This is a genomic window from Actinoallomurus sp. NPDC050550, from assembly GCF_040655075.1.
In the GTDB taxonomy this organism is placed as follows: domain Bacteria; phylum Actinomycetota; class Actinomycetes; order Streptosporangiales; family Streptosporangiaceae; genus Actinoallomurus.
In genome coordinates this window covers 1-56,096 of sequence record NZ_JBFAJC010000024.1, presented here as the reverse complement: position 1 = coordinate 56,096, position 56,096 = coordinate 1, and the positions used below count along the sequence as shown (strand labels likewise).

59 protein-coding genes and 3 pseudogenes (1 of these 62 running past the window's edge) are annotated in these 56,096 nt (G+C 68.2%); 37 read left to right on the top strand and 25 right to left on the bottom strand.

Annotation, left to right across the window (positions count from 1 at the left end; genetic code table 11):
- The 3 genes from AB0I04_RS29560 to era form a co-directional block, all read left to right on the top strand.
- A protein-coding gene (locus AB0I04_RS29560) for a hemolysin family protein (RefSeq protein WP_360891398.1) crosses the window boundary here: on the top strand, positions 1–106 show its 3' end. It extends 1,205 nt beyond the left edge of the window; only the last 106 of its 1,311 coding nucleotides appear in the window; its start codon lies off the left edge, out of view; it ends in the stop codon at positions 104–106.
- Between the two features lie 154 nt (positions 107–260).
- Positions 261–590, top strand: coding sequence for a cytidine deaminase (locus tag AB0I04_RS29555; RefSeq protein ID WP_360891395.1), 330 nt, complete (start codon positions 261–263; stop codon positions 588–590).
- Positions 591–641: 51 nt separating this feature from the next.
- Positions 642–1,559 carry a GTPase Era gene (gene era / locus AB0I04_RS29550; protein WP_360891392.1) on the top strand — a complete coding sequence of 306 codons (918 nt, stop codon included), beginning with the start codon at positions 642–644 and terminating at the stop codon, positions 1,557–1,559.
- Positions 1,560–1,581: 22 nt separating this feature from the next.
- Here era and AB0I04_RS29545 read toward each other — a convergent pair whose 3' ends face one another.
- Positions 1,582–2,223, bottom strand: coding sequence for a hypothetical protein (locus AB0I04_RS29545; protein WP_360891389.1), 642 nt, complete (start codon positions 2,221–2,223; stop codon positions 1,582–1,584).
- Between the two features lie 162 nt (positions 2,224–2,385).
- Here AB0I04_RS29545 and AB0I04_RS29540 point away from each other — a divergent pair, with 162 nt between their 5' ends.
- The 3 genes from AB0I04_RS29540 (at position 2,386) to leuA (ending at position 5,877) form a co-directional block, all read left to right on the top strand.
- Entirely contained in the window at positions 2,386–3,000 is a 615-nt protein-coding gene (locus AB0I04_RS29540) for a zinc-ribbon domain-containing protein (protein WP_360891387.1), read from the top strand.
- Between the two features lie 204 nt (positions 3,001–3,204).
- The gene (ddaH, locus tag AB0I04_RS29535; RefSeq protein WP_360891384.1) at positions 3,205–3,984 is read left to right on the top strand and encodes a dimethylargininase; all 780 of its coding nucleotides are present in this window, start codon (positions 3,205–3,207) and stop codon (positions 3,982–3,984) included.
- A 183-nt stretch (positions 3,985–4,167) separates the two neighbouring features.
- Positions 4,168–5,877 (top strand): 2-isopropylmalate synthase, encoded by a 1,710-nt coding sequence (gene leuA, locus AB0I04_RS29530; protein WP_360891382.1) that lies wholly within the window; start codon positions 4,168–4,170, stop codon positions 5,875–5,877.
- Between the two features lie 79 nt (positions 5,878–5,956).
- Here the strand turns inward: leuA and AB0I04_RS29525 are convergent, their stop codons facing one another.
- The 3 genes from AB0I04_RS29525 to AB0I04_RS29515 all read right to left on the bottom strand — a co-directional run bounded on the left by AB0I04_RS29525 (position 5,957) and on the right by AB0I04_RS29515 (position 7,780).
- The gene (locus AB0I04_RS29525) at positions 5,957–6,211 is read right to left on the bottom strand and encodes a protealysin inhibitor emfourin (protein WP_360891379.1); all 255 of its coding nucleotides are present in this window, start codon (positions 6,209–6,211) and stop codon (positions 5,957–5,959) included.
- Complete coding sequence (locus AB0I04_RS29520) at positions 6,208–7,245, bottom strand: M4 family metallopeptidase (RefSeq protein WP_360891376.1); 1,038 nt, start codon at positions 7,243–7,245, stop codon at positions 6,208–6,210. The genes AB0I04_RS29525 and AB0I04_RS29520 overlap by 4 nt, the downstream gene beginning before the upstream one ends.
- Positions 7,246–7,351: 106 nt before the next feature.
- Positions 7,352–7,780: a hypothetical protein gene (locus AB0I04_RS29515; RefSeq protein WP_360891373.1), complete on the bottom strand. Its 429-nt coding sequence runs from the start codon at positions 7,778–7,780 to the stop codon at positions 7,352–7,354.
- Between the two features lie 116 nt (positions 7,781–7,896).
- On the opposite strand from AB0I04_RS29515, the pseudogene recO reads away from it, so the two are divergent.
- Positions 7,897–8,619 (top strand): annotated as a pseudogene (gene recO / locus AB0I04_RS29510) (DNA repair protein RecO); the annotation flags it as partial.
- A 266-nt stretch (positions 8,620–8,885) separates the two neighbouring features.
- Positions 8,886–9,710: an isoprenyl transferase gene (locus AB0I04_RS29505; RefSeq protein ID WP_360891370.1), complete on the top strand. Its 825-nt coding sequence runs from the start codon at positions 8,886–8,888 to the stop codon at positions 9,708–9,710.
- 24 nt (positions 9,711–9,734) lie between these two features.
- On the opposite strand, the gene AB0I04_RS29500 is transcribed toward AB0I04_RS29505, so the two are convergent.
- Together AB0I04_RS29500 and AB0I04_RS29495 are read right to left on the bottom strand one after the other, a co-directional pair.
- A complete protein-coding gene (locus tag AB0I04_RS29500; RefSeq protein ID WP_360891367.1) occupies positions 9,735–10,427 on the bottom strand; it encodes a siderophore-interacting protein in 693 nt (230 codons plus the stop codon).
- 37 nt (positions 10,428–10,464) lie between these two features.
- Entirely contained in the window at positions 10,465–11,940 is a 1,476-nt protein-coding gene (locus AB0I04_RS29495; protein WP_360891364.1) for an MFS transporter, read from the bottom strand.
- A 112-nt stretch (positions 11,941–12,052) separates the two neighbouring features.
- Between AB0I04_RS29495 and AB0I04_RS29490 the strand changes: the two genes are divergently transcribed.
- Both AB0I04_RS29490 and AB0I04_RS29485 read left to right on the top strand, forming a co-directional pair.
- Positions 12,053–12,952 carry a LysR family transcriptional regulator gene (locus AB0I04_RS29490; RefSeq protein ID WP_360891361.1) on the top strand — a complete coding sequence of 300 codons (900 nt, stop codon included), beginning with the start codon at positions 12,053–12,055 and terminating at the stop codon, positions 12,950–12,952.
- 44 nt (positions 12,953–12,996) lie between these two features.
- Positions 12,997–13,761 carry an SDR family oxidoreductase gene (locus AB0I04_RS29485; RefSeq protein WP_360891359.1) on the top strand — a complete coding sequence of 255 codons (765 nt, stop codon included), beginning with the start codon at positions 12,997–12,999 and terminating at the stop codon, positions 13,759–13,761.
- Between the two features lie 31 nt (positions 13,762–13,792).
- Here AB0I04_RS29485 and AB0I04_RS29480 read toward each other — a convergent pair whose 3' ends face one another.
- From AB0I04_RS29480 to AB0I04_RS29460, 5 genes are read right to left on the bottom strand one after another with little or no spacing between them, the layout of a single operon-like run.
- Positions 13,793–14,161 (bottom strand): transcriptional repressor, encoded by a 369-nt coding sequence (locus AB0I04_RS29480; protein WP_360891356.1) that lies wholly within the window; start codon positions 14,159–14,161, stop codon positions 13,793–13,795.
- A complete protein-coding gene (locus AB0I04_RS29475; protein WP_360891353.1) occupies positions 14,158–14,979 on the bottom strand; it encodes a metal ABC transporter permease in 822 nt (273 codons plus the stop codon). Before AB0I04_RS29475 ends, AB0I04_RS29480 begins: the two co-directional genes overlap by 4 nt.
- Entirely contained in the window at positions 14,976–15,731 is a 756-nt protein-coding gene (locus AB0I04_RS29470) for a metal ABC transporter ATP-binding protein (RefSeq protein ID WP_360891350.1), read from the bottom strand. The genes AB0I04_RS29475 and AB0I04_RS29470 overlap by 4 nt, the downstream gene beginning before the upstream one ends.
- On the bottom strand, positions 15,728–16,618 hold the full coding sequence (locus AB0I04_RS29465; protein WP_360891348.1) for a metal ABC transporter substrate-binding protein: 891 nt from the start codon (positions 16,616–16,618) through the stop codon (positions 15,728–15,730). The genes AB0I04_RS29470 and AB0I04_RS29465 overlap by 4 nt, the downstream gene beginning before the upstream one ends.
- Before the next feature lie 60 nt (positions 16,619–16,678).
- Positions 16,679–16,966: a DUF6703 family protein gene (locus AB0I04_RS29460; RefSeq protein ID WP_360891663.1), complete on the bottom strand. Its 288-nt coding sequence runs from the start codon at positions 16,964–16,966 to the stop codon at positions 16,679–16,681.
- Positions 16,967–17,014: 48 nt separating this feature from the next.
- On the opposite strand from AB0I04_RS29460, the gene AB0I04_RS29455 reads away from it, so the two are divergent.
- The 11 genes from AB0I04_RS29455 to AB0I04_RS29405 all read left to right on the top strand — a co-directional run bounded on the left by AB0I04_RS29455 (position 17,015) and on the right by AB0I04_RS29405 (position 26,236).
- On the top strand, positions 17,015–17,296 hold the full coding sequence (locus AB0I04_RS29455; protein ID WP_360891345.1) for an antibiotic biosynthesis monooxygenase: 282 nt from the start codon (positions 17,015–17,017) through the stop codon (positions 17,294–17,296).
- Between the two features lie 127 nt (positions 17,297–17,423).
- Positions 17,424–18,746 carry a DUF1906 domain-containing protein gene (locus AB0I04_RS29450; protein WP_360891342.1) on the top strand — a complete coding sequence of 441 codons (1,323 nt, stop codon included), beginning with the start codon at positions 17,424–17,426 and terminating at the stop codon, positions 18,744–18,746.
- Between the two features lie 220 nt (positions 18,747–18,966).
- Positions 18,967–19,413, top strand: coding sequence for a hypothetical protein (locus AB0I04_RS29445; RefSeq protein WP_360891339.1), 447 nt, complete (start codon positions 18,967–18,969; stop codon positions 19,411–19,413).
- A gap of 14 nt (positions 19,414–19,427) precedes the next feature.
- Complete coding sequence (locus AB0I04_RS29440; RefSeq protein ID WP_360891336.1) at positions 19,428–20,825, top strand: WXG100 family type VII secretion target; 1,398 nt, start codon at positions 19,428–19,430, stop codon at positions 20,823–20,825.
- Positions 20,734–21,915 (top strand): S8 family serine peptidase, encoded by a 1,182-nt coding sequence (locus tag AB0I04_RS29435; protein WP_360891333.1) that lies wholly within the window; start codon positions 20,734–20,736, stop codon positions 21,913–21,915. Before AB0I04_RS29440 ends, AB0I04_RS29435 begins: the two co-directional genes overlap by 92 nt.
- The gene (locus AB0I04_RS29430; protein WP_360891331.1) at positions 21,896–22,231 is read left to right on the top strand and encodes a YbaB/EbfC family nucleoid-associated protein; all 336 of its coding nucleotides are present in this window, start codon (positions 21,896–21,898) and stop codon (positions 22,229–22,231) included. The genes AB0I04_RS29435 and AB0I04_RS29430 overlap by 20 nt, the downstream gene beginning before the upstream one ends.
- Positions 22,232–22,580: 349 nt before the next feature.
- On the top strand, positions 22,581–22,925 hold the full coding sequence (locus tag AB0I04_RS29425) for a hypothetical protein (protein WP_360891328.1): 345 nt from the start codon (positions 22,581–22,583) through the stop codon (positions 22,923–22,925).
- Positions 22,926–22,972: 47 nt separating this feature from the next.
- Positions 22,973–23,656 (top strand): hypothetical protein, encoded by a 684-nt coding sequence (locus AB0I04_RS29420; protein WP_360891325.1) that lies wholly within the window; start codon positions 22,973–22,975, stop codon positions 23,654–23,656.
- A 29-nt stretch (positions 23,657–23,685) separates the two neighbouring features.
- On the top strand, positions 23,686–24,264 hold the full coding sequence (locus tag AB0I04_RS29415) for a hypothetical protein (protein ID WP_360891322.1): 579 nt from the start codon (positions 23,686–23,688) through the stop codon (positions 24,262–24,264).
- Between the two features lie 95 nt (positions 24,265–24,359).
- Positions 24,360–25,406, top strand: a complete 1,047-nt coding sequence (locus AB0I04_RS29410) for a hypothetical protein (RefSeq protein WP_360891319.1) — start codon at positions 24,360–24,362, stop codon at positions 25,404–25,406.
- A 299-nt stretch (positions 25,407–25,705) separates the two neighbouring features.
- The gene (locus tag AB0I04_RS29405) at positions 25,706–26,236 is read left to right on the top strand and encodes a hypothetical protein (protein WP_360891316.1); all 531 of its coding nucleotides are present in this window, start codon (positions 25,706–25,708) and stop codon (positions 26,234–26,236) included.
- A gap of 4 nt (positions 26,237–26,240) precedes the next feature.
- On the opposite strand, the gene AB0I04_RS29400 is transcribed toward AB0I04_RS29405, so the two are convergent.
- The gene (locus AB0I04_RS29400; RefSeq protein WP_360891660.1) at positions 26,241–26,627 is read right to left on the bottom strand and encodes a hypothetical protein; all 387 of its coding nucleotides are present in this window, start codon (positions 26,625–26,627) and stop codon (positions 26,241–26,243) included.
- Between the two features lie 46 nt (positions 26,628–26,673).
- A pseudogene (locus tag AB0I04_RS29395) lies at positions 26,674–27,177 on the bottom strand (LysR family transcriptional regulator); the annotation flags it as partial.
- A gap of 98 nt (positions 27,178–27,275) precedes the next feature.
- Between AB0I04_RS29395 and AB0I04_RS29390 the strand changes: the two are divergent.
- From AB0I04_RS29390 to AB0I04_RS29380, 3 genes are all read left to right on the top strand, one after another.
- A complete protein-coding gene (locus AB0I04_RS29390) occupies positions 27,276–27,659 on the top strand; it encodes a nuclear transport factor 2 family protein (protein WP_360891313.1) in 384 nt (127 codons plus the stop codon).
- A 192-nt stretch (positions 27,660–27,851) separates the two neighbouring features.
- Positions 27,852–29,240 carry a glycine--tRNA ligase gene (locus tag AB0I04_RS29385; RefSeq protein WP_360891310.1) on the top strand — a complete coding sequence of 463 codons (1,389 nt, stop codon included), beginning with the start codon at positions 27,852–27,854 and terminating at the stop codon, positions 29,238–29,240.
- Positions 29,241–29,465: 225 nt separating this feature from the next.
- Positions 29,466–30,005, top strand: coding sequence for a class I SAM-dependent methyltransferase (locus tag AB0I04_RS29380; RefSeq protein ID WP_360891307.1), 540 nt, complete (start codon positions 29,466–29,468; stop codon positions 30,003–30,005).
- 82 nt (positions 30,006–30,087) lie between these two features.
- Here the strand turns inward: AB0I04_RS29380 and AB0I04_RS29375 are convergent, their stop codons facing one another.
- The 4 genes from AB0I04_RS29375 to AB0I04_RS29360 form a co-directional block, all read right to left on the bottom strand.
- Positions 30,088–30,516, bottom strand: coding sequence for a hypothetical protein (locus AB0I04_RS29375; RefSeq protein ID WP_360891304.1), 429 nt, complete (start codon positions 30,514–30,516; stop codon positions 30,088–30,090).
- Positions 30,517–30,526: 10 nt separating this feature from the next.
- The gene (locus AB0I04_RS29370) at positions 30,527–31,297 is read right to left on the bottom strand and encodes a hypothetical protein (protein ID WP_360891301.1); all 771 of its coding nucleotides are present in this window, start codon (positions 31,295–31,297) and stop codon (positions 30,527–30,529) included.
- A 209-nt stretch (positions 31,298–31,506) separates the two neighbouring features.
- Positions 31,507–32,064, bottom strand: a complete 558-nt coding sequence (locus AB0I04_RS29365; RefSeq protein ID WP_360891298.1) for an ATP-binding protein — start codon at positions 32,062–32,064, stop codon at positions 31,507–31,509.
- A gap of 208 nt (positions 32,065–32,272) precedes the next feature.
- Positions 32,273–33,220 (bottom strand): Mu transposase C-terminal domain-containing protein, encoded by a 948-nt coding sequence (locus tag AB0I04_RS29360; RefSeq protein WP_360891295.1) that lies wholly within the window; start codon positions 33,218–33,220, stop codon positions 32,273–32,275.
- 161 nt (positions 33,221–33,381) lie between these two features.
- Between AB0I04_RS29360 and AB0I04_RS29355 the strand changes: the two genes are divergently transcribed.
- The 3 genes from AB0I04_RS29355 to AB0I04_RS29345 all read left to right on the top strand — a co-directional run bounded on the left by AB0I04_RS29355 (position 33,382) and on the right by AB0I04_RS29345 (position 38,266).
- Complete coding sequence (locus AB0I04_RS29355) at positions 33,382–34,083, top strand: Clp protease N-terminal domain-containing protein (RefSeq protein WP_360891292.1); 702 nt, start codon at positions 33,382–33,384, stop codon at positions 34,081–34,083.
- 485 nt (positions 34,084–34,568) lie between these two features.
- Positions 34,569–36,353 carry an ABC transporter ATP-binding protein gene (locus AB0I04_RS29350; protein WP_360891657.1) on the top strand — a complete coding sequence of 595 codons (1,785 nt, stop codon included), beginning with the start codon at positions 34,569–34,571 and terminating at the stop codon, positions 36,351–36,353.
- On the top strand, positions 36,350–38,266 hold the full coding sequence (locus tag AB0I04_RS29345; RefSeq protein WP_360891289.1) for an ABC transporter ATP-binding protein: 1,917 nt from the start codon (positions 36,350–36,352) through the stop codon (positions 38,264–38,266). Before AB0I04_RS29350 ends, AB0I04_RS29345 begins: the two co-directional genes overlap by 4 nt.
- 203 nt (positions 38,267–38,469) lie before the next feature.
- Here the strand turns inward: AB0I04_RS29345 and istB are convergent, their stop codons facing one another.
- The 4 genes and pseudogenes from istB to AB0I04_RS29325 all read right to left on the bottom strand — a co-directional run.
- Positions 38,470–39,258: an IS21-like element helper ATPase IstB gene (gene istB, locus AB0I04_RS29340; RefSeq protein WP_360891286.1), complete on the bottom strand. Its 789-nt coding sequence runs from the start codon at positions 39,256–39,258 to the stop codon at positions 38,470–38,472.
- Positions 39,259–39,348: 90 nt separating this feature from the next.
- On the bottom strand, positions 39,349–39,645 hold the full coding sequence (locus AB0I04_RS29335) for a hypothetical protein (RefSeq protein WP_360891283.1): 297 nt from the start codon (positions 39,643–39,645) through the stop codon (positions 39,349–39,351).
- Positions 39,642–39,959, bottom strand: coding sequence for a hypothetical protein (locus AB0I04_RS29330; protein ID WP_360891671.1), 318 nt, complete (start codon positions 39,957–39,959; stop codon positions 39,642–39,644). The genes AB0I04_RS29335 and AB0I04_RS29330 overlap by 4 nt, the downstream gene beginning before the upstream one ends.
- Before the next feature lie 55 nt (positions 39,960–40,014).
- Positions 40,015–40,356, bottom strand: a pseudogene (locus AB0I04_RS29325) (helix-turn-helix transcriptional regulator); the annotation flags it as partial.
- 125 nt (positions 40,357–40,481) lie between these two features.
- Here AB0I04_RS29325 and AB0I04_RS29320 point away from each other — a divergent pair.
- From AB0I04_RS29320 to AB0I04_RS29295, 6 genes are all read left to right on the top strand, one after another.
- Entirely contained in the window at positions 40,482–40,994 is a 513-nt protein-coding gene (locus AB0I04_RS29320; protein ID WP_360891280.1) for an ATP-binding protein, read from the top strand.
- Positions 40,995–41,037: 43 nt separating this feature from the next.
- Entirely contained in the window at positions 41,038–43,185 is a 2,148-nt protein-coding gene (locus AB0I04_RS29315; RefSeq protein ID WP_360891277.1) for a hypothetical protein, read from the top strand.
- Positions 43,186–43,345: 160 nt separating this feature from the next.
- Positions 43,346–43,729, top strand: a complete 384-nt coding sequence (locus AB0I04_RS29310; RefSeq protein ID WP_360891274.1) for a hypothetical protein — start codon at positions 43,346–43,348, stop codon at positions 43,727–43,729.
- 420 nt (positions 43,730–44,149) lie between these two features.
- Positions 44,150–45,736, top strand: a complete 1,587-nt coding sequence (gene secD, locus AB0I04_RS29305; protein ID WP_360891271.1) for a protein translocase subunit SecD — start codon at positions 44,150–44,152, stop codon at positions 45,734–45,736.
- A complete protein-coding gene (locus tag AB0I04_RS29300) occupies positions 45,723–48,857 on the top strand; it encodes a Tn3 family transposase (RefSeq protein ID WP_360891268.1) in 3,135 nt (1,044 codons plus the stop codon). Before secD ends, AB0I04_RS29300 begins: the two co-directional genes overlap by 14 nt.
- 2 nt (positions 48,858–48,859) lie before the next feature.
- Positions 48,860–49,162, top strand: coding sequence for a recombinase family protein (locus AB0I04_RS29295; RefSeq protein WP_360891265.1), 303 nt, complete (start codon positions 48,860–48,862; stop codon positions 49,160–49,162).
- A 188-nt stretch (positions 49,163–49,350) separates the two neighbouring features.
- Here AB0I04_RS29295 and AB0I04_RS29290 read toward each other — a convergent pair whose 3' ends face one another.
- The 3 genes from AB0I04_RS29290 to AB0I04_RS29280 all read right to left on the bottom strand — a co-directional run bounded on the left by AB0I04_RS29290 (position 49,351) and on the right by AB0I04_RS29280 (position 51,364).
- Positions 49,351–49,686, bottom strand: a complete 336-nt coding sequence (locus AB0I04_RS29290) for a hypothetical protein (RefSeq protein ID WP_360891262.1) — start codon at positions 49,684–49,686, stop codon at positions 49,351–49,353.
- 137 nt (positions 49,687–49,823) lie between these two features.
- Positions 49,824–50,468 (bottom strand): dihydrofolate reductase family protein, encoded by a 645-nt coding sequence (locus AB0I04_RS29285; RefSeq protein ID WP_360891259.1) that lies wholly within the window; start codon positions 50,466–50,468, stop codon positions 49,824–49,826.
- Between the two features lie 437 nt (positions 50,469–50,905).
- Positions 50,906–51,364: a nuclear transport factor 2 family protein gene (locus AB0I04_RS29280; protein WP_360891256.1), complete on the bottom strand. Its 459-nt coding sequence runs from the start codon at positions 51,362–51,364 to the stop codon at positions 50,906–50,908.
- Between the two features lie 100 nt (positions 51,365–51,464).
- Here AB0I04_RS29280 and AB0I04_RS29275 point away from each other — a divergent pair, with 100 nt between their 5' ends.
- Entirely contained in the window at positions 51,465–52,010 is a 546-nt protein-coding gene (locus AB0I04_RS29275; protein WP_360891253.1) for a TetR/AcrR family transcriptional regulator, read from the top strand.
- A gap of 367 nt (positions 52,011–52,377) precedes the next feature.
- Here AB0I04_RS29275 and AB0I04_RS29270 read toward each other — a convergent pair whose 3' ends face one another.
- Positions 52,378–52,944: a recombinase family protein gene (locus AB0I04_RS29270; RefSeq protein WP_360891250.1), complete on the bottom strand. Its 567-nt coding sequence runs from the start codon at positions 52,942–52,944 to the stop codon at positions 52,378–52,380.
- Between the two features lie 380 nt (positions 52,945–53,324).
- Between AB0I04_RS29270 and AB0I04_RS29265 the strand changes: the two genes are divergently transcribed.
- From AB0I04_RS29265 to secF, 3 genes are all read left to right on the top strand, one after another.
- Positions 53,325–53,633, top strand: a complete 309-nt coding sequence (locus AB0I04_RS29265) for a hypothetical protein (protein ID WP_360891247.1) — start codon at positions 53,325–53,327, stop codon at positions 53,631–53,633.
- Positions 53,634–53,769: 136 nt separating this feature from the next.
- Positions 53,770–55,059, top strand: coding sequence for a hypothetical protein (locus AB0I04_RS29260; RefSeq protein ID WP_360891244.1), 1,290 nt, complete (start codon positions 53,770–53,772; stop codon positions 55,057–55,059).
- 165 nt (positions 55,060–55,224) lie between these two features.
- Entirely contained in the window at positions 55,225–56,019 is a 795-nt protein-coding gene (gene secF, locus AB0I04_RS29255) for a protein translocase subunit SecF (protein ID WP_360891241.1), read from the top strand.
- Positions 56,020–56,096 lie beyond the last annotated feature (77 nt).

Sequence of the window (56,096 nt, the reverse complement as noted above, 5' to 3'; positions counted from 1 at the left end):
CGAGAGCCTCGCCGGCCGGCGCAACCGCATCGGCACCGTGCTGGCCGAGCGGATTCCGACGGAGGAGTCCGAACCGGAGCAGGAGCGCGAGAACGCCGACGCCTGATCCTCGCCGTCCCGGGGGCGATGCGGAGGCCTGATCCTCACCGCGCCGAGGCGATCAGCACGGGGTCGTTGGCCGGCCGGTGCTCCCAGACCTCCGGGATGACTGCGCGCCTGACCCGTCCGCGGCTCTGGGAGGAATGAGTACGCTGGGGCGCGTGAGCGAGCTCGATGCGGAAGACGCGAAGATCATCACGCTGGCCCGGTCCACGCGGGCCCGTGCGGGTTCCGCGGAGGGCGCCGCGGTCCGCGACGAGACCGGCCGTACGTACGCGGCCGCGACGGTGGATCTGCCCTCGCTGAAGCTGACGGCGCTGCAGGTGGCGGTGGCGATGGCGGTGTCCAGCGGGGCGGAGAGCCTCGAGGCCGCCGCGGTCGTCACCGACGACGCCGCTCCCGACGTGGCGGCGGTCCGTGACCTCGGCGCGAAGGCCCCGGTGCTCGTCGCCGGCCCGGACGGCGCCGTACGGGCCGTGCTGACGGACTGACCGCCGAACGTGCTGTCGGAGCGGGGCGATGAATACGGGACAATCGACGGTGTGACCTCGCCCCAGACATCGACTCGTTTCCTATCCGGGTTCGCCTGCTTCATCGGGCGTCCCAACGTGGGCAAGTCCACGCTGATGAACGCCTTGGTGGGGACGAAGGTGGCGATCACCAGCAGCAAGCCCCAGACCACGCGTCGCGCCATCCGGGGCATCGTGCACCGGCCGGACGCGCAGCTGATCATCGTCGACACGCCGGGGCTGCACAAGCCCCGTACGCTGCTGGGGGAGCGGCTGGACAGCCTGGTCCGCTCCACGCTGACCGAGGTCGACGTCATCGGGTTCTGCGTTCCCGCGAACGAACCCGTCGGGCCAGGGGACCGCTTCATCGCGGCGGAGCTCGCCCAGGTGAAGAAGACCCCGGTCATCGCGATCGTGACCAAGACCGACCTCGCCGACCGGAAGCAGGTCGCCGAGCAGTTGCTGAAGGTCTCCCGGCTCGGTGAGTGGGCCGACGTGGTGCCGTGTTCCGCCGAGTCCGGCTACCAGCTGAACGTGGTCAGCGACCTCCTGGTCGCCCGGCTGCCCGAGGGCATGCCGCTGTACCCCGAAGGCGAGCTGACCGACGAGCCCGAGCAGATCCTCGTGGCGGAGTTGATCCGCGAGGCCGCGCTGGAGGGCGTACGGGAGGAGCTTCCGCACTCGATCGCCGTGGTGGTCGAGGAGATCAGGCCCCGTGAGGACCGCGACGACCTGATCGACGTCCAGGCGTGGCTCTTCGTCGAGCGGCCCAGCCAGAAGGGCATCGTCATCGGGCCCAAGGGCGCCCGGCTGAAGGAGGTCGGCACTCGCGCCCGCAAGCAGATCGAGGCGCTTCTCGGCACCAAGGTCTACCTCGACCTGCGGATCAAGGTGGCGAAGGACTGGCAGCGGGACCCGAAGCAACTGCGCCGCCTGGGCTTCTACGACTGAGCGTGCGGCGCGGGGAGCGACGTCACGACTCCGGGTGCCGGCGCGCGAGAGCGACCAGGCCGAGTGCGAGGACGGCCACCGACGCGAGCACGGCGATCCAGAATCCCCAGGCGATCGACTCGGTCACTCCGCTGTCGCCGAGGGTCACCCCTCGGTGGAAGACCGCCATGAGGCCGAGGACGCCCGGGATCGCCGCGTACGGTACGAAGCGTTCGTTGACGGCCTGGCCCGCGAGGGCGAGTCCCAGCGCGGCCATGCCGGCGAGGAGGACGATCTCTCCTTGCGCGCCGGACATCCCGTAAGAGAGGTGACTCTGTGGCGGCGTGATGCCCTGAAGGACGCCCCGGCCGAGGGGGTCCGGGGTGCTCCACGTGGTCCACGGTAGGAAGATCGATAGGAGGAGCAGGGCCGCCGCGCCGATCAGCAGGACGTCGACGTACTCGCCCAGGCTCTTGGCCGGCGTCGGTGCGGGCGCCGCGGGCGGCGGCTCGGGTGCGGGGGTCGGCGCCGGCGTGAACCACGCCTGAGGCGGTCGCGGCGAGGCCGCGCCCTCCGGGCCCGCTGCCGCGTCCGGAGCCGCCGCGCGTACCCTCCGGGCGTCGGAGCGGGGAGGCGTGGACGGCGAGGCGTCGGGCCGGTTGTCGTCATCAGGCGGGGTGGTCATGGCGCGGCAGCCTAACGTCCGGCGGCGTAGGAGGCCGGGAAACATCGGAGATTCCGTCGCCCTTACCGGCCGCGGCGGGGCGAGAGCCACCGTCGCTCTGCCGGAGCTCAGCGTCGAGGTGGATATTCTCCGATATCAGGCTGATACAGGAGGAGGTCGCCCGTGCTGTTGATCTTCGGGTTCGCCGTGTTCTTCCGAACCGTGGGTGAAGGTGACTTTCACTGTCCACACTGTGGCGGTGACCGGCGCTATCGGCACCGGGTGGCCCGCCGATGGTTCACGCTCTTCTTCCTGCCGGTGATCCCCCTGACCCGCGTCGGGGAGATCGTCGAGTGCGCGACCTGCCGTAACCGTTTCAACCTCGGTGCCCTGCGCCTGCCGACGGTCCAGCAGATGCAGGACGCCCTCCCCGTGGCGATGCGCGCCGCCACGGTGATCGTCCTTGGCGCGGGCGACTCCGCCGACTCCGGAGCGCGGGGCCGCGCGGTCGAGGCGGTCCGCGGGTACGGCGCGACCGACTTCGACGACGACGCGCTTCAAGCCGACCTTGAGAACCCGCCCCGCGACGTGGAGGGCCCGATCGCCACGGCCGGTGCGCAGCTCACGACCGAGGCCCGGGAGTGGTTCCTGGCCCAGACGGTCCGCATCGCCCTGGCCGACGGGGCGCTCAGCGACGCGGAGCGCCAGGCCTTGCGCATGGTCGCCGGCTGGCTGGGCCTCACGCCGGCGCACGCGTTCGGCGTGATCGCCACCACCGAGGGGGCCGCGCGCGAGTGAGCGCCGCCCGGAGAGCACGACCACCGAGGGCGCCGCACGAGCGAGCGTCGTCTCAGAGCACGACCACCGAGGGGCCTCGCGAGTGAGCGCCCCATCCGAAGTGCCGGCGTCGAGGGGGCCGTGCGAGTGAGCGCCGTGTCCGAAGTGCGACGACCGCAGGTGCCCCCGTCCGAGGGGAGCGCCGTGACCTGGCAGGAGCCGTCCGTGCTGGAATCCGAGGAGCCGACCGTGCGCACCGCCCTGGTGCGGCGTCCGAGCCCGCGCCTGGGCGACGGTCTCGTGACCCACATCGACCGGACCGCGGTCGACGCCGATCTGGCCGCCCGCCAGCACGAGGCGTACGTCGCCGCCCTGGAGTCGGCGGGCTGGCAGGTCCGCGAGTTGCCGGCGGCCGACGATCTACCGGACGCGGTGTTCGTCGAGGACACCGTCGTGGTCTGCGGCGGCCTGGCCGTGCTCGCCCGGCCCGGTGCGCCGGAGCGCCGCCCGGAAGTGGACTCCATGGAGCGGACGATCGCCGAGCTGGGGCTCGAGGTCGCCCGGATCGACGGGGAGGGCACTCTCGACGGCGGTGACGTGCTGCAGGTCGGCACGACCGTCTACGTCGGGCGTTCCGGCCGGACGAACGAGGACGCCATCTGCCAGTTGCCCCGGCTCCTCGGCACCCGCGGCCGGCACGTCGTCTCGGTAGGCCTCGGCGGCTGCCTGCACCTGAAGACCGCGATGACGGCCCTCCCAGACGGCACGCTCATCGGCAATCCCGACTGCGTCGACACCACGGCACTGCCGGGCCTGCGCGTCGCACCGGAACCCTCCGGAGCGCACGTGGTCGTCCTGGGGGAGAAACAGGTGCTCATCGCCGCGTCCGCCCCGCGTACCGCCGAGCAACTCCGCGACGAGGGCTACGACGTCTCGGTCGTGGACATCAGCGAGTTCGAGAAGATGGAAGGCTGCGTGACCTGCCTCTCCGTCCTCATCCCCTAGCCGTCTCATCAGGTGGGACCCGGTTGGGATGCTCTGGGTGCGATCTGTTAGCTTGTACGACGTGCTGTGCGAGCTGCTCCTCCTTAGCGGCCGCGGCGGGGGCCTGTAACTGGTCGGCTCCCTCGCCGCGGGGCTTCGGCGTGACCGTCGGCCGCAGGCACCTGTTCCGGGAGCACCCCTTTCATGAATCCTCGAATCAATCAACAGCCCAGCCCCATGCCCGTTGGCCGGTACACCCCGTTCAAGCCGGTCGATCTGCCGGACCGTACCTGGCCGAGCAAAACGATCACCGAGGCGCCGCGCTGGCTGTCCACCGACCTGCGTGACGGCAACCAGGCACTGATCGACCCGATGAGCCCGGCGCGCAAGCTGGCCATGTTCGAGCTGCTGGTCCGCATGGGCTACAAGGAGATCGAGGTCGGCTTCCCGTCGGCGAGCCAGACCGACTTCGACTTCGTCCGCCAGCTGATCGAAGAGGACCGGATCCCCGCCGATGTGCAGATCTCCGTCCTCACGCAGGCGCGCGAGGAGCTGATCGAGCGGACCGTCAAGTCGCTGGCCGGGGCGCCCCGGGCCACGGTCCACCTGTACAACGCGACGGCGCCGCTGTTCCGGCGCGTGGTCTTCGGCATCGACCGGGACGAGTGCAAGGCCCTCGCGGTACAGGGCACCCAGCACGTCATGAAGTACGCCGAGAAGTACCTCGGCGACTGCGACTTCGGCTACGAGTACAGCCCGGAGATCTTCATCGACACCGAGCTGGAGTTCGCGCTCGAGGTGTGCGAGGCGGTCATGGACGTCTGGGAGCCGGGCCCGGACCGCGAGATCATCCTCAACCTGCCGTCCACGATCGAGCGGTCCACGCCGAACGTCTACGCCGACCAGATCGAGTGGATGAGCCGCAACCTGTCCCGCCGCGAGCACATCGCGCTGTCGGTGCACCCGCACAACGACCGCGGTACGGGCGTGGCCTCCGCCGAGCTGGCGGTCATGGCGGGCGCCGACCGCGTCGAGGGGTGCCTGTTCGGCAACGGCGAGCGCACCGGCAACGTCTGCCTGGTCACGCTGGGCATGAACCTCTTCTCCCAGGGCATCGACCCGCAGATCGACTTCTCCGACATCGACGAGATCCGCCGCACCGTGGAGTACTGCAACCAGATCCCGGTGCACGAGCGGCACCCGTACGCGGGCGACCTCGTCTACACCTCCTTCTCCGGCTCCCACCAGGACGCCATCAAGAAGGGCTTCGACGCGCTGGAGCGCGACGCGGCGGCGGCCGGCGTGCCGGTGGACGAGTTCCGCTGGGCGCTGCCGTACCTCCCGATCGACCCGAAGGACGTCGGCCGGTCGTACGAAGCGGTGATCCGGGTCAACAGCCAGTCCGGCAAGGGCGGCGTGGCCTACATCATGAAGACCGAGCACTTCCTCGACCTGCCCCGCAAGCTGCAGATCGACTTCTCCCGCGTCGTCCAGGAGCACACCGACGGCGAGGGCGGCGAGGTCACGCCGGAGCAGATGTGGGAGATCTTCGAGCGGGAGTTCCTGACCAACGGGCCGCGCGCCGGCCTGCTGGCGCACCGCGCGAGCTCCCGCGTCGACGAGAAGGACGTCCTCAACGTCGACCTGCGGGTCGACGGCGAGATCCGCGAGATCGAGGGCATCGGCAACGGCCCGATCTCCGCGTTCACCAACGCCCTGGCCACGGTCGGCATCGAGGCCCGGGTGCTCGACTACACCGAGCACGCCCTGTCGGCGGGCAGCGACGCGAAGGCGGCCGCGTACGTCGAGTGCCAGGTCGGCGACCAGGTGCTCTGGGGCGTCGGCATCGACGCCAACACGGTGACCGCCTCGCTGAAGGCCGTGCTGTCGGCCGTCAACCGCGCGGCCCGCTGACCCCATCGAAGACCTGCCGTCCGGCCGCCGCGATCCGGCGGGCGGACGGCCCGGCCGCCCGCGCCCTCAAGAGGGGCGATCAGCGGCCGTGGGCCAGGACGTAGTCGACGAGTTCGCGGAGCGGGCCGTGCAGGTCCGCCTCCGCGACCGGCACCGTCCGATCGCCGACCTCGACGTCGTACACGAATCGATCGGCGGCCGGTGCCGGCTCGGGCACACCACCGAAGTCGATCTCGTCGACGAGCCGGGCAGCCGCGGGATGGTCCGCCGAGTCGATCTCGGCGCGGCGGACCATCCCCGCGAACCCTCCGCTGCGGGTGACGGCCAACTTCACGCGATCTCCACGCCGACGGTCGTCCACGCCGCGCGTACGGCGTCGCTCTCCGCGCTGTTCACGCCGAAGAGCTTGCCCGCCGTCTCGTGAGTCATGCCGGCGAACGTCGCGAAGTCCGCGTTCGTGGGCACCCGGCGGCTGGTGAGCGTCTCGTACCAGACCCGCCCGGCCTTCTCCCAGGCGTGACCGCCGATCGCGGTCGCGGCCAGGCAGAACGCGCGGTTGGGGATCCCGGAGTTGATGTGCACGCCGCCGTTGTCACTCGACGTCTTGACGAAGTGCGCCATGTCGGCCGGCTGCGGGTCCTTGCCGAGGTTCGGGTCGTCGTACGCGGTGCCCGGGGCCTTCATCGAGCGGAGCGCGACGCCGTGCACCCCGGCTGCGAACATGCCCTGGCCGATCAGCCAGTCGGCCTGGTCCGCGGTCTGTCCGAGGTGGTACTGCTTCACCAGCGAGCCGAAGACGTCCGACAGCGACTCGTTGAGGGCGCCGCTCTGCCCCGAATAGTCGAGCCCGCCGGAGTACTGGGTGACGCCGTGGGTCAGCTCGTGCCCGGTGACGTCGAGCGGCCCGGTGAACGTCGTGAAGATCTGCTGATCGCCGTCGCCGTAGACCATCTGGGAGCCGTCCCAGAAGGCGTTGTCGTAGTTGACGGCGTAGTGCACGGTCGCGACCAGCGGCAGCCCGGCGCCGTCGATCGAGTCGCGGCCGTACGCGCTGCGGTAGAAGTCGAAGGTGACGCCGAGCCAGTCGTAGATCTCGTCGGCGGACTTGTCGCCCGTCGCGGCGCCGCCCTCGGATCGGACGGTCTTGCCGGGCAGCGTCTGCTGGTGCTTGGCGTCGTGGATCGTCCGCTTCGCCGTCGCCGGCCCGGTGGTCGGCTCCGCTGCGGAGATCAGCTGAGCGGCCGCGCGCGTCTGGCGCTGCCCGTGGTCGATGACCAGGGTGCGCTGCGCGAGCTCGCGCAGCCGCTCCTCATCGTGGTGCTCGGCGATGTGGTCCAGGACGTGTGGCGGGATGATTGCGCATCTCATGGGGTCACGCTCCCACGCGCGCGCCCTCCCGACCATGCGTTACACGGGCCGCATCCGGTCACGGTCCGTCAGAGGTCGCCTCCGCTGTGAAACGGTGGGCGCTTCGTCACCAATCGCCCCCGTAGCCACCGTCGAAGTCGTTGTCCTCGTGGACGACGTGCTCGATGACCTCGACATGCTCGTGGTCGTCATCGTCGTCCAGCAGTTCGTTGACGACCATGCCGCCGACGAAACCCGCGGCACCCGCGGCCGCCACAGTGCCGAGACCGTACTGGCGCTGCCCGTGGTGGTGGTCGTAGTCACGGTCCGGGTAGCCGTAGGCCTGCTGCGGGTACCCCTGCTGGTAGCCGTGCGGCTGGGGGTAACCCTGCTGCGGGTAGCCCGGTTGCGGGTATCCGCTCTGCGCCTGGAGGTACTCCATCCAGCGCTGCGCGCACGCCGCACAGCAGCGTACGGGGCGCGGCGACCCCCACTGCGGCGTCCACGTGATGTCCTGGGTGGCCGGGCCGTGTGAAGCGTCGAAGAAGCAGGTCACGTTGTCTCCTGAGACATCGGCTCGTACGAGCCTCTAGGTGTGATCGTCAAGTCAACGACCTTGGACCGTAGCGGGTTCCTGCCGGTTCCACCCGGCATCTGCGGGACAATGGACGGGTGAGTCTCTATCGTGACGAAGGCGTCGTCCTCCGTACCCAGAAGCTGGGCGAGGCAGACCGCATCGTGACGATCCTCACCCGCCGCAGCGGGCGGGTCCGGGCCGCGGCCAAGGGCATCCGCAAGACCAAGTCCCGGTTCGGCGCCCGGCTGGAGCCGTTCACGCACGTCGACCTGCAGCTGTACGAGCGCCGCTCCCTCGACCTGATCACGCAGGCCGAGACGATCCGCCCGTACGGCGAGCGCCTCGTCACCGACTACCCGCGCTACACCGCGGGCACGGCGATGCTGGAGACCGCGGAGAAGCTCACCCCCATCGAGAATGAACCGGCACTCCGGCAGTTCCTGCTGGTCATCGGCGGGCTGCGCACCCTCGTGGAGGGCGGGCACGATCCCCGCCTCGTCCTCGACGCCTACTTCCTCCGCTCGCTGGCCATCGCGGGTTACGCCCCGTCGCTGGAGGAGTGCGCGCGCTGCGGCGAGCGCACCGGCCGGGCGTTCGCGATCGCGGCCGGCGGTATGGTGTGCGGGTCCTGCCGTCCCCCCGGGTCCGCCAGTCCCGCCGAGGCGACGGTCGGTCTGATGATCGCTCTGCTGCGCGGCGACTGGGAGCGCGCGGACCGCAGCGAGTCGCGGCATCGGCTTGAGTGCAGCGGCCTCGTCGCGGCCTACCTCCAGTGGCATCTGGAGCACGGGATCCGCTCCCTCAAGCACGTGGAGCGCGAGGCGCCGAACGAACGGAGTGGCCGGCCGAGGGACGAGGTCGGCCGCGGAGTGAGTGAGAAGCCGAGTGCGACCGTCGGGCCCGGGCGCGAGCCGCCGAGCGAGCGGAATGATCGGCCGAGGGACGAGGTCGGCCGCGGAGTGAGTGAGAAGCCGAGTGCGACCGTCGGGCCCGGGCGCGAGCCGCCGCCTTGGCCGAGGGACGAGGCCGCGCCCTTCCACGGCGGACGCTGAACATGACCATTGAGTGAGGAGAGCACCGGACCATGAGGGGCGTACAGCCGCCGGACCCGCACGAGAGCGGCGCACGGCCGCCCGCCATCCCGAAGGATCTGATCCCCCGGCATGTCGCCGTCGTCATGGACGGCAACGGGCGGTGGGCGAAGGAACGGGGTCTGCCGCGCACCGAGGGCCACAAGATGGGGGAGTACTCCCTCTTCGACGTGATCATGGGGGCGATCGAGCTCGGCGTGCCGTACCTGTCGGCGTACGCCTTCTCCACGGAGAACTGGCGGCGGTCGCCGGATGAGGTGCGGTTCCTCATGGGCTTCAACCGTGACGTGATCCGCCGCCGCCGTGACCAGCTGAACTCCATGGGCGTCCGCGTTCAATGGGCCGGACGCCGCCCGAAGTTGTGGCGCAGCGTCATCAAGGAGCTCGAGGACGCCGAGCGCATGACGACGAACAACAAGGTGCTCACCCTGCAGTTCTGCGTCAACTACGGCGGCCGGGCCGAGATCGCGGACGCCGCCGCGGCCATCGCCCGCGACGTCCAGGCCGGGAGGCTCCGCCCGGAGAAGATCAACGAGAAGGTCTTCGCGCGCTACCTGTACCGCCCGGAGATCCCGGAGGTGGACCTGTTCCTGCGCCCGTCGGGCGAGCGGCGCAGCTCCAACTTCCTGGTGTGGCAGGCGGCGTACGCCGAGTTCGTGTACCAGGACATCCTGTGGCCGGACTTCGACCGCCGGCATTTCTGGCAGGCGTGCGAGGAGTACGCCCGCCGCGACCGCCGCTTCGGCGGAGCGATACCGAACGAGGTCACCCTCTCCGAGACGAGCCGGGACGGCGGCGAGCCCGTCTCCGCACGCTGAACGGATCCAGGACGCGGTCCAGGTTCATTCCAGGCCTTTCCTGCCTGGTGTCCAGAAGGGTTTGGTGAGGACCGAGCGCCGGGGCCAGCCGCGCTCGCGGACGAGATGGTCGCGGACGGCCTGGACGGTGCGCGCCTCGCCGGCGACGTAGGCGGTGCCCGGTTCGTTCGGCAGGTCGAGGCCGCGGACGGCCGCTACCAGCGTGGCCGAGGAGGCGGCGGGAGTGCCTTTGCGGTAGCGCCAGGTGAGGTTCACCGGCAGCCGGTCCTCGGGCGTGTCGGCCTCGATGACGCCGTACACGGGAGCGTCGCCGAGCGCGCGGATCATCGGCCGGAAGGCGACCGACGCGGTCTCCTCTCCCGCGAACAGGTGGTACGGCGACGGCCGCGTCACGAAGCCGCCCTCCGGCCCGCTGAAGACGACGTCGTCGCCGGGCCGGACCGTACGCGCCCAGCGGGCGCCCGGCCCATCGCCGTGGTCGAGGACGCACAGCTCCAGGGACGATCCGTCGTAGTCCCAGACCGAGTACGTGCGGCGGGTCAGGAGCCCGTCGGCGGCCACGCGGATCTGCTGGCCGGGCGTCCAGGAGAGCCCCGGCGCGGTCACGGTGATCCGGCGCATCCGCGGGGTGATCTGGTCGACGTCCGCCACGGTGCCGCGGGCGAACAGGCGGTCGGCCAGGGCGCGCCCGACGCCACGGGCAGGGCTGAGCGGCATGGATCCACCTCCATACGAGATATATCGCGACTTTAGATCATTTCTCCGCCGGCCGGTACCAGAACGCGACCACGAAGGCGGCGGCCAGCACGATGAGGGCGATCACGCGGTACCCGGCCGCCATGGCATCGGTGAACGCCGACAGGATCGGTGCGTGCGCGTCCGGGCCGGTCCGCGCGAGCGCCTGGCCGATCGCGTGAGCATGCACGCCGGCCGGCAGCCGCGCGGCGAACCGGGTGCTGAGGATCGTGCCGAGCACGGCCACGCCGAGCGCGCTGCCCACCTCGCGCGCCGCGCCGTTCAGCCCGGAGCCGAGGCCCGCCCGCGACGGCGGCAACCCGCCGATGACGGCGGTGGACAGGGCGGGAGCGGCCAGTCCCATGCCGACCGACATCAGCATCAGGTAGGCGGCGTACAGGGCGTACGGCGTGCCGGGGCCGGTGGTCGACAGCAGGCCGAGGCCACAGGCGATGGCCAGCATCCCGGCCAGGACGACGCGCCGGCCGCCGAACCGGGCCGCCAGCGCGACGCTGCGCCGCGAGACGACCATCATGCCGATCGCGAGCGGGCCGATCGCAACGCCGGTCAGCAGCGGCGAGAAGCCCTTCACGTACTGCAGGTACTGCGCGTTGACGAAGAACAGCGCGAACAGGCCGAAGAACGTGACCGTGATGCCGGAGACGCCGGAGCGCAACCGGGCGACCCGAAAGATCCGCGGGTCGATCAGCGGGTGCGCGGCGCGCAGCGCGTACGCGACGAAGACGCCGAGCACCAGCGCCGACGCGGCGAAAGCGCCCAGCACCGGCCAGGACGACCAGCCGAGTTCCGGTCCTTCGATGATGCCGTAGAGCAGGGCGACGAACGCGAGGATCAGCACGCCGCAGCCGACGAGGTCGAGGTCGGCGGGGTGCCGTTCGGAACGGGGCGCGATCCGCGCGGACAGCGCCAGCAGGACCAGCATGATCGGTGCGACCGCCCAGAACAGCCCCTGCCAGGGCAGGTACTCCAGGACGAGACCGCCGCCGATGTTGCCGATGATCCCGGCGATGCCGGTGGCCGCGGTCCAGGAGGCGATGGCCTGTGCCCTCAGCCGTGGCGGGAAGGCCTGGACGGTGAGCGACAGCGTCGCGGGCATGACGAGTGCCGCGCCGAGGCCCGTGACGGCGCGGCCGGCGATCAGCGCGCCGACGTCCGGGGCGAGCGCCGACGCGACGCAGCCCGCCGCGAAAACGGCCAGGCCGGCGAGCAGGGCGCCCTTGCGGCCGTACCGGTCGCCGACCGCGCCCGCCGGAATGAGCAGGCAGGCGAAGACGATGACGTACGCGTCGACGATCCAGAGCAGCTGCGCCGCGGACGGGCGCAGGGAGCTCGCCGCGAGTTTCGGCACGGCGAGGTTGATGGCCGCCACGAGCGCGACGGTCATCGTCGCGCAGGCGGCCATCAGGGCGAGGATGAGGGTACGGCGGGGGTGACCCTGATCCGCGGGCGCGGCCAGGGGAGTCTGAACGGTCATGTGACGAACCTCGGGTCGGAGAGGACGGGAGGTTCGAGGCCTCGAACAAGGAACACGCTAAGCTGCGCGAGTACTTGCCCTCAAATGCACTTTTTGCAGGTGATAAGTGCGCGTGACGCATTCCAAGCTTGACCTCAACCTTCTCGTCGCCCTCGACGCCCTGCTGGAGGAGGGGAGCGTCGGCGGCGCGGCCCTGCGCCTGCACCTGTCGAGCCCGGCGATGAGCCGTACGCTCGCGCGCATCCGCAAGGCGCTCGGCGATCCGGTGCTGGTGCGGTCCGGGCAGGTGATGGTCCCCACCCCGAGGGCCCTGGCCATCCGCGCGGAGGTCCACGAACTGGTCGAACGCGCGGCCGCGGTGTTCTCGCCGCGCGATCTCGACCTGGCGGCCCTGGAGCGGACGTTCACCCTGCAGGCCGACGACTCGATCATCACGGTGGTCGGGCCCGCGCTGCTCGACCGGATCCTCCGGAACGCGCCGGGCGCGGCCCTGCGATTCCTCCCGGAGGGACCGGAGGACACCTCCGGGCTGCGCGACGGCCGGGTCGACCTGGAGATCGGCGTCATCGACGGCGCGCCGCCGGAGGTACGGGTCGAACCGCTCATCGAGGATCAGCCGGTCGGCGTGGTCCGTGCCGGGCATCCGCTCCTCGACGGCGAACCGACCGCCGAGCGGTTCGCCGCGGCCGAGCACCTGACGGTGTCACGGCGGGGCAGGCTCGAGGGACCGATCGACGAGCGGCTCGCCGAACGCGGCCTGCGCCGCCGGGTGGTGGCCTCCGCGCCGACGTTCTCCGCGGTACTGGTCATGCTGGCCGAGACCGACCTCGTCGGACGCGCGGGCCGCCGCATGCACACGCCCGTCATCGAGCGGTTCGGGCTGGTCGCCTTCGACCTGCCCGTCGAGACGCCCTCCACAATGATCGCCATGGCCTGGCACCGCCGGTACGAGGCCGACGCCGCACACGCCTGGCTGCGGCGTTGCGTACGCGGCGTCGTCGCCGAGCTCTGACCACCCGGGCGGACACGCGCCCGATCTTGACGAGAGGAGCCGATGTGAGCCATTCCTACGTCGTCACCGGAGGCGGCCGCGGCATCGGACGCGCGGTCGTCGAACGACTCCGTGGAGACGCGAACCACGTCGTCGTGATCGAACGCGACCCGTCGGCGCTCGCATGGACCCATGCCCGTCCCCGCGTGATCGCGGTCGTCGGCGATGCCGCCGATGAGGCCGTCACGGAGCAGGCCGCGGACCTGGCGCAGGCCGCGGGCACACTCGCCGGCTGGGTCAACAACGCCGCCGTGTTCAGCCCGGCCTCGCTGGACCTGCCATCGGCGCGCGAGGTGCTGGACCTCATCGCGTCGAACCTGGGCCCCGCCGTGGTCGGATGCATGACGGCGATCCGCCGCTTCCTCGACGCCGGGACCGGCGGGGCGATCGTCAACGTCTCCTCCCATCAGGCGCAGCGGCCGGTCCGGGGGTCCTTGCCGTACGCGACGGCCAAGGCCGCCACGGAAGGGCTCACCCGATCGCTCGCCGTCGATTACGGGGCGCACGGTATCCGCGTCAACGCCGTCGCGCTCGGGTCGATCGCCACCGAACGCTACGAGGCGTTCCTTCGCCGGCAGGAGCCCGCGGCGGTCACCCGGATCGAGCAGGAGATGAGCCTGCTGCATCCCGTCGGCAGGGTGGGACGGCCGGAGGAGGTGGCCGCCACCATCGCCTACCTGCTCTCTGACGGCGCGAGCTTCATCAGCGGCGCGACCATCCCCCTCGACGGCGGTCGGTCGGTGCTCGGACGCGACCCCGAGGAAGCCTGAACGCGGGCGCGCGGAGATCGTCTCCGGCAGGTCAGTGCTCGGAGCAGGTGCCGAAGACCTCGACCGTGTGCGTGACGTCCTTGAAACCGTGCTCGGCGCCGACCGCCGCCGCCCAGGTCTCCACCGCCGGCCCCTCGACCTCGACCGTACGGCCGCAGACGCGGCACACCAGGTGATGGTGGTGCTCGTCCGTCCGGCACGCCCGGTAGATCGCCTCACCGTCGTCGGTGCGCAGCACGTCGACCTCGCCGGTGTCGCTGAGCGCCTGCAACGCCCGGTACACCGTGGTCAGGCCGATCCGCGAGCCGGACGCCCGCAGGTCGGTGTAGATGTCCTGCGCGCTGCGGAAGCTCTCACAGCCGGAGAGCGCCCGGCGCACGTCTTCGCGGCGGCCGCTCACGATACGTCCGTTCGCCGCATACGGACCAGTCTTCCCGTTCCGACGGCGACCAGGAAGACGGCCATCGCGAGGAGCACGATCGTCGGGCCGGGGGCGAAGTCGGCGTCCACCGAGACCCACAGCCCGCCGACGGACGCCAGGACGCCCACCACGACGGCGAGCCCGATCGTCGCCTTGAACCCACGCGTCAGCTGCTGCGCCGCCGCGACCGGCACCACCATCAGCGCGCTGACCAGCAGCAGGCCGACGGCGCGCATCGCGACGACCACGGTGAGCGCGGCGGTCACCGCGATCAGCAGGGACAGGAACCGGACCGGCAGGCCGCTCGCGCGGGCCACCTCCTCGTCCTGGCACAGGACGAACAGCTCCCGCCCGAACAACAGCAGGATGACGATCACGGCGACGGCCAGTCCGGCGATGATGTACAGGTCGCCGGTGCTGACGCTGCTGATCGAGCCGAACAGGTAGCTGCCGAGGTTCGCGCTCCCGCCGGACAGGTTGGCGAACAGCACGCCGCCGGCCAGCCCGCCGTAGAACAGCAGGGCGAGCGCGACATCACCGCCCGTGCGCGTCCGCACCCGCAGCATCTCGATCGCCACCGCGCCCAGCGCGGACACGACGAGCGCGAGGATCGTGGGGGAGCTGCGGGTGAGCAGGCCCAGACCGACCCCGGTCAGCGCGATGTGCCCGATGCCGTCACCGAGCAGGGCCAGCCGCCGCTGGACGATGAACGTGCCGACCGCCGGCGCGGCGACGCCGACGAGGACCGCGGCGATCAGCGCGCGGCGCAGGAAGTCGTACGACAGGAGTTCGATCATGACAGCAGGTGTGGTTCCTCGGCCGGGGCGTGCGGGTGGACGTGGTCGTGGCCGGGCCGGGCGCACTCGCCCCGCGGCGTGGGCGGAGCGCCCTCGTGCGCGATCCGGCCGTTCTCCAGGACCACGGAACGGGTGATCAACGGCTCCATCGGCCCGAGCTCGTGGGCGACCAGCACGACCGTACGGCCCTGGGCGACCTGCTCGCGGAGCGTACGGGCGAGGGTCTCCTGGCTGGCGGCGTCGACGCCCGCCGTCGGCTCGTCCATCACGAAGACGTCCGGCTCACCGGCGAGCGCCCGGGCGATGAGCACGCGCTGCTGCTGGCCGCCGGACAGCTCCTGCGCCGAGTCGCGCGCGCGATCGGCCATGCCGACGGCCTCCAGGGCCCGGTCCACCGCCGCTCGGTCGGCCGCCGAGAACGGGCGGAACCGCGACTGCCGCGCGATCCGGCCCGACGACACGACCTCGCGTACGGTCGCGGGCACGCCGCCGCCGACCGACAGCCGCTGCGGGACGTACCCGACGCGCTTCCAGTCCCTGAACCGGGCCGGCGGCACGCCGTACAGCTCCACCCGCCCGGCCGACAGGGAGATCAACCCCAGCAACGAGCGGATCAGCGTGGACTTCCCGGAGCCGTTCGGCCCCATCACGGCGAGCACCTCGCCCGGCTCGACGGTCAGGTCGACACCGCGCAGCACCGGCCGGCGGTCCAGCCGGACTTCGCCGCCTGTCATGCGGAACGGAACGGTCATCGGCATCCTAGGGCGGGTCGCAGCGTCGCCAGGTCACGGCGCATGATCGAGAAGTAGTCGTCGTGCGACCCCGGCTTCACGCCTTCGACGGGGTCGAGCACCTGTGTCCGTACGCCCGCCTCGGTGGCGAGCGTCTGGGCGGTCTTCGGGCTCACGAGCGTCTCGGTGAACACGGTGGTCGCCCCGGTCCGCCGGATCAGCTGGGTGAGGCTCGCAACCCGCGAGGGAGACGGCTCGGCCTCCGGATCGAGGCCGGACACACCGACCTGCGTCAACCCGTACCGCTCGGCCAGGTAACCGAACGCCGAGTGGCCCGTGACGATCTCCTTGCGGGCGCAGCCGCGCAGGCCCGTACGGAACTCCCCGTCCAGGGCGTTCAGCTTCGTGACGACCTGCGCTGCGCGCGAGCGGTACCCCGCGGCGTGGGCGGCGTCGATCGCGGCGAGGCGCTCACCCAGGGCGGTGGCCACGGTGGCGAACCGGCTCGGGTCCAGCCACAGGTGTGGATCCTCGGGCGCGTGGGCGGCCTCGTCCTGCGGCGCCGGAAGCGTCTTGACCAGCGACGCGGCGTCGAGCGAGTGCTTCTTGGCGTGCTCGCGCACGGCCTTGTCGACGGCCGGCTGCACGCCCTTGATGAAGAAGGCCAGCTTCGCCTCGCCCACGTCGATCACCTGGCGCGGGGTGAGTTCGAGGTCGTGCGGTTCGGCGCCGGGCTTGGTGAGGTTCTGCACGGTGGCATCGGGTCCGGCGACCTGCCCCGCCAGCCACGCCAGGGGGTAGAACGCCGCGACGATCTTCGGACCGCCGTTGCCGTTCGCCCGCGCTCCGCAGGCGGTCGCGAGCAGCGCGGCGCCCAGCAGCAGAGGCAGGACTCGTCGGTATCGCACGTAACGAGTATGGATGAAAACGAAAATGATTGTCAAAATCAGGTATGTCCGGGTTGCCGGTCAGCTCACCAGCTTCCCGATCGCAACGGCCAGGATGACCAGCGGAACCACCAGCCGGACCACGCGATGCGACGGGCTCCGCACCGGCGCCGCCAGGAACGCGAACCACACCAGCAACGCCAGCACGGCCAGCAGCATTCCGCCGACCACCCCCGGGACGGCCAGCCCCGCGATCAGCAGCGCGGGCAGGACCACCAGCGGAACCCAGCGGGGAAGCTGATGGAGATACACGAAGAAGACGGCGCTGCGCTTCTGGAGTTTGGAACCCACGCTCCCATCGTTGCGCATCGGAGTCCCGCGCGGGGAGATCGCCTCGCGTACCGGCATGATGGACGGGTGCTGGCCATCACCCGCTACCGCGTCCCCGAGACCGACACCGAGACGTTCGTCAAGACCGCCCACGAGGTCCTCCGCTCCCTAGCCGGCAGCCCCGGGCACCTCTCCGGCCGCCTGGCACGCGCCGTCGACGACCCGGAACTGTGGGCGATGGTCACCGACTGGGACGGCGCCGGCTACTACCGCCGCGCCCTCGGCGCCTACGAGGTGCGCCTCGCCCTGATCCCGCTGTCCGCCCTCGCCATCGACGAGGCGGGCGCGTACGAGATAGTCGATCCCTGAGGGTGCGATTGCGTTAAAGACCGGGTCCGCCCACGGCGAAGACCTCCCCATTCACGCGCGCGCCGTACGACCGCTGCCTTCCCCCTGCCGATCATCGTCGTACGGATGACGATCGTGGGGGGACGCCATGCGACGTGCCATGCTGCTCGCCGGAATCCTCGGAACGTTGATCCCGGGCGCACCGCCCGCCCAGGCGGATGTCCATTACCAGGCTCCTGCATCGTCGGCCCAGACGGACACGGACGTCCACTACCAGGGGCTGCGCATCCCCGTGCCCGCCGGGTGGGAGGTCCACCGCCTGGGCCGCGGCTCCACCGACTGCCTCCGCTTCGACCGCCACGCGCTCTACCTCGGCCCCGCCGGAGAGAACCAGCGCTGCCCGGCCCACGCCGTCGGCCGCACCGCGGCCCTCCACGTCGAACCCCTCACCGAACAGACCAGCGCCCTCGTGAAGAGCCTGCTGGCCGGCTCCGGCGGCGAACGCACCGGACGACCACCCGGCCTGAGGGTGAAAGACCCGGCAGCCCACGAGATCCGCATCGCCGTCCCGGAGGCCGGCGCGCTGATCACCGGCTCGTACGGCACGAGCGAGGAGGACCTGGAACGGATCCTCGCCCGCATCACCGTGGATCCGCCTCCGGCCGAAGGCGCGGCGGGAAGCGCGGCGGGAAGCGTGGCGGGAGGCGCAGGGGGAGGCATGGGGGGAGGCCCAGCGGGAGGCGTGGCCGGAGGCTCGGCCGAGCGCCGCAGCGGGATCGCCCACCGGCACCGGTGGATCAAGGGCGACGGCTTCGACACCTGCAACGCGCCGTCCCTCGACGCCATGCACGCCTGGCGCGGGGAGTTCGTCGCCGCCAACATCTACATCGGCGGCGTCTCCAGGTCGTGCCCGGACGGCCGCCTGACCCACGACTGGGTCGCCGCCGTACGGAGCATGGGCTGGCGCCTGATCCCGACCTACGTCGGCCCGCAGGCGCCCTGCGGCCCGCACCGCATCAACTTCACCCCCGACAGCGCGACCGACGACGGCAAGGACTCGGCCAAGGACGCCGTCCGCCGCGCCCGCCTCCTCGGCCTGAGCAGACACTCCCCGATCTACTTCGATCTGGAGGCGTACAGCCGGCACGACCCGGTCTGCCGCCAGGCGGTCCTCGCCTTCATCGACGCCTGGACCCGGAAGCTCCGCAGCCTCGGGTACGTGCCGGGCATCTACAGCAGCCTCACCTCGGGCATCCGCGACCTCGCGGAGGCGAAGGGCATCAGGAAGCCCACGGCCGTCTGGTTCGCCCATTGGGACGAGAAGGCCGACCCACGAGGCGACAAGTCCATGGAGCACAAGTGGTGGCCCGGACACCGCCGGATCAAGCAGTACCGCGGCGACCACCTGGAGACCCACGGCGGTTACACACTGAACATCGACAACGACGCTCTCGACGGCTACGTCCGCTGACTGAGGCAGTCAGACTGAGGGACCGGAAAGCGCTTATCGGCCAGAGTGCAATGGGGATCAGATCCGGTCACCGGCCGTTTAGCTGCGGATTCAAGATGTGATAACGGGCAGGTGGGCATATTCCGGAGTTTGTGCCCTCGACATGACAGCTGGTCCTTCTGTACCTTGACAACGCTTCGTAGGGCACGGGGGTGCACAAGTCAAGAAGGGGGACGGCCGAATGCCGGCGCTCAACGATGGGCCGAAGCAGCCGGGGTCGCAGTATCCCAAGGTATGGGTCGGCGGTGGTGATCCGGACGTCAAGTGGGCGCCATCGAAGATCGGCGACGCGGCCTCGATCCTCGAGAAGGCACTCGAGACCCTTGCCAGGACCAGTGCCCTCAACAACGTGCAGACCCATGGGATCCTCACCGCCGCCGAGCTCGGCGACTGGGACGCGGGCCAGGCCCTCGCCGGCACCACCCAGAACGCGCACGAGCACATCACCGCGGTGTTTCAGGACTTCATCCGGCAGTACGCCGCAGCCATCCAGACGCTGCGCAAGAACGCGGCCCACTACTCCGGGACCGAACAGGATCTGACCAAGCACGCACGGCAGATCGGCGGCGGACAGCAGCCGACCTCAGCCGAGAATCCGACCTGGCACAACGTGCCGTCGGCCGACTGACCCGGAGACTCACCATGGCTGTCGACCACCAGACCTATGTCATCAAGAGCGGCGGACGGCCGCAGGGCGCCGGCTCCTACGGCGACGCGGAGGCCGTCAAGAACAAGATCGCCGCAACCAAGCCCGGCGAGATCATCACCGCTGCCGGGACCTACGACGCGATGGGCACCGCGCTCAACGACGTCAACACCGCAATCTACGAGGCCGCGAAGGTCCTGGCCGACCACTGGAGCGGCCCCGCGGCAGACGCGGCCCAAGAGGCGCTGCGTCGCCTCTACGGGACGGCCGGCGAGCTCGTCATCCGCAGCACCGAGACCGCCAGGACGCTTCAGTGGTACGGCGGGTCCATCCTCCCGATGTACCGAAACATCAACTGGCCCAAGAACATCAAGTCACCCGCCGCCACCGCCGCAGCCGCCCAGGTCATGAAGAACCTCAACGAGCGCATCGCCCAAACCTGGGATGGCATGCCACCCCAGATCGAAAAGAACCTCCCACGTCTGCAGGATCCATACGAGCCGATTCCGACTGACCCAGGCGTCGGCTCATCAGGTAGTGGATCGGGAGGCGGAGGCTCAACCGGTGGGCGCAGCCCCGGAAGTGGCGGAGGGCGGCTTCCTCATCAGTCTCTGCCGCCTACGAGCAGACATGATCACGCGCATCTGCCTGCCCTCGGTGGAAGCGTACCGTCCTCCTCACCGCATCCCCCAAACCCATTCCCGCGTGGGACGGAGCTGGCAGGCCTCACGCCGGGCGGAGACGGCCCGGGTGGCGGACTGAACCTGAACGGCGGCATTCAGGTACCGAGTTCAGGCGGCGGAGCCGGTGGGTTCGGTGCTCAAGGCACTAACCCGGGTGCGGCGGCTGCTCCTTTCGACGGCGGTGGGTTCCGCCCTGGCTACATTGGTATGCCTTCGGCCGCAGGAGCGCGGCCGAATCTTCCCGGTGTTGCGGGAGGCAACAGCAGCGGAGCACCTTTTCTGTCGGGTTCCGGTCGAGGCGATGAGAAGGAACGTCAGCGGACTACGTGGCTCGCAGAGGATCAAGACATCTGGACAGGAGACGAAGTCTCCGTTCTGGGAGTTATCGGTGAGTCGCCAAACCGTGTTGCGGAGCCTAGCCTCAACGGCGACGACATCCTCAGCCCAGACGAACTGCAACAACTGCTCGATCTTGTCGACGAGCAGCCAGGTGGAGAGATCGGTGAGGTTTTCGGTGGATCGTCGGACTTCGATCTCGCGGACGACAAACTTTCTGATATCTGTGATGCGCAGGTCAAGGCAACGGTCGGGCAGCAGCCGGAAGACGCTATCGACGTGGATGAAGCGAGCCTTCGCGATATCGGTATCGACGTTTCTGATCTCCTCGACGTCGACGATTTGGGCAAACGCAACTCGCAATCCTCGTCCTGAGGAGTGGTGGTTCGGCACCTGGGACATCCAGAACAAGGTATGGCCGATCAGTAAGGGGCAAGGAGTAACCGTTGCACTGATCGACACCGGCGTCAACGCGCAGCTTCCAGACCTGCGCGGAAAAGTCCTAGCTGGCAAGAATTTTTTTGGCCCTAAAGGAGATGGACTCGAAGATCTCGGTGCGGGAGGTGGCCACGGTACGGCGATGGCTGCGCTGATCGTTGGCCAAGGAACCGGGGTCGGTATGGTCGGTATCGCTCCGGAGGCAAAGATACTCAGTATTCGGTCGGATATAGGAATGCTGGCCCCAGCGATCGACTACGCAATCCAACACGGCGCGGATGTCATCAACGTCTCCCAGGGGCTTGCGAGCCCTGCCGCTGCTGGCGGCTGCGAAATTGGGATACAGGGTGCCATATCTCGTGCAATCGCGCGGAACATTGTCCTGGTGGCCGCCGCAGGGAATGATGCAAATCTCGGAACGATAAACGCCGAGCCGGCGCTATGCCCGGGATTCCTCGCAGTAGGTGCCGTCGACTATAGGTTTCGTCCCTGGATTGACTCTCAGCCAGCGCCCTACATTGCGGCGGCAGCGCCTGGCGTGCGTGTCGGTTCAATCGGTAAGGCGGGAACCTTTTTCCCCGACCTTACGGGAACTAGTAGCTCATCGGCCCTCACGGCCGGCGTCGCTGCACTAGTGCGATCAAAATATCCCAAGATGTCGGCCCGCGAAGTCGTTCAGCGTATAGTTGCGACCGCTCACGACGTCGATCCACCTGGCCGCGATGAAAAAACGGGGTATGGCCTCATACGCCCCTATCATGCACTCGTCGACAAAGTGCCATCCGCTGCACCAAATCCTGTATTCGCTGCCTGGGACAGAAATGAGGAACGGAATAACTCCCCATCGCCTGCCGCGACCGTAACCCGCCAAAAGGATAATTCGAGCGCCCATCAAGCAGGGCGAAATCACGGAGATCGAAAGATTTACCTATCTGTGAGCCTTGTGGGAGTGCTAGTAGTAGTCGCTGGTGTGTTCATCGTGGTCCGTTTTTTTAGGAGCCGTGAAAATGTCACACGAAGAATCTGATGGCAAGTCGTTGGATACGACGAACTCACCTCTTCATCCCAATCAATCTCATCCATCTGAAGCTCGCGCTGTATATATGCAACGAATCGCTGAACTAAAACGCACTCTGCAGGCTGGAGCTCAGCGACGATATAGCGCGAAAGTGGGAGATGCGCCTATACGCGCGACGGTCGATGGCACAGGCAAGCTGCTAGGAATTGAGGTTCCCGACGCCTGCCTCAAACAAGCTCATCCTCAAGGCGTAAGTGAAGAGATTGTGGCTGCGATCCGAGCGGCACGCGCCCTGGCGGCACGTGAACAAGCGAAGGGTAAGTAGGATGTCGCTAAGTGACTCAATTGATGATTACCTTCGCTCGATTGCGACGTTGGTTGAGTCGCTCGAGAGGGAGAGTGCAAGCGCAGCCATCGCAGGTAGGAAGATCGCGCAGCTTAAAGTACGTCAATCCATAGACGGCAGTTTTGGTGAGGTCACTGTCGATATATTCGGTCGGCTTCATTCGATAGACTTGGCCAAGGAGAGGCTGACGCATACCAGCGGTGATAACCTTGGGCGGAGGATCGTACAAGCGATCAATGTGGCGGAAAAGAAGGCTCGCCTACTACATAAGAGGCTTGCACTAACAGGTAAATACCCGTAACGAAAATTGACTGATGGGGTGGTTATCATGTCTGATAGATTTTTTGTTGCACGGGCTGCCTTGCATCGCTCGGCAACTCATTTCGAGGCCGCCGCTAAGGATTGGAGAGATGCTGAAGGGCAGCTTAACTATGCCAATATAGGGTCGGATGACCTAGGTTTGATTGGTCGAATGGCGAATATTCCCGCGCAATACAATCAAACCGTGGGCGAGGTGTGGGCCGAGCTAAGTAAGGGTTCAAATTCTCTTAACCAAGTAGCTACTACTCTAGAGATCGTTTCGGAGTCGTATAAGAGAACCGAAAAGGCGACCGTTCAGGAGATTCTTAAGGCTAAGAAAGATTTTAGAGGTGTTCCTCCGGCGGCCGATTAGCCGTTCTGTATAACTATCTGCGGACAGACTCTAATAATGGAGGCCCGATGACAGCTCTTCCCGATGCCCCTCTTTTTCCTCAGAAGGATGCGGATTTCGTAAAGACGATGGCTAAGGCTGTTTTTTATAAGCCGGCCATCGATGCTGTCAATAGAGCTGAGCAGATGCTCGGGCACCCCGGCAACATTCAACGAGTGGTCAGGGCTTGGGAAACTGCAACCAGCAAGATGACAAACTCGTTCAATCATGCCTCTACGGCCCATGGTGAGGCTGCAGCCCATTGGGACGGACCAGCCTATAGGGCGTTCAGTACCTATGTAGTCGACGTGAAGTCTCGAATAAACACCAATGTACCGCAACTTCAAGGTGTGGCGAATAACACTATCAATCTGTATGTCGGAGTCATGGGGGCCTATCGAAACGCTATAACATTTATTGTTAAATGCGCAAGTATCCTTCTCAGATTTGGCGGGGGGCTACTCGATAATCTCGAAGATATTGTCGGTCTCGCTACAGTTGCAGACGGGGGTGCGGTAATCCTTCTCGGTCACGTGCTTAAGACGCTTGCGGACATGACAGACAACATCAACGATCTTATAAATAAGACCATCGAAACTCTTACGGGGTTTAATTCGGCAATGCAAGCAGCGCAGGTTAACATGAAAGCGATAAAAGCTACGCCGCAACCCGGTGGTGATATCAACTATCTGGGCTCATGGTCTGCTCAGTAACTCTGGCATCTGTGATGAACTGTCTTAAATTGACATTCAAAGCCTCTGGCATTTCGGTGGTCGCCGCAGTTGCTATCTCCTGTTCAAATACCTCTAATGACGCCAAGCGTGATGTCTATACCAAGCTTCCGGATCCCTGTAGCCTGGTAAGCAGCCCGACCGTAAAGCGCTTGACAGGATCTCAGGCGGTGCCCTCTCCGGAGCCTCCGTTCTTCGCGGGAAAACTTAGGCAATCTTCCTGCTCATGGGGCTCTGTCTCCAACTCGGATCGGACAATCCGCGTTGCTGTTAACTTTCATATTTCCGGATCGGCCAGCGGCGGTATCTCGGCTGCTAAGAAATATCTTCACGCGGGCGGATGCCCTCAATCGGCAGGGCAATGTGTAGAGGTATCCGGTCTAGGAGATGAAGGATATCGGCAATTCGCTGCGAATCCGACTCCGCAAGCGATCGTAATTTTCCGCCTAAAGAATCTGGTCGTCCAGGTGTTGTATCGAGATGTTCGAATTGCGGCCAACGGTGTCGCGCAGGGATCTTCTCAGTTTGTTTTTGATCAGGGTGTCAATATTGCGAGAGAAGCGGCCACGAGACTGCCTAAAACTGCTTGATAGGCGTGTCGATAACATCTGAAGCCCGTCGAACGGGCGGTGCCGGTAGTCGGATACCGCGTGCGAATTGAAGCGTTCACGGAGGAGAGTTCTACGTGGTCGAATCTGCGGTCGCGCTGCGTCCGTCGCGTGCCGTCCGGTGGGCTGCAGTCGTTCTTGTGGTCGCTGCGCTGATCGTGTGGGTTCTGTTCTCGGGTATGGCGGTGCTTGATCATGCCGTGGAGTTCTTCGGGCCCTCCCTGCTGATCTTGATCATCTTGGTTGGCCGGCCACTTCCTGTGCTGTTCGGCCGGACGACGCTGCAAGCCGAGGGAATTGTCTCCGTGCGCTCGCCCGGCAAGCCGGTCATTATCCCGCCGTCGGAGGTCACCCAGATCGAAATCCGTCGAGGATGGCTTCTCGAGTGGGTATTCCTGCATCGACGGCGCGGTGCACCCCTGCAATTGTATGGACCGCTAAGGATCTGGTTTCGGCGGGACCATTCATTCGACCAAAGCTTGGCCGAGTTGTGTTCTCTGGCGGGCGCGGTTGCGCGGCCGAGGTTCAGCCTGCGCTTCTTGATCGGCAGCCCGATCCTGACAGCGGCCGCGGTGGCGATGGTCCTCGTTGAGCCGCCGTGGCAGAGTGACTCTTGGCCGGGCCGCTCACATGCGGTTTCGCTCCCCGAGCCCTGCTCGACGCTGGACACTGTCGCTCGCCGGTCTGTTCCGGGAGCCCGAGTCGATGACCATGATCAAGATATCGGGCAGACCTCCGGGCGACGTTCCTGCCAATGGACCGAGACCTCGGGCGGTGAGGGGCGAAGTCATGACGGTGTCGGCGAGTTGACCCTCGAGTACGAGCTTTTTCACCGTATCGGCTGGCGTAGCGACGCCGATGAGGCCCGTGATCAGTTCGAGAGCGATTCTCGTCCGGTAAACGATCGAGGAGCCATGCCGGTCTCCGGCATCGGTGATGAAGCGCGGCGACTCGCCTCTGCCTCTGACGAGGGAGATTTCGCCACGGTGACCGTCATCGCCCGTCGTTGGAACGTCGTGGTGAACGTCGGCTACACCCTTGACGGTCCTCACCAGCAAGAGCAGGCAGCGCGTACGGCGTCCGACGCGGTCCGGGTTGCGCTGGCGGCCGTACGGTTCCACTGATGTGGCCGGACTGATCGCGCACCGGAGGATGCCGGGTAGCGTGCGGCTTCATACCCGCCTCGGCGAGATCCCTACTGGTGAGGGCGGTGAGGCGGTGCATGGTCGATGCCAGTGGTGTGCGGGGTTGCGGCGCGCTGCTCGCTCAGTGTTGCTTGCCGGTCCGCTCCTTCGAAGGTGACGGTCGATCACCGGACGCTTCGGATGGTCATGAGGCGTGTTTCACACAGTCTTGACGGCGTGGTTGCGGTGCAAGATCATTCCATGATATCGGGGACGTAGGGGATGATCGGGGTGGTGTTGTGGCCGGACGGCGAGCCCTCGCGGGGGGTGGCCTGGTGGCCGTGGTGATCGGCGTCGTCCTGTTCCTCGTCGGTTGCGGGGGCAAGTACCAGCGCACGGTCGTGAAGGATCCGTGTCGGCTGCTCGACCGTTCCCTCGTTCGGCAGCTCACCGGTAGCGATCGGGGGACGGGTGGTGCGCCGGGTCCCGGCCAGTTGGGATGTGACTGGCGGTCCGGCGATGGGATCTCCCTCACCGTGGGAGTGACGGTCTTCAAGTCGCGACGGTACGGCGACGACGTGCACGCGGCACGGCGCTCGTACGAGGGAATGAGGCGTCGGGAGGTCGGCCAGACCCGATTGATTCCCATCAAGAACGTCGACGGGAAGGCGTGCTGGCACGCTCGTCCGGGCGTAATGGAAGTGCTGGTGCACCGCTACGACGTGGTCGCGCGCGTGACGTACACGGGGACGCGGCCGGCGGCGAACCGGCACGTCAAGCGCGAACAGATCGCCCGGTTGCTGGCCGAGAACCTGATGCATCACTTCTGACGGATCAGACGCCGGAGAACTCCCGCCCGGGCACCCCCTCGCTGTCCGCGGCGGTGACTTCGGTCGCCGTACGGACCAGGTGGGCGATCGGGGTGGAGCGGATGCCGGCGCGCCAGGCGATGCCCAGCAGGTACGGGCTGGCGTCATCCGCGGGGCGGTAGGCGATGTCGTCGCGGGCGTTCCGCTGGGCGAGGGAGCGGGGGATCAGCGCGACGGCCTGGCCGAGTGCGACGGCTTCGAGGAGTTGGGCGCTGTCGTAGACGGTGGGTCCGGTCAGGCCCTCTTCCGTACGAGCCGAGGCGGTGTCGCGGCCGGACCAGTAGGCGTATATCGCTGCGCTGGATGAGGGGCAACGGGGAATGGGGAGGCCGGCGAGGTCGCGGCAGCTCAGGGTGGTGCGGTGGGCGAGTTCGTGGTGGACGGGGGAGGGCCGCCACCCTCGGTTCGGAGAGGAGCGGCTCGATCTCCAGGCCCTCGTGGTCGAAGGGGGAGCCGACGATGGCCAGGTCCGCGCGTCCGTCGCGGACCATCGTCGCCTGTTCGCCGAAGCCGCTCAGGGCGATCTCCGTGGCGGGAGCGTCGGACTGCGCGGCGTACGTGTCGAGGATGCGGCGGAGCAAGTCGGTGGCCACGCCTGGTTTCGCGGTGACGATGAGGCGGGGTGCGGGCTGGGCGGCCCGGCGGGTTCGGCGGGCGGCGGCGTTGATCGCGTCGAGGACGCGTGCCGACTCTTCGAGCAGGGTCAGGCCGGCGGGGGTCAGTGTGACGTGGTGGGTGGTGCGCTCGAAGAGCGGGACGCCGAGGCGGCGCTCCAATTGGCGGATCGCTCGGGACAGTGGCGGCTGGGCCATGCCCAGGCGTTCCGCTGCCCTGGAGAAGTTGAGCTCCTCGGCGACGGCCCGGAAGTAGCGCAGCTCGCGTACCTCGAGATCATCGGTCATACCCGTACGGTATGGCCGTCGACCGTACCGGTCTTTCCCTCTCCGGCGGGTTCGCTGCTGAAGTTGACGCTAATGATCGATTCCTTGAAAGGGACACTGTGTCTGATCAGCAGCGGAACAAGCAGATCGTCCGGGACTTCGCCGAGCTGGCGTTCAATGGGAAGCGGCCGGCCGACGCCGTCGCCGCGTACGTCGGGCCCGAATACGTCCAGCACAACCCGCAGGCGCCGGACGGGCCGGAGGCGTTTGTCGCGTTCGTCGCCGGGCTCGGTGAGCGGTTCCCGGAGATGCGCCTCGACGTCAGGCGGGTGATCGCCGAGGACGACTTGGTCGTCCTGCACAGCCTGTTGACGACCTCGCCCGAGGATCGGGGGATGGCCGCGGTGGACATCTTCCGGCTGGAGGACGGCAAGATCGTCGAGCATTGGGACGTCGTGCAGCCGGTGCCCGAGACGGCGGCCAACGGCAACGGCATGGTCTGAGTCGTGAGGCACGCCAGGGGCCCGGTCCGCCGGGCGCCCCGGCGCGTAGCGAGGTATTGGAGCGCGGGACCGGTGGAGGTGTCCTAAGCTGAGGAACGAAGGCGCCGTGGCCGGACCCCATAGGGCGGCCGCTGGCGCCGTACGTCATATTCGCGCGGAACCCGCCGACCGCCAGCCGGATGGAGATCACTCATGGCCCGTCGTTCCGAATTGATGGAGACCATCGTCAACCTCAGCAAGCGCCGAGGCCTGGTCTTTCCGTCGAGCGAGATCTACGGCGGACTCCGCGCGTCCTGGGACTACGGCCCGCTCGGCGTCGAACTGAAGAACAACGTCAAGCGCCAGTGGTGGAAGGCGATGGTGCAGGGCCGCGACGACGTCGTCGGCCTCGACTCCTGCGTGATCCTCGCCCGTGAGGTGTGGGAGGCCAGCGGCCACGTCAGGGAGTTCGTCGACCCGCTGACCGAGTGTCAGTCGTGCCACAAGCGGTACCGCGCCGACCACCTCACCGAGGCGTACGAGGAAAAGCACGGCCGCGCCCCGGAGAACGGCCTCGCCGACATCGTCTGCCCCAACTGCGGCACCCGCGGCGCGTTCACCGAGCCGAAGATGTTCAACGGCCTGCTCAAGACCTACCTCGGCCCGGTCGAGGACGAGTCCGGCCTGGCGTACCTGCGGCCCGAGACCGCGCAGGGCATCTTCATCAACTACGCCGCCGTGCAGTCGGCCGCGCGGCGCAAGCCGCCGTTCGGTATCGGCCAGATCGGCAAGTCGTTCCGGAATGAGATCACGCCGGGCAACTTCATCTTCCGTACGCGCGAGTTCGAGCAGATGGAGATGGAGTTCTTCGTCGAGCCGGGCACGGATGAGGAGTGGCACCAGTACTGGATCGACACCCGCCTTCAGTGGTACGTCGATCTCGGTATCTCGAAGGACAACCTGCGGCTGTACGAGCACCCGAAGGACAAGCTGTCCCACTACTCCAAGCGCACCGTGGACGTGGAGTACCGCTTCAACTTCCAGGGCAGCGAGTGGGGCGAGCTGGAGGGCATCGCCAACCGCACCAACTTCGACCTGTCCACGCACTCCAAGCACTCCGGCGCCGACCTCTCCTACTTCGACCAGGAGAAGGAACAGCGCTACGTCCCCTTCGTCATCGAGCCGGCGGCCGGTGTCGACCGGTGCGTGCTGACGTTCATGATGGACGCCTACAACGAGGACGAGGCCCCGAACGCCAAGGGCAAGATGGAGAAGCGCGTGGTCATGCGGCTCGACCACCGGCTCGCTCCGGTCAAGGTCGCCGTGCTGCCGCTGTCCCGCAACGCCGACCTGTCGCCGAAGGCGAAGGACCTCGCCGCGCAGTTGCGCCGCAACTGGAACGTCGAGTTCGACGACGCGGGCGCGATCGGCCGCCGCTACCGCCGCCAGGACGAGATCGGCACGCCGTACTGCGTCACCGTCGACTTCGACACCCTCGAGGACAACGCGGTGACGATCCGGGAGCGCGACTCGATGGCCCAGGAGCGCATCGGTCTCGACCAGGTCGAGGCCTTCCTCGCCACCCGCCTCCTTGGCTGCTGACCCGCCTCGATCGGCGGCGTACGGTCCGAGTGAGCGCGTTCCGCACGCGGCCGTACGGTAGGCCTGCGATTTGAGGGGCCCCTGTCCGGGAACGGACAGGGGCTCGATCCTTGCCGAGCGCTGGTCGCGGGGCATCGTCCTGGCGATGACGGGCATGATGCTCGCCCTGGCCCTGCCCGCGGCCAGGCACGTAACCGCACCGGATCAGCCGTAGGGTCCTCTCTCGTGAACAGTGACACGGCCGGAGAGCGGCTGCATGCCATGGCCAGTACCGCCGGATACGGTGAGGCGGCCGAGGCTCTGGCGGAGCAGTACGAGAGCGTGACCTTCATCGAGGTGCACCGCGAGGTGCTGTATCTGTTCCCCTCCCGGCCCAGCTCGATCCTGGACGTCGGAGCGGGCAGCGGGCGCGACGCGGCGGCGCTGGCGGCCCAGGGGCATCGGGTCGTCGCCGCCGAACCCACCGCCGAGCTCCGCTCGCTGGGTCGGCGCATCCATGCCGACCAGGAGATCGAGTGGGTCGACGACGCGCTGCCCGAGTTGGCGGCGCTCAGTGCAGGGCGGCATCGCTTCGATCTCATCCTGTTGACCGCGGTGTGGATGCACCTCGACGAACAGGAGCGCGCAACGGCCATGCCCTGCCTGACCGGCTTGCTGGACACCGGGGGCCGGGTGATCCTCTCGCTGCGCCATGGCCCGGTCCCGCCGGGCCGCCGCATGTTTCCTGTCACCGCGCAGTGCCAAGCGACACGAGAGTGTCAGTAGAAGCGACACGGGAGTGTCAGTGACCTGGGTCACTCGGCCTTCGGGTCCAGCAGCAGGGTGTCGTGGAGATTGACCGGGATGTTCAGGCTGAAGGCAACCTTGGTGAGGCGAGGTGGTCGGCAGCGGCCTGGGCGCGTTCGACGGGCCAGTCCAGTACGTGCGCGATCTGGTGTACCCGCATGGGTTGGGCTAGGGCCAGGGCGAGGACGGCGTGCACGCGATCGGCGTCGTGTGAGTCAGCCGAGCTGGCTTCGGGTCTGGCCTGGACGGTGTGGTCATCTGGACGGGTGGGCCTGTGGTCCAGCCACCCGGGCCAGGGCAGGTCGAGCCGTTGAGCCACGGCCCGGACGGCCCGCACCGGTAGCTCGTCGAGGTCGGCGCCGCTGGCGAGGCGGCGGATCCGGTGGACGGGTAGCCCGAGCAGATCGGCGAGTTGCTCGCTGGTCATGCCGTGGTTGCGGGCCCGGCGTAGGAGCCAGGTTCCCAGCGGGTCGGATTGCCTCAGGTCCATACGGGGGTGCTCAGGTCGAGGGTGTAGGCGTTGCCGACCAGGTTGCGCAGGACCAGGCGGCGCTGCCGCATCCAGAGGGTGCCGTGTCCGCCGGGCGGCTCGACGCGATGGGCCGGGGGTCACCGGCGGCCGTGGTGGCGGTCAGGGCACGGTCGGCCAGGGTGCGGATGTCGTCGCCAGGTGGGGTGAGGTCGAAGAACGGGTCGCCGGGGTGGCGGGTGCCCTGCATCTGGCGGAAGGCGAGGTGCGCGGCGAGCGCGGGCCGAGCGTGGGCGGGGACGGGAAGGTACTCACCGTTGATCTTGATGCTGCTTGCGGTGCTGGTGACGTCGTCCATGGTGAGCGTGCTGGGGTGCCAGTACCGTTCGTCGCCGCGGCGGTCGAAGGGGAACAACAGGTGCAGGGTCGCGGCGGCGGCCGAGGAGGTAGAGATGGCGGCCCGGTTGATGGCCGCGACCGCGGTGGGGGTGAGGCGGTGGCCCAGGTCGGGGTCGCCGGGCCGTGCCTGGTGGTGGAGGAGGAGCCCGTCGCGTAGGAAGGCCGCTTGGGTGGCGCGGAGCCGGACCAGGGCTTCGCCGTCGGAGGCGCACCGGTAGAGGCGGGCGGCCAGGTGGAGGCTGAGCGGCAGCGCGAGCCGGTCGGGTGCCTGGTTGGCCTCGCCGACCTGCCGGTGGTTGCGCAGCCAGGTGCGGGCGGCCTCGAAGGTCTTGAGCCAGATCTGGTCGAGGCGGGCGGCGGTGTTGCGGTCCAGGGCGTGGATGCAGGCGGCTCGGAAGGTCAAGAAGTTGTCGGCGGGCAGGTCATCGGGGATCGGCTCAGCGATCGCCTTTGTCCTGGTTGCGGCCGGTGGGCGGGGCCGTATCCGGTCGAGTTGTTGCGGGTCGGCGGTGGTGACCTGGCTGTCGGCCTCGCGGCCGAACGCGGTGATGACCGAGCTGGCGGCGGTGCGGGAGGCGTCGATCAGGGGCCGGCTCGGCCGGGCCGGGGCGGTCAGCGGGCACGGTTGGGGCCCCCGCCATGCAGCGCGAACGCGTTGGTGACGATCTCCTCGTCGATGGCCGTGCGGTCGGCGCGCTGGGCGAGCAGGTGCGCGGTGGAGGAGAACGACGCCCAGTTGCGCCAGATGCCGTGGGCGAACCGGTCGTCGATGTAGTGCAGCAGCTCGTCGTCGGCGTCTTCGTACATCGGGTGGTAGCCGCGGATCACCTCGGGGACGACCTCACGGTCCAGCGGGGTGATGGCGAGCCGCCGCCAGACGCGGGAGGCCAGCATCGGCTCGCGTGAGAGCACCTCCCAGCAGCCGTGCCCGCCGACGTACAACAGCCCGAAGCGGGTGTTCTCATCGTCGTGCAGGTGCCGCAGCATCTCGATGCCGTGCCCGGTCAGGCGCTGGGCCTCATCCACGACCACCAGCCGGGGGACGCGGGCGAGTTCGGCGATCAGCTGGCGCGTGATGTGGAAGCGACTGGAGGAGCCGGCCGTTCCGGTCAGCGCCAGGTGCAGCCCGTCGGCGATCTGCCGCAACGTCGACTGGGGCGTGAACGACACCGTGCACACCTGGGGGCTTCCAGCCGGCCCGTGTGGGCGGCCAGCGCTTGGGCGCACGTCTGCACGGCGAAGGACTTGCCCAGCCCGGCGTGGCCGTGGATCACCCCGACCGCCTCATGGGCGGTGATGTCGGTGACCACGTGGCGGGCCAGCTGCAGTTGCGGGGTAGAGATGATGCGCGCACCGGGCGGTCCGGCCTGCGGTGCCCTCACCACGGCCGGTGTTCCCGGTCGACGTCCAGGTCGGCCAGATCGACCGGTTCGATCGGGCCGATCGGGACGATGCCCAGCAGGCTGGTGCTGGTCTCAGGCCGCGGCCTTCCGCCCCCACCGGTTCGGTTGAGGCGCTCGGCTTCGGCGGGACTGATCTTGCGGACCGATTCGGTGCTGGTGTCGGTGGCCGACAGAGCCGCCAGGCGCATCCGGCCACGCCGGCGGGCGGATGCGCGCTGCGCCGCGGCCTGTTTCTCCTGGGCGCGAGCTGCGGCGTAGAACTCGGCTTCCTGCTCGGCGGTGAGCGCGTTGGTCGGGTAGCAGGTCGCCAGGAACTCCCCGTCGAGATAGACGTCGATGAACCGGTCATCATGGGGCATGTACCGGATCTGCACCTGCGTGCCGCGCCGCTCGCGGATCAACCCACCGGGATCAAGCCACTTGAGGTTGCGGAACCGGATGCCGTGCGGGCCGATCGTGCGCGGCCGGCCGGCCAGCAGCAGATGCCGTAGGTGCTCGGCGGGCACATCCTCGATTGGGCTGGCATCGGCGGCCCAGGCCTGGGCCGGGGTCATGCCGAGCTCGCTGTGGACGTGCTCGGTGTTGTAGGCCGCCACCCAGTTGCCGAAGATGCGCGCGAAGGTCTCCAGACCCAACGGCAGCCCGGCCTGCTGCCCGGCGGCAGCGGCATCGCCGTAGCCGACGCGGGCCTTGACCCGGTCATCCAGCGGCCCCGCCAAGCGGCCGTTGACCTCGCGCGGACCGCCGGTGTAGCCGGGCAGCGTGCACAGCAGCATCTCATCGACGGTCAAAAACGCCCTCTCGATCTTGCCCTTCTGGTTCGGGCTGTAACCGGGAAGCACGTGCGGCACGGTGCCCAGCGCGGCAGTCGCAGCCTTGACTGCCGCCGCGGCGAACTCCAGTCCCTGGTCCAGGCGCAACACCCCGGGGGGAATGGGATTGCGGGTAGCGGCGAGCCAGCCACTCGCTCAGGCGATGACCTAGGCCGGGGCGGCAAGGCGGAAGCCCCGGCGACGGTGCAGCCCCGGAAACGAGCGTCAATTGCGAATTGACGCTTGAGGGTCGTCAAGATACGGTTGACGCCATGAGTCCGCTCAACATCAGCCTCGCCGACCTGATCGCCGCCCTCGACGAGGAACTGCCCGACGCCAGCTACCTGGCCCGCATCAGTGAGGCCCAACTGCGCAACCGGACCCTGTCCGACCTCGGCGACCAGCTCGTCGACCACTACGTCAGCAAGGCCAAGGCGGCCGGCGCCTCGTGGAGCGAGATCGGCGACGCCATCGGGGTGACCAAGCAGGCCGCCCAGCAACGCCACACGGCCAACCCCTTCGAGCGGTTCACCAAGCTCAACCGGCACAGCATCGTGCTCGCGCAGGAGGCCGCCCGAACGTACAAGCACGACACCATCGGCACCGAACACATCCTGCTCGGCCTGCTCGGCGAACCGCAGGGCGGGGCGTACAAGGTGCTGGTGGCGAAGGCCGGGTCAGAGCAGAACATCCGCAACGCGGTCGAGGCGGCGCTGCCGCCGGCCGGGCGGAAGGCGCTGCGGGGCCACATCGCCTTCCGGCCGGAGACCACGGAGGCCATCGGGCAGGCGTCCCGCGCGTCGGCCGAGCTCGGCAACGACTGGGTCGGCACCGAACACGCGCTGCTCGGCTTGATCCGCACGGAAGAGAGCCCGGCTGCGCAGATCCTGCGCGACCTCGGCTTCACGTCGGACGGACTGTACAAGACGGTCAAGGCCGAGCTTGCCAAACGGTCCGACTCGCCCGGCGAGTAACGACCGCGACGGCCGGATCACCACGGCGGATCCGGCCGAGGATCGATGTCTGCCGGGGCAGCGGCGGCGACCCGGTCGCTGAGCAGTCAGCCGGCACGGCGGAGGAACCCCGGAACCGCCAGCGCCTGCTCACGGCCGGCGAACATCGTCCGTTCTGACGCAGCGGGATCCGCCGACAGCATCGCAGGTGGCGTAGATGTTGTCCGTCACGCCGGCGACCGTCACCACGGTCATGGACGGCACGGTGGCCGGCCAGTACGTGCCGCGTGAACCGGATCCGTACGACCGGCGCAAGGCCACCTGCTAACCACGGCCAACCAGGAGATCAGCCGGAAGCCAGCCGAGCCGGCCTCATTCCTCGACGAAGAGTCGGCCGAGCCGATGATGGCCGCGCTGTCGCTGTGGCACGAAGCGCTGGAGAGCGAAAAGCAAGCCGAGTGCGTCGCCGACGAAGGCGCGTACAGAGGGGAACCCAAGTGAGCAAGATGTATCCGCCGCCGAGCGCGGCGATCGACTCCGATCGGAGCCGTTCCTGGCTGTGGCGGGCGTGGCCGCTGGTTCGGGCGCACCGGTGGATGTTCGGCCCGGCGCTGGTGATGTCCGGGGCCAGCCTGCTGGTGGCCGTCCAGGTGCCGACACTTATCCAGGACGCAGTGGACAACTCGATCGTGTCGAAAAAGGTGCCGCTGTCGCATTACCTGTGGTGGCTGGTCGGACTGACGATGGTCATGCTGGTCGTCGGCTACTCGTCCAAGCAGTTGCTGAACCGCGCCGCGGCCAAGATCGAGTATGACCTGCGCAACCTCGTGTACGGGAACCTGACCGGCCTGTCGTTCCCGTTCTACGACCGGGTGCAGACCGGGCAGCTGATCTCCCGCGCCAACTCCGACATCCGCGCGGTGCAGTTGTACCTGTCGTTCGCGCCGTACCTGCTGGTGCAGTGCAGTATCTCGCTGGTGGCGTTCGGGTACATGCTGGCGATCAACGTGCCGCTGGCCATCCTGGCCATGATGCCGATGCCGCTGTTGTTCGTGACCACCCGGCGCATGCAGCGCTCCCTGTTTCCGGTGTCGTGGCTGGTCCAGGCCAGGCTGGCCGATGTCGCGACCGTGGTGGACGAGAACATCAACGGCGTGCGCGTGGTCAAGTCGTTCGCGGCCGAACGGAGCCAGGTGTCATTGCTTCAGAAGGCTGCGACGAAAGTCCGCTGGGCGAATGTGAAGGATGCCGATCTGCGGGCACGCTGGACACCCTTGGTGCAGAACCTGCCCCGCGTCGGTATGGCGATCGTGCTGCTGTACGGCGGACACCTCGTCATTGACGGCGATATGGGCGTCGGCGCGATCCTGGCTTTCAACGCCTACCTTCTGATGCTCCAGGTGCCGTTCCAGGTGTTCGGCAACCTGATCATGTTGGGACAGCGGGCGTCGGCCGGGGCCAAGCGCCTGTATGAGTTGCTGGACGAGAAGCCGGAGATCGTGGACGCCCCCAAGGCACTGGAGCTCACCAGGGCACGCGGTGACGTCCAGTTCAACGACGTCACCTTCGGCTACGGCGACGGCCCTGACGTGCTGAACGGGTTCTCGCTGCGGCTGCAGCACGGCGAAACGGTGGCGGTGGTCGGCCGGACCGGCTCTGGAAAGTCCACCCTGGCCAGACTGCTGCCGCGTTTCTACGACGTGCGCGACGGTTCGGTCACCGTGGACGGGCACGATGTGCGGGACCTGACCCTGCGCAGCCTGCGGGACACCGTCGGCATCGTGCTGGACGAGCCGTTCCTGTTCTCCGCGTCCGTCCGCGACAACATCGCCTACGGGCGGCCGGACGCGGACATCACCGACGTCGAGCGCGTGGCCCGGCTGGCCGGGGCGCACGAGTTCATCACCGAGCTGACCGACGGTTACGACACCGTCATCGGCGAACGCGGCTACACGCTGTCCGGAGGGCAGCGGCAGCGCATCGCGATCGCCCGGACGCTGCTGGTGAATCCGCCGGTGCTGGTCCTCGACGACGCCACCAGCGCCATCGACGTCCAGGTGGAGCAGGAGATCCACGCCGGGCTGCGAACCCTGTTCGCCGGCCGGACGACGTTGATCATCGCGCACCGGCCGTCCACGATCAGCCTGGCCGATCGCGTGGTGCTGCTGGACGGCGGGCGGATCGTCGCCGACGGCACGCACAAGGACCTGTTGGCGAACACGCCGATGTACGCGGAGGTGCTCGCGCAAGCAGACGAGAGCATCGAGGAACTGAGGAGTGTGGATCGATGACGTCTCCCGGAGGTGGTGGCGCGGCGTTCCCCGGCGGAGGTAGGGCAATCGCGCCAGGTCTGAAGTTCACCGGCGTGCCGCCGGACATGCAGGCGGGTATCGACAAGTTGCTCAAGACCGAGCCGGAACATTCCGAGCCCGAGGTCGTCTTCGAACACAGCCGCCCTGACCCCGACGGCGCCACGTTGAGTCTGCGGCGGCTGCTCCGCCAATACCGGTCGATGGTGCTGCTGGCCGGCGTGCTCGTGGTCGTGGAGGCGCTGACGTTGCAGGCCGGTCCGAAGCTGACCCAGATCGGGATCGACGACGGCATCACGGCGAAGAACTCCGGCACGCTGGCGCTGGTCGCCCTCGTGTACCTGCTCAGTCTGATGGTCACCGGTATCGTGCAGGCGGCGCGGGTCAGGGTGACCGGGCGGATCGCCGCGTGGGTGATGAACGACCTGCGGACAAGGGTCTTCACCCAGTTGCAGCGGCTGTCGCTGAACTTCTACACCGGCGAGAAGGCCGGGGTGATCATGACCCGGATGACCAGCGACATCGAGAACCTCCAGGCGCTGCTCCAGGACGGCCTGGCACAGTTCGCCGTCCAGGGCCTGACCATGATCGTCGTCTCAGTGGTGCTGTTCACCTACAACGTGGAGCTGGCCCTCATCACCATCGTGCTGGTGGTGCCCGTCCTGACCGCGCTGTCCCTGTGGTTTCACCGAGCGTCCGGCAAGGGCTACCTGCGGGTGCGGGACACCATCGCCGACGTGATCGCCGACCTCTCCGAGAGCCTGCAAGGTGTTCGCATCGTCACGGCGCACAACCGGCAGCGGCACAACACCGAACACCACCGCCAGGTCACCGGCAAGTACTACGACGCCAACGTGCGAACCGGCCGGATCAACGCGATCTACACACCGGGCACCCAAGTCATCGGCGTCGCCGGACAGATCGTGCTGCTGGCCATCGGCGCCAGTATGGTCGCCGACCGGCAGTTGACCATCGGCGAGCTCGTGGCGTTCCTGCTCTCCCTGGGAGCCTTCTTCCAGCCCATCCAGCAACTGGTGCAGCAGTTCAACACATACCAGCAGGGACAGTCGTCGATCGTGAAGCTGAAGCAGCTACTCAGCACCCGACCGGAGGTCGAGGAGGACCCCGGAGCCGTCGACCTGCCGAAGATCGAGGGTGAAGTCGTCTTCGACGACGTGACGTTCGGCTATCTTCCCGACCGACCGGTGATCTCCGATGTGTCGCTGGAAATCCGGGCCGGCGAGACCGTGGCGTTCGTCGGTCCGACCGGTGCCGGCAAGTCCACCCTCGCCAAACTGGTCACCCGGTTCTACGACCCGACCTCTGGTCGAATACTCATCGACGGGCGCGACCTCCGGGACGTGCGGATCGAGTCCCTTCGCCGACAGCTCGGCGTCGTGCCGCAGGAGCCCTTCCTGTTCGCCGGGCCGCTTCGGGACAATATCCGCTTCGCCGCCTCGGACGCCTCCGACGACCGGGTCTGGGAGGCGCTGCGGGTGGTCGGCCTGGTCGACGTGGTCGAGCGGCTGCCCGACGGTCTCGACACCGTCGTCCAAGAGCGAGGCCAGTCTCTGTCCTCCGGCGAACGGCAGCTCGTCGCCCTGGCCAGGGCTTTCCTGACCCAGCCCCGGGTGCTGGTTCTGGACGAGGCCACGTCCAACTTGGACCTCCAGTCCGAGTCCAAGATCGAGAAGGCCCTGGACATGCTGTTGGAGGGCCGCACCGCGATCCTGATCGCGCACCGGCTCTCCACAGCCATGAAGGCCGACCGCATCATCGTCGTCGACGAGGGCCGGATCGTCGAGGTCGGCTCGCACGACCAACTCGTCGCCGCCGACGGCAAATACACCCAGATGTACGCCACCTGGACCAGCCAAGCCGCTGAGGTCCACTGATAAACCCTGCGAGTCCTCTGCGTGGGTGAGTAGAGCGGCGGCCTGCTTCAGCAGGGCGCAAATGTCGGCGACTTCGGTGAAGTCCAGCGCGAGGCGTGGGTCGATGCCGTCTGGCCCGTGGGCATGTGGCGGTACTCATCGGGCTTCTCCGTGGTGACCGCCCCAGGGCTGCGGCCCTGGGACGGTCTGGCTGCCGCCGGTGTTCATCTCGGCGTTTTGCCGCCCTCGGCGGAGGTCGTGGGGCGTCCGGGGCGTTTGTTCGGCCGGTAGCTGGGGCCATCCATGAAAACCTGGTAGGAGTTGTTGATCAGCCGGTCCAGCAGGGACTCGCCGACGACCTTGTTCGGGAACAGCGGGTACCAGTCCTTCGGGGCCCGGTTCGAGGTCAAGATCAGCGGCTTGCGGGCGACGGCGCGTTCGCTGACCAGCTCATACAGATCGTCGGCCTGGGCGGCTTTGAGTTCGCGCATCGCCCAGTCATCGAGGATGAGAACGGTGGGGCGGGCGAGTTCGGCCAGGCGTTTGGGCCAGGATCCGTCGGCGTGGCCGCCGGACAGGTGTGCCAGGGCGCGGGAGGCCTTGATGAACCGGACGTCGTATCCGGCGCGGATGACGAGCTGACCCAGCGACTGGGCGACGTGGGTCTTACCGACCCCGACCGGCCCGTAGAGGATGATCGAGCTGCCCTCGTGCAGCCAGCCCAAGGTGGCCAGGTCCCGGATCACCGCGGCGGGGATCTTGGTCGAGGCCTTGAAGTCGAACCCTTCCAGGGTGACTTGTTCGTCGAACTTGGCGCGGCGTTGCCGGCGGGCGATGGCCGCGGCTTCGCGGCGGTTGATCTCGTCCTCGCACAACGCGAGCAGGAACTCCACGTGCCCCAGATCGCCGGCGCGGGCCTGGGTCAGGCGGGCGTCCAGGGTCTCCAGCATCCCGGACAGCTTCAGCTTGCGCAGCGCTTTGTCCAGCGCGCCGATCTCGAACTGACTGGTCATCGATCCGTATCCTTGTCCGCTGTCTGATTCACTTTCGGGTGCCCGGCCGCCGTGCTGGGCACCCGACGCCGTTGCGGGGGCCTTGGGTGGTCAGGACGCTTCGGCTGACCGCGCCGCCGACAGCGGGACGACGTTGTCGGCGAACAGGCCTTGCGGGCCGCGCAGGAACGCCGCCGCACCGCCATCACCCGCGGGCTCACCGGACGCCTGGTCGGGCGCGGCGGCCAGGATGCCTTTGATCGTCCGGTAGGACGGGTCGTCGGCGGCCAGCGCCTTGGCACAGGCAGCTTCCAGCCGGTCGGCCTCGTGCCGGTCGGCCAGGCCAAGGACACCCTGGGCGCTGTGCAGGTTATGCAGCGCGCCTGCGGCCAGCAGTTCATCGATCACCGCGGCGCAGGCCGGCCGACCTCGGCGGCGCGTTTGCGGCACCAGGTCGGGGTGCGCTGGAAGAACGCGATCCGCTCCGGCGGGTAGTCGTTCAGGTCGGTCTGCTTGCCCTTCGGCTTACGCACGTGCGTCTTGATCAGCTCGCCCTCGACGAAAAACTGCACCGCGTTCGGGGTGGAGCGGGCATCGACGGTCTTGCCGATGTACTTCCACGGCACCGAGTACAGGGTCTTGCCGACCTTGACGTGAATATCCGGGCCGACCTTGCCCCGCGACCAGGTGGCCAACTCGAACGCCCCGCCCGGCAGGCCCATGAGCGCCGGCCTTCAGCACCTCGTGGGCGTACTCGGGTGTCTGGAAGATGCCCTTGACCATGTTGGGTTCGAAGACGTACATCCTCGACGCCTCCGCCTCGCGGGCGACGTAGTCCGCGAAACCCGGGGGTAGGACGGCGAGGTGGCGGGTGTCGTTGATCAGCCTCCATAGGCGTACGAAGACGCCGTTGGTGTCGAAGTACGTGTCGGTGTCCTCGGCGAACTTCTTCGAGGGGATGTTCTTGCCGGCTTCGAGCTGGCCGATCAGTTGTTGTGTGTACCCGAGCGCTTCGGCGAGTTGGGCCTTCGACAGGCCCGCCATGCGGCGCCAGACCTCCAGCTCCGCGGCGAACGCTCGAATGGCGGGGGATTCGTACGGGTCGCGTCGTGCCACCATGGCGGGCCTCCGGGGGGTAAACCGCGTCCAGGTCGGGTCGATCGGTCGTGGGATTGTGCCGCGGTGTAGAGCGGTTCGTCGCAAAGCGTAACCGAGCGTGTGAGCGTGGTCACGTCATTCGGAGGATGAGCGTCCTCCCCGGCAAGACCACGATCGAGGAGGACATCGGGATGTCAGCGACATCGGGCATCGAAGGGGAAGAGGGGGAGGCGGCGCGTCGGCCTGATGTGTACCGGTTTCCGCTACCGCCGCATCCGATAGCCGCCGAGCAGGCCCGCATCTTCACAAGGCTCGTGCTGGCCGACTGGAACATCCCAGATGTCGCAGACAACGCCCTGCTCGTCGCCGCCGAACTCGTCACGAACGCCATGAAGCTCGGCGATGTCCTCAGTATCGGCATTTTCCGCCGGGCCGCTGCCGTTCTGATCGAGGTCAACGACAACAGTGAGGCATCGCCCGACCGTCGATCACCGGCCCTCGATCGAGTGGACGGCCGGGGTCTGCTCCTGGTCGCGGCCTGCTCGAAGGACTGGGGATGGAGACTCGACGAGCAGGGCGGCAAGACGGTCTGGGCCATCGTCGGAGGCTGCGATGAATCCGCCGGCGCCGCCACGCCGTCGTACGAGGCCGAGGACTGACGGCCGATCGTCCTGGCCCCCGGCATGCGGACGATATAGGAGCATGTTCATCGAACTTTCCAACCAGCCGAGCCACCTTCCGGGAGCAAGCGCCGCGATGACCACGCCGCACGTCGATCCGCAGCTCGGCCGCGAGGAGTCGGACGCCGCCGAACGGCAACTCCTGCACGCCGTCGCCGCCGGAACGCTCGTCGACCTCCGAACCGGTGACGCTCACTACGACGACCCAGCGAACGCGGCAGCGTGGGGAGCCGAGCGGACCGTACGGGCGGGCCTGCTGATCGACCTGCTCACCGGGAAGCGGACACCGGACGGCGGCCGGTTGCGGGCGGTGAAGCTGCGCGGTGCCCGCATCACCGGAGAACTCGACCTCGAGGCGGTGGAGCTGGTCTGCCCTCTCCTGCTGGCCGACTGCCTCTTCGAGCAGCCGGTCAATCTGCGGGAGGCGTCCGCGCCGGCCATTCGCCTGCCCGGCTGCCATCTGCCGGGGCTGACCGCGGACCAACTGCGCACGGTCGGCGATCTCAATCTCGACGGCCTCGTCTCCGAAGGGGCCGTCACCCTGGGTGGGGCCCGCATCGGCGGGAGTCTGTCGTTGAAGACGGCCCGCCTCACCGGTCCCGGTAACTATGCGCTCCGGGCCGAGGCGCTCACCGTCACCGAGAGCATGTGGTGCCGGGACGGCTTCACGGCCATCGGTGAGATCCACATGCCCGGCGCGCGGATCGGTGGCCGGTTGTCCTTCGTCGGCGCCCGGCTGTCGAATCCGGGTGGGCGGGCGCTGACCGGCGACGGCCTCACCGTCGAGCAGAACATGACCTGCCGGAACGGCTTCACCGTCGAAGGCGAAGTGCGCCTGCCCGGAGCTCACCTCGGCCGGCTGTCCTTCATCGGCGCCCGGCTGTCCAATCCGGGAGGCGAAGCCCTGATGGCCGACGGCCTGACCGTCAAGCAGAACCTGGACGGCCGGGACGGGTTCACCGTCGAGGGGGAGGTCCGGCTGGTCGGCGCTCGTATCGGGGGCTGGTTGTCGCTGACCGGGGCGACTCTCACCAATCCCGGCGGCTGCGCGCTCCGGCTCGACCGGGTCACCGTCGACCAGAGCGTCGACTGTGACCAGGCGTTCGTCGCCGAAGGAGAAGTGCAGCTCACCGGCGCTCACGTCGGCGGACCGCTGACCTTCGACGGCGCGCGGCTCACCAACCCCGGCGGGACCGCATTGCTCGCCGACTCGCTCACCGTCGAACGGGGCATGTCCTGTCAGAACGGGTTCATCGCCCAGGGCGAGGTCCGCATGCTCAACGCCCGCATCGGTGAGGTGTTCTCCCTCGAAGGCGCCACGATCGAAAACCCGGGCGGCCGGGCCCTGTGCGCCTTCCGGCTCACCGTCGAGAACGACCTGTACCTGCGCGGCGGCTTCACCGCGGAAGGAGAGATCCAGCTGTCCGGCGCCCGTATCGGCGGTCTACTCCACCTGGCCGGATCGGCACTATCCGCCCCGGGCGGGCAGGCGCTGGACCTGGAGGGCGGCAGGGCCATAGCGCTGTTGCTGCTGCCTCGCCGACGACCTGACGGCGTCGTGAACCTCACCAACGCTCAGGTCGGCATCTTCGAGGACGAGGAACGAACCTGGCCCACCACCATGCGATTGCACGGATTCGTCTACGACTCCCTCGCGAACGACACGGTCGACGTACGGGCCCGGCTCCGCTGGCTGACCCGTCACCCCGGCGGTTACGTCCCGCACATCTACGACCAGCTCGCCGCCGCGTACCGCCGCGCCGGCCGCGAGGACGCCGCCCGGCAGGTAGCGCTCGCCAAGCAGTGGCGACGCCGCCAGGTCTTCAGTCCTCCCGGCAAGCTGATCAATTGGCTGCTGTACCTGACCGTCGGCTACGGCTACCGCACCTGGCTCGCCGCCGTCTGGCTGGCCGGCCTGCTCGCCCTAGGGACCTGGGTGTTCACCGATGCCTACCCGCACGAGCTGACCCCTGTCGACGCGCACGGCCCGGGCTTCAACGCGCTCGGCTACACCCTCGACGTGCTGCTGCCGATCGTGGACCTCGGCCAGCAGAAGGCCTGGCAGGCCCACGGCGCCGCAATGTACTGGTCCTGGGCGCTCACGGCGGCCGGATGGGTGCTCACCACCGCCGTGGTCGCCGGCCTGACCAGCCTCCTCAAACGCGATTGACCGCCGGACCGTCCCGGGTAGCCATCGAGGCGCACGTACACGGGGCGGTGCTGGACCGGTCGGCCGGGCGTACGCCGGCGCCGGGATCATCGATCCGGCGGTGACCGCGGCGGTCGTCGGATACGGTGGGCGGGAAGATCACCGGCGGCGGGAGGGCGACGTGCACGATCGCATCGCACGCCGTCTCCGGACCCTGGCCCTGCTGCTCGGGGTCATCGGGTTCGCTCTCCCCACCGGGGCGGGTACGGCGTCGGCGTACGCCGCGTCGGCCAGGTCCCTGTCGGCGTCGGCCTATGGCACGGCGGCGACCGTGTCGAGCGCCGTCGGCCTGGCCACGAAGCACAGCACGCTCCGTACCTGGGCCGCAGACGGCGCCTCGGCGTCGTCCTCACCGTACGCCGCGTCGGGCGTCGTGCCCGGTCGTACGGCGACCGGCACGTCCTGGCTCCGGCTCGGGACGGTCGCCGACCTTCCGGCGGCACCGCGCCAGGCGTCGCCGCTCACTCCGCGCGGCCGTGGGCCGCCTTCCATCACGGGCTCCTGACCATCACCCGCCACGCATGACGCGTCGCGGGACCCGCCACCGGCGCGTGCACTTCTGGCCTCAGCGACCTTCGGTCTCCAGCGGAGCCGGCGGCGTCGTTGCGCCGTGGATCGCCGTTGCCGAGACCATGAAAGGTCTCGGCGAAAGCTCGCGGAGATGCGCGACACGGTAGCTCCCGCGGCCCCGGGCCTCGGCGGTCCCTGGCCGTGGCGGCGACCTCGGCGGTCCTGGGCCACGGCCCTGGGCCTTGGCGGTCCTTGGCTGCGGCGGCGACCTCGGCGGCCGTTCGGCCTCACCGACTGCCCGACCTCCGCGGTTCCAAGGTCTCGGCGGTCGCGTGACGTGCGTGGCGGGGTTCATTCGTAGGCCCGGGTTCCGGGCCGGCTCGTATGGAGGCATCCCATTTCTCGTGCCACGGCGGTGCGAGCGCTACTGGCGTTCGCCGTGATCGCCGCTTCACTGTTCATCACCCTGACCACATCTCCGCGCCTGGGCCTGGACCTGCGCGGGGGCACCCAGATCGTGCTGCAGACCCACGACTCCCCGTACGCGAAGGCCGATCGGGGGGCCACCGACCGTACCGTGGAGGTGTTGCGCAAGCGGATCGACGCCCTGGGCGTCGGGGAAACAGGGCTCACCCGCTCCGGCGACAACCGCGTCATCGTCGAGCTCCCCGGAGTGCAGGACTCCGGGCAGGCCCTCGGGGTCATCCGCCGTACGGCGCAGTTGTCGTTCCATTCCGTGGCGGACACCGGCGGCCGCGCCATGCTCGACGAGAAGGGCCGGCCGCTGAACGTCGGACCGGCCGCGCTGGCCGGCAAGGACGTCGGCAAAGCCCAGGCGGGGTTCGACCCGGAGAACCTGCGCGGCTGGTTCGTCTCGGTCGGCTTCCGTCATGACGCGGCGTGGCAGCGGCTGACCGCGAAGGCGGCCTGTGCGGCGCCGGGCGACCCGGTGCGCCGGATCGCCATCCTCCTCGACGACAAGGTGATCTCGTCGCCGCAGGTGGATCCGAGCGTACGCTGCGGCGCCGGCATCCCCGGCGGGTCCACCCAGATCACCGGGGAGTTCGGGGAGAAGGAGGCCAAGGACCTGGCCGCGCTGATCCAGGGCGGTGCCCTGCCGGTGCCGGTCGACGTCGTCGAGCAGCGTACGGTCGGGCCGACGCTCGGCGCCGAGGCGATCAACGCTAGCGCTCAGGCCGCGGTCATCGGGGTCGTCCTCACGGCGCTCTTCGTGATCTGGGTCTATCGCCTGATGGGCCTGATCGCCGCGGTCGGCCTTGCCGCGTACGCGCTGATCTCCTATGCCGCCCTGAGCGCCATGGGCGCCACGCTCACCCTGCCGGGGCTGGCGGGGTTCGTGCTGGCCATCGGCATGGCGGTGGACGCGAACGTCCTGGTCTTCGAGCGGGCGCGCGAGGAACAGGCGGCGATGCCGCGCCGGGGCGTGCGGGCGGCGCTGGTCCGAGGCTTCCGGAACGCGTGGTCGGCGATCGCGGATTCGAACATGACCACCCTGCTCGCCGCGGGTCTGCTGTTCTTCCTGTCCTCAGGGCCGGTTCGCGGGTTCGGCATCACGCTGTCGATCGGCGTGCTCGCCTCGTTCGTGTCGGCGCTCCTGGTGACGCGGGTGCTGGCCGAGTGGGCGACCGGCCGGCGGGCGGTGATGGCGCGGCCGTCCGTGACGGGGCTGGCCACGACCGGGCGGGTCCGGCGCTGGATCGAGCGGCGTGACCTGGACCTGATGCGGAGGCGGCGTCTCTGGCTGTCCGTCTCCGGCGTCGCCGTCGCCCTGGCGGTTACCGGGATCGTCGTACGCGGCCTGAACCTGGGGGTGGAGTTGGGGGGCAGACCAAGTAAGCCGGAAAGGGGCAACGGCGCAGGTCCGCGTTGGTTTGATCACGGTTCTGCGAACTATGTGATGTTGGATTGTTGCGTTCCGTTACGGTGCTTGGGTCCTGGTTCGACGCGGTTCGGAAAGGCCCTCGCGAGTGACGTCGATTGAGCGCACCGCCTACCCGCAGTTCAAGAAGCTGACCTCGGCGCGGGTGCTGCATGTGTTCTTCACCCCGACGGCGGAGGAGATCGCCTGGTCGCGGGAGCGGGCCAAGACGCCGGAGGCGTGGTTCGCGCAGGTGCTGGATCTGAAGTGCTTCCAGAAGATGGCGCGGTTCTGCTCGCTGGAGGAGATCCCGGAGGTGGTGGTCAACCACGTGCGGCGTTGCCTGGAGCTGGAGGCGGACGTGGTGCCGGATCATGGGGCGTCGCGGACGGCCAAGCTGCACCGCAAGCAGGTCCGGGCCCGGCAGGGCGTGAAGTACGACAAGGTTCGGGCGCGGGCGATCGCGGCGGCTGCGATCCGCAAGGCGGCTGAGAAGAAGAACCATCCGCCGGATCTGATCAATGTCGCGTTGGAGAAGCTGCTGGAGGCATCGCTGGAGTTGCCGGGGTTCTCGACGCTGGACGAGATGGCCACGCGGATCCGTGCGGAGGTGAACGCCGAACTTTTCGCGTTGATCGCCCGGCGGATGGGCGCCGACGGGCGGCAGCGGATGCAGGCGCTGCTGTCCACGGCGGGGTTGGATGGCCGGTCGATGTTCAACCGGCTCAAGAAGCCTGCGCAGCGCGCGACCTGGTCGCGGTTCAAGGCGCAGGTCGAGTACCTGGATCAGGTCGAGGAGCTGGGTGAGTCGGCCGCGTGGATGGAGGGGGTCTCCCCGGGCAAGATCGCCGATTTCGCTGGGGAGGCGGCGGCCCAGGACGTCGACACGCTGTCGCGGTATGAGCCGATCAAGCGGCTGGCGCTGGTGGCGTGCCTGGTGCACACCGCGCGGATGCAGGCCCGTGACGATCTGGCCGAGATGTTCTGTAAGCGGGTGGCGGGCAACCTGAAGAAGGCCAAGACCGAGCTGGAGGAGATCCAGAAGCGGCAGCGCGCGACCTCCGAGCGGCTGATCGGCACCTATCGCGGCGTGCTGGAGCACCTGGACCCCGACCGACCCGCAGTCCAGGACGGCGACGTCACGGGTGAGGGGCCCGGCGAGCCGGAGCAGCGGGATGGGGCATCTCGCGCGGTGGAGGTGGTGCGGCAGGCGGGTGGGTTCGCCGCCCAGCTGGCGGACATCGAGGAGGTGTCGGCCTTCCACGGCGACAACTACGAGGTGCTGGTGCACCGGTTCTTCCGCAAGGACCGGGCGGTGATGTTCGAGCTGGTCGACAAGCTGGAGCTGGTGGCCACCTCTGCCGACGACTCGGTGCTGGCCGCGTTGGAGCACGCGCGGGCGCACTGGGCGCTGCGCCGCGACTTCATCCCGGTCCCGCCCCCGGTCGACTCGGCCGCCGAGGTGGACCGGTTCGTCGACACTGACGACGCTGGCGGCGTCGGTACGGCGGGGTGGGACATGTCGGGGATCGCGTTCGCTTCGGGGAACTGGCAGCGGGCGGTGACTGACCGGCGCCGTCCGGGGATGGTGGCGCGCAAGCATTTCGAGGCGATGGTGTTCACCTACCTGGCCGAGGAGCTGCGGACCGGGGATGTGGCGGTGGTGGGGGCCGGGGCGTACGCCGATTGGCGCGCCAACCTGCTGACCTGGGAACAGTGCCAGCCGCTGCTGGACAAGTTCTGCGCCGATGTGGGCCTGCCGAACACGGCGGCCGGGTTCACCGAGCGGCTGCGGAACGCGCACCTGGACGCGGCCTCCGAGCTGGACGCCGGGTATGAGGACAACGCCGACCTGGTGATCGGGGAGGACGGCGTCCCGACGCTCAAGCGCCGGCGCGGGTCGGCTGCCCCGGCCGCGGTCGAGCAGCTCGCCGAGGCGATCGCCCGGCAAATGCCCGAGCGGTCGCTGCTGTCGATCGTGTCGCGGACCGCGCACTGGCTGGGCTGGCACCACCACTTCGGCCCGGCCTCCGGCAGCGACCCGAAGATCAAAGAGCCGCTGGACCGGTACTGCATGGCAGTGTTCACCGGCGGGGTGAACATGGGCCCGTATGAGGCCGCCAAGCACATCGCCCAGGTGTCGGCGCGGGAGCTGTCGATGGTCCGCAACCGGCACATCGACCTGACCAAGCTCAACGCCGCGATCGCGACCGTGGTCAACGCGTTCGCCGAACTGGATGTGGTGAAGGCGTGGGGTGATGGGACCGCGGTGGCGGCCGACGGCACTCAGGTGGAGACCTACATCGACAACCTCCTGGCCGAGACCAGCATCCGGTACGGGGGCGTGGGCGGTATCGCCTACCACTACGTCGCCGACACCTACGTCGCGTTGTTCTCCCGGTTCATTCCTTGTGGGGTGTGGGAGGCGGTGCACCTGATCGAGGGCCTGCTGGCCAATGACTCCGACGTTCAGCCCACCACCGTGCACGCTGATACCCAGGGCCAGTCGGCGCCGGTCTTCACGCTCGCGACGTTGTTCGGGTTCGACCTGATGCCCCGCATCCGCAACTTCAAGGACCTGACCTTCTTCCGCGCCAGCGGCCACCTGGTCTACCGGCACATCGACGAGCTGTTCGGCGAGCGCACCGCCGCCGGCGGCCGGAACGTGATCGACTGGAAGCTGATCGAACGGCACTGGCGCGACCTGATGCAGGTCGCCATCTCCATCAGCGAGGGCGAGCTGAGCTCATCGACGCTGATGCGCCGGCTGCGGTCCAACTCCCGCAAGAACCGCCTCTACAAGGTGTTCCGCGAGGTCGGCCGCAGCGTGCGCACGGTCGCACTCCTGCGCTACCTCGCCGACCCCCAGCTTCGCGCCCGGGTCACGGCCGCGACCAACAAGGTCGAGTCCTACAACGGGTTCGCCCACTGGCTGTCCTTCGGCAACAACGGCGTGCTGGCCAACAATGACCCCGACGAACAGGAGAAGCTGATCAAGTTCAACACCCTGCTGGCGAACCTGGTCATCTTCCACAACGCCCTGGACATCATGGACGTCGTCCGGCAGCTGGTCGCCGAGGGCTGGACCATCTCCGCCGACCAGCTCGCCGCCCTGTCGCCCTACCTGCGCTCCCACATCACTCGGTTCGGCGCCTACGCCACCGACGAACTCGCGCTCATCCCCGCAGCCTTCAACCCGGTGCTCAAAGAGGTCGACTTCACCACCGTGGACCTGGCCGCCTGACCATGGCTGTTGAGCCGGTGGACGGTTCGTTCGCGTGTTCATCTAACGCGCTCATCGGCCTGGTCCGGGTCAGCACCGACAAACAGAACACCAGGCGGCAGCACGACGCCCTCGACCCGATCTGCCTGAAGGTGTTCGAGGAGAAGATCAGCGGCAAGCTGAACACCCACGACCGGCCCGCGCTGCTGGACGCGCTGTCCCACATCCGCGACGGGGACATGCTGACCGTCCAGGAGGTCGACCGCCTCGGCCGCAACCTCCTGGAGGGCGTCCTCCTCCCGAAGCTGTCCTCAGCCGCCAAGTAGCGCTGGACCGGACAGAACGCGGATTCTGTCCGGTCCGCGGAGCGACATCGACGCAGGTCAGCGCATCGGTGTTGTCTCCCGCACCAATTCGGCCGCATGCTCAGCACCGCCGCCCGGCGCCGAAACCCGGTCTCCGCGACGCCTCGGCACAGACCTCGTGACCTGCACCGATCGAACTACTCTGGGGCTCAGGACACGTTCGGGAGCGGAGGGCCGATCCCGCGCCACGGCTGGCATGGTTCACCCATCCGGACAGGTGGCACCCTGCGGAGCTGGAGCAGCGCGGCGAACGGGCCCAGGCGCCCGATCCAGAGGCCTATGCCGACCTGCCACACCAGACCCTCACCGGATATTTGTCCGACGGCGCCGGCGCCCCCCTCGCTCGCCCAACATGACCGCTTCTTGGCCGGCAGGCCGAGAAGGGCGCCGTAGTCGCTGAGCCGGCGTTCCTCGATGTGGACGGCGCCGGCGGCGCCGCCCACGCCGCCGACGTGGTCGAAGACCAGATCTTTAAAAGACTCCAATACCAGGGTCTCTAACGACTCCGACGCGCCCGGGGCTCATCCTGAGGGTATCCGGCAGCAGGCAGAAACGTCACCAGCCCCCGGACCCGCTCCTGAATTCCTCGAGACCTCTGACCGAAATCCGAAATCATACGCGGCTAACGACGGGTGAACGTGAGGTGGGTGACGCCGCTGGGGGAGCTTACCGACTCGATGGCGAAGTGCTCCTCCAGGCCCTCTAGACCGTCCCAGAGGGACTCGCCGCGGCCGAGGAGGATCGGCGCGAGCACGATGTGCATATGGTCGATCAGGCCAGCGGCGAGGAACTGGCGGACGGTGGCCGGCCCGCCGCCGATGCGGACGTCGAGGCCACCCGCGGCCTCCTTGGCCGCCGCAAGCGCCTGCGCCGGGCTGGCGTCGATGAAGTGGAACGTGGTGCCGCCCTTCATCTCGATCGAGGGCCGGACGTGATGGGTGAGCACGAAGACGGGAGTATGGAACGGCGGCTCCTCGCCCCACCAGCCCTTCCACTCCTCGTCGGTCCACGGTCCGCGCTGCGGGCCGAACTTGTTACGTCCCATGATCTCCGCGCCGATGCCCGCCCCCCAGTTGCTCGCGAAGGCGTCGTCGACGCCGGTGGTCCCGCCTTGCTGGCCCTGCATGAGGTGAAATGAACGGGTGTCCATGAACCATCGCGTCAGCCGGTCGCCGGCATGCCCGAAGGGTGCCTCCGGGCCCTGGTCAGCGCCGGCGCTGAAACCATCGAGCGAGACGGAGAAGTTGTGAACACGAACGAGTGACATGACGGTTAGGCCTCTCTTAGTCGAAACTGAGTTCACCAGTGCTCATGGTGTGGTCGTAGCCAGGATCGCTTTCTTGACACCTGTGAGCCGCTTCGGGTTTCTGTGGAGACGCATCCAAGAAACGCAGGGCGGCTCAGTTCTGGTCCAACGCGAACCTGTACGGGTCGATCGACATCGACATGGAGCGCCGCCTCGACATCGGCCTCGCGGCCTGACGGCCCTTGAGACAACCGAACGGCCAACGGCGGTAGCGAGCCGGTTCGGGCGCAGTTACCCGTCGGCCGTTCGGATGTGGGAACCGCCACCACCAGCCCTCCCCAAGGCCTCGGCTCCTCGCGTGCTTGAAGAGGAAGGAACGAGCGCGGGGACTGTTTGAAAGGGCACTGGCACGACCGACCTGGGCCTCCGAGCCCCCAGACCAGGCCACCGCCACCTGCTCAGGCGGACAGCGCGGTGGCCAGCTCGTCGAGCCGGCCGAAAGCACGCGCCATGCCCACGTGATCGACGTAGTCGCGCGACTCGACGATGACTCCGTCCCGCACCCGGACCACGAAGATGCACGGCACCGCGAAGTCCCTGCCGTCCACCGAGCCGACGTAGCTGAACTCGTAGATGACCACCTCGGGATCGGCGGTCTCGTGGATCCGGCCCACCGGCTCGAACCTTTCAACCTCCCAGGCCGGCCCGTCGGAGAAGTGGTGCCGCAGCTCGGCACGGGTTCGCAGGGGTGTGTCACCCAGCGGTGCGAACGGATGCCGGACGTCGGTCTGCTCAGCGTACAAACTCGCGAGGCGGTCGAACTCCGCCTCCTTGTCCTCCTTGCTCAGACCACCGGCCATCACACGGCTGACCCCTTCGGCGACGGCACGGACGACATCGGCTGGTGAAGACGGCACAGCATTCCTCCAGAGCTAAACGAAGTCTAGACTTCGGTAAGTCTACCGAAGTAACAACTCCGGTTAAAGTCCTCTCCAGAGTTGAGGGAAGGGGAGCCGGATGCGCCAAGACGCCCAAGAGAACCGGGAGCGGATCCTGGCCGCCGCCGAGGAGGTCTTCGGCACCCAGGGCGCGGCCGGATCGACCGAGGAGGTCGCCAGACGGGCCGGCGTCGGCCACGCCACCGTCTTCCGCCATTTCCCCACCAAGGAGGAGCTGATCGAAACGACCCTCCTGCGCCACTTCGACCGCCTCACCCACCAGGCCCTCGCCATCGCCGCAACCCCGGACCCCGCGACAGGCTGGCGCACCCTGCTTCGCACAATGATCGAAACGGGAGGCACCAAACTCACCCTGGGCACGCTGCTGCCCGCGAAGCCCTCGCCCGCCGCCATCGACGCCTCGGACCGCCTGAAGGCAGCCGTCAGCGAGGTACTCCGCCAGGCCCAGAACAGCGGAGCCGTACGCCCCTCCGCCACCGTCGAGGAGGTCTATCTCCTCATCCGCGGCCTGGCCCAGGCGTCCGCGACCATGCCACCCCACCCCGAAACCCTGTCCCGGGCAATCGACATCGTCCTGTCCGGCCTCTCCCAGCCGGCCGTCTAACCGGGAGTGTCCGGATCTCGGCTCGTCCGCCGATCGGCGCTTCCCGTCACCACAGCTCAGCCACGAGCCAGGCAGGCTCGGCGCCGGCGGATCCACCGTTCGCCCAACAACTTTCGGCTGCCCGCCATCCGCCTCGCCGCAGACGCCGGAGGAACCTGGAACCGCTACGCCTCTGGTGACCACACAAGGCGACCAACGAACCCCGCAACGTAGGACCGGCCATCCCACAAGCAATAAAGACTCACCAAGCTGTTACAAGATCGGCCCGTCGGTGGACGGCGGACGGCGGTAACTCGGCCCGAGCCGGCTCGCTATCGCCTTTGGCCGTTCGGTTGTTGCTCAAGGGCCCTGACCACCACCCTCTTGATCATCCTGATCGAGGGGGCGGGACCGGCCTGTCGGGCAGCAGACCGGCCAGCGCGGTCCGGACGGCGGCCCGGCTCACCCCATGGGCGCGGGCCAAAGCTGCGATCGAGGCACCCTGGTCGGTGAACGCCGACCGCACCTCCTCCAGCCGGGCGCTGGACAGCGCGGGCGGCCGGCCGCGGTAGCGGCCTTCGGCTTCCGCCGCGGCGATCCCTTCGGCGGTCAGTTCGTTCTGCAGGTCGCGCTGGAACTGCCCGACGGCGGTGATCACATTGATGATCAGCGCGGTGGTGGCGTCGTTGGCTGCCAGGTCGTGGAAGTTGGACAGCGGCCCGGACAGGACGCGCAGCACGACGCCGCGGGCCTGGCACCAGTCACGGACGGCGTGGATGTCGACCAGGTCGCGGCAGAGCCGGAACAACTCCGACACCGTGAGGATGTCGCCGGGGTGCGCGGCAGCGGCGACCCTGGCGAACGCGGGCCGCTGCAGCGCGGGAATCTTGGATGTCGTCGCAGGGGTCCTCGAACAGCAGCACCCCAGGTGCCGGGTGAAACCCCTCGGCCACACCCTCGGCCCGAACCAGCAGCCCGGCCTCGGTGAGAATGTGCCGCTGCCGCAGCAGGGACTGGGCCGCAGTGGATGAGCGGGAGTAGACGATCCGCACCGGCGCTCCTCGGGAAGGGCGAAGCCCCGTTCTACCTGTCGGAAAATACTGTCGTCAATCAGCGCTCAAAACAGGCCACTCGACGTGGCGTTTCATCCCCCACCGTCCGATTTTCCGATGCCTCTGGACTGCCTGTCGGGAAACCGTCTAATCCCGACACCCCGGCGAAGACCCCGCAGCGCGATCAAGACCTACCTGGCGGCTGGGGACACGTTCGGGAGCGGAGGGCCTGGAGGGACTGATCGTCCTCAACGACCTGTTCCAGCGCGGCGTCGCCGTCAAAGTGCTGGAGGGCATCGCGGCTGGCGAACACACCGAACGCTCCCTCATTCTCGACCTTGCCCTCGCCCTGGCCGAAGACCGCCGCCGCGACATCGTCCGCAAGACCAGGAACGGCCTGGACGCCGCCCGCCGCCGCGGCCGCATCGGCGGCCGCCGACCCGTGGTCGACGACGACAAACGCGCCGCGATCCTGGCCCGCCGCCAGCGCGGAGAATCCATCCGCACCATCGCCGCCGGAGTCAAAGTCTCCGTCGGCGTCGTCCACAAAACCCTGACCGAAGCCCAGCGAGAGACTCAGCGGGACCAGTAGCCCCTCTTTGACCTGATAGCCGGGCGGTAAGACCGCCTTGTAGCGGGACGGCCGCAAGACAGGACAGTAATTCTTGCGGCAAAAAGCCGCGCAGGAAAGCTAGACAAAAAAGACAGAAGACAGGAGTTGAGTCGCAATGGCGACGAAATACACCGAACGGGACAAGGAGTGCGAGGACTCTTTAGAAGCGGTCCTGAACACCCCGGGGCTGTTCACGTCCGAGGCCGACCGGGACGCCGTAACACAGGCTCTCCGCGACGCGTACAACGCCGCGTGGGAGACGATCGCGCCGTTCTACGTGAGGGCCGTGCATCGGATGCTCGAAGACGTCCGAGCGGCAGCTGCGCGCGGCGCAATTGTCGCGTCGGTCGGCCGCGACGGCGAGAACGTCCGTGAAATCGTCCTCGCCTTCGAACCGGGGCTGGGCATCATCGAAATCCCCCTCAACCGGAGCATCGTCCGGCGTGCACTGGCGGATCTGAAACACAACCATGGCAGGGCCTTCCCCGACCTGGACGCCATGCTCGGGACGATGAGCTGGAAGACCATCTCCCCCGAGGAGATGGCCAACGCGGCTCAGAACCTGAAAACCCTTCTGCGTCGGCTGGGCCTGCCCGTGGACGAACCCGAACCACGGAAGGACATCATCCTGCTCGACAACGGAATGCGTGGTACGGCCCGTGCTGCGCTGAAACAGATGTACTGGCCGCAGGCCAAGGGGACCTTGGTGCAAGGCTTCTACCTGTTCCGGACGGCGGCGTACTTCGACCCGCAGCCGAACGCGGACCGGGGTTACCTGTTCGACCTCGACGCGGACACCAGCGACGGCGGCAAGAACCTGTACGTGCTGCCGGATGATCCGGATCTGGAAGGTCTAACCTTCCGCGCCGAGGACGCGCTCGTGCTGATCGAAGTCTTGACCAGCGGCCCCAAGCTGAGCACAGACAGGATCGACGCCCACGGACACCCCGTGCAGCGTCTGTTCCGGGACGAACCGCTGCGGGAAAAGAGCATCAACCCGGTGCGCCGGTCCGCCCGCTACCTGGACCCTCGGGTCTACGAAGGTGTGCTGCGTACCATCCGCGCAGCCATCGGGAACCACGCGCGGTACGCAGCCCGTCACGAACAGGACGGTGCCGACGTTCAAGAACTCCTGCGTCCTGGCCACGAGCGAATGGTGAAAAACACTCGTGCCTGGATCGCCGGAGACCTGGACGCCATGCACCCGGGGCTACGCGAACTCGCTGGCACGTACTGCTGGACAAACCAATGGCCGACGATCGCCAAACTCGCCGACGCCATCAACGCTGCCGGTCTATCCGCTGAAACCGCGCGGACTGTCTGGGCAGAGTTCGATGAACTGCGGGATGACACGGCCAGGAAGGCGTTCATCGAGAGGCTGACCAGCTGGCCGACCGCAGCCTGAAGCAGCGCGCGGCTGGCTCACAACCCACAAGTCCCCCAGACCGGCCCGGCATCGAGCCGGCCTCGGGCGACGGGTGGGCTCTCCTCTCGTCAGGCTTACCCCCTGACGAGAGGAGAGCCCTACAAGTAAGAGCGCAAGCCGAAACCCACCTTGCTGACCTGCGCCTTGCCCCTTCCGGGCTTACTTGGTCTGGCCCCCGAGTTCACCGGCGGGCGCATCGTCGAGTACTCCACGAGCAGGTCCGTCGACGTGGACACCGCCCGCAGCGCCGTCTCCGGGGCGGGGTTCCCGCACGCCGTCGTCCAGGCGTCCGGGAAGAACGGCATCTCGGTCCGCACCGGCAACCTGACCGATGGCCAGGAGCATCGGATCCAGGAGGCCGTCAAACGCCACGGAGGCGCCGTCACCAAGCAGCGCGACGAGCGGGTCGGGCCGAGCCTCGGCAGCGAGCTGCGGAAGAAGGCGGTGATCGCGCTGGGCGCCGCGCTGGGCGGGCAGCTGATCTACCTGGCGGTACGGTTCCGCTGGACGTTCGGCGCGGGGGCGGTGCTGGCGATGCTGCACGACGTCGTCATCGTGACGGGGCTGTTCGCCTGGACGGGCCGGCCCGTCGACGGGGTGTTCCTCGCGGCGCTGCTGACGATCATCGGCTACTCCGTGAACGACTCCGTGGTGGTCTTCGACCGCATCCGGGAGCTGTGGCGGGCCGATCCGAAGGAGCCGCTCGCCCGGTCGGCGAACCGCGCGGCCCTGCAGACCGTGCCGCGTACGGTCAACACCGGCATGGGCGCGCTCTTCATCCTGGCGGCGCTGGCCCTGCTCGGCGGTGATTCGCTCACCGACTTCGCGGTGGCGCTGCTGGCCGGGATCCTCGTGGGCACCTGGTCGAGCGTCTTCACGGCGACCCCGACGGCGCTCGTGCTGGAGGGCCGCGCGCGGAGTTCGAAGCACCGACCCTGACCGGAGGCGTCGGTCGAGGTCCACTGCGGCTCGGTCTCCGGGTGAACCGGAGACCGAGCCCCCGGGGGCAGGCCGGG

Coding starts and splice junctions, on each gene's coding strand:
- AB0I04_RS29545 (WP_360891389.1), bottom strand. CDS start 2,223: ATGACCACCCCGCCTGATGACGACAACCGGCCCGACGCCTCGCCGTCC.
- AB0I04_RS29435 (WP_360891333.1), top strand. CDS start 20,734: ATGAAGCGAGCCTTCGCGATATCGGTATCGACGTTTCTGATCTCCTCG.
- AB0I04_RS29420 (WP_360891325.1), top strand. CDS start 22,973: ATGACAGCTCTTCCCGATGCCCCTCTTTTTCCTCAGAAGGATGCGGAT.
- AB0I04_RS29440 (WP_360891336.1), top strand. CDS start 19,428: ATGGCTGTCGACCACCAGACCTATGTCATCAAGAGCGGCGGACGGCCG.
- AB0I04_RS29285 (WP_360891259.1), bottom strand. CDS start 50,468: ATGTCACTCGTTCGTGTTCACAACTTCTCCGTCTCGCTCGATGGTTTC.
- AB0I04_RS29385 (WP_360891310.1), top strand. CDS start 27,852: ATGGCCCGTCGTTCCGAATTGATGGAGACCATCGTCAACCTCAGCAAG.
- leuA (WP_360891382.1), top strand. CDS start 4,168: ATGAATCCTCGAATCAATCAACAGCCCAGCCCCATGCCCGTTGGCCGG.
- AB0I04_RS29445 (WP_360891339.1), top strand. CDS start 18,967: ATGCCGGCGCTCAACGATGGGCCGAAGCAGCCGGGGTCGCAGTATCCC.
- AB0I04_RS29425 (WP_360891328.1), top strand. CDS start 22,581: ATGTCTGATAGATTTTTTGTTGCACGGGCTGCCTTGCATCGCTCGGCA.
- AB0I04_RS29315 (WP_360891277.1), top strand. CDS start 41,038: ATGTTCATCGAACTTTCCAACCAGCCGAGCCACCTTCCGGGAGCAAGC.
- AB0I04_RS29260 (WP_360891244.1), top strand. CDS start 53,770: ATGGCGACGAAATACACCGAACGGGACAAGGAGTGCGAGGACTCTTTA.
- istB (WP_360891286.1), bottom strand. CDS start 39,258: ATGACCAGTCAGTTCGAGATCGGCGCGCTGGACAAAGCGCTGCGCAAG.
- AB0I04_RS29475 (WP_360891353.1), bottom strand. CDS start 14,979: ATGATCGAACTCCTGTCGTACGACTTCCTGCGCCGCGCGCTGATCGCC.
- AB0I04_RS29470 (WP_360891350.1), bottom strand. CDS start 15,731: ATGACCGTTCCGTTCCGCATGACAGGCGGCGAAGTCCGGCTGGACCGC.
- AB0I04_RS29320 (WP_360891280.1), top strand. CDS start 40,482: ATGAGCGTCCTCCCCGGCAAGACCACGATCGAGGAGGACATCGGGATG.
- AB0I04_RS29460 (WP_360891663.1), bottom strand. CDS start 16,966: ATGCGCAACGATGGGAGCGTGGGTTCCAAACTCCAGAAGCGCAGCGCC.
- AB0I04_RS29430 (WP_360891331.1), top strand. CDS start 21,896: ATGTCACACGAAGAATCTGATGGCAAGTCGTTGGATACGACGAACTCA.
- AB0I04_RS29275 (WP_360891253.1), top strand. CDS start 51,465: ATGCGCCAAGACGCCCAAGAGAACCGGGAGCGGATCCTGGCCGCCGCC.
- AB0I04_RS29355 (WP_360891292.1), top strand. CDS start 33,382: ATGAGTCCGCTCAACATCAGCCTCGCCGACCTGATCGCCGCCCTCGAC.
- AB0I04_RS29450 (WP_360891342.1), top strand. CDS start 17,424: ATGCGACGTGCCATGCTGCTCGCCGGAATCCTCGGAACGTTGATCCCG.
- AB0I04_RS29495 (WP_360891364.1), bottom strand. CDS start 11,940: ATGACCGTTCAGACTCCCCTGGCCGCGCCCGCGGATCAGGGTCACCCC.
- AB0I04_RS29330 (WP_360891671.1), bottom strand. CDS start 39,959: ATGGGCCTGCCGGGCGGGGCGTTCGAGTTGGCCACCTGGTCGCGGGGC.
- AB0I04_RS29350 (WP_360891657.1), top strand. CDS start 34,569: ATGTATCCGCCGCCGAGCGCGGCGATCGACTCCGATCGGAGCCGTTCC.
- AB0I04_RS29505 (WP_360891370.1), top strand. CDS start 8,886: ATGAGGGGCGTACAGCCGCCGGACCCGCACGAGAGCGGCGCACGGCCG.
- AB0I04_RS29520 (WP_360891376.1), bottom strand. CDS start 7,245: ATGAGATGCGCAATCATCCCGCCACACGTCCTGGACCACATCGCCGAG.
- AB0I04_RS29375 (WP_360891304.1), bottom strand. CDS start 30,516: ATGGACCTGAGGCAATCCGACCCGCTGGGAACCTGGCTCCTACGCCGG.
- AB0I04_RS29345 (WP_360891289.1), top strand. CDS start 36,350: ATGACGTCTCCCGGAGGTGGTGGCGCGGCGTTCCCCGGCGGAGGTAGG.
- AB0I04_RS29295 (WP_360891265.1), top strand. CDS start 48,860: ATGGCTGTTGAGCCGGTGGACGGTTCGTTCGCGTGTTCATCTAACGCG.
- AB0I04_RS29500 (WP_360891367.1), bottom strand. CDS start 10,427: ATGCCGCTCAGCCCTGCCCGTGGCGTCGGGCGCGCCCTGGCCGACCGC.